General features: G+C 38.9%; 62 protein-coding genes and 1 other RNA gene (2 of these 63 cut by a window edge). 8 read left to right on the top strand and 55 right to left on the bottom strand.

Annotation, left to right across the window (positions count from 1 at the left end; genetic code table 11):
• From parE to UN64_RS14845, 10 genes are all read right to left on the bottom strand, one after another.
• Positions 1 to 1810 carry the 5' portion of a DNA topoisomerase IV subunit B gene (parE, locus tag UN64_RS14890; protein ID WP_077364153.1) on the bottom strand. The gene continues 149 nt to the left of window position 1, outside the view, so 1810 of the gene's 1959 nt are visible here — the first part of the coding sequence; the start codon lies at positions 1808 to 1810; its stop codon lies beyond the left edge, outside the window.
• 205 nt (positions 1811 to 2015) lie between these two features.
• Positions 2016 to 2423 carry a CoA-binding protein gene (locus UN64_RS14885; RefSeq protein WP_077364151.1) on the bottom strand — a complete coding sequence of 136 codons (408 nt, stop codon included), beginning with the start codon at positions 2421 to 2423 and terminating at the stop codon, positions 2016 to 2018.
• A 164-nt stretch (positions 2424 to 2587) separates the two neighbouring features.
• Positions 2588 to 4108 (bottom strand): carboxypeptidase M32, encoded by a 1521-nt coding sequence (locus UN64_RS14880; RefSeq protein WP_077364149.1) that lies wholly within the window; start codon positions 4106 to 4108, stop codon positions 2588 to 2590.
• Positions 4109 to 4204: 96 nt separating this feature from the next.
• On the bottom strand, positions 4205 to 4384 hold the full coding sequence (locus UN64_RS14875) for a hypothetical protein (protein ID WP_077364147.1): 180 nt from the start codon (positions 4382 to 4384) through the stop codon (positions 4205 to 4207).
• A 471-nt stretch (positions 4385 to 4855) separates the two neighbouring features.
• A complete protein-coding gene (locus UN64_RS14870) occupies positions 4856 to 6001 on the bottom strand; it encodes a THUMP domain-containing class I SAM-dependent RNA methyltransferase (RefSeq protein WP_077364145.1) in 1146 nt (381 codons plus the stop codon).
• A 124-nt stretch (positions 6002 to 6125) separates the two neighbouring features.
• Positions 6126 to 6533: RNase P RNA component class B (gene rnpB / locus UN64_RS14865), an RNA gene on the bottom strand.
• Positions 6534 to 6609: 76 nt separating this feature from the next.
• Complete coding sequence (gpsB, locus tag UN64_RS14860) at positions 6610 to 6921, bottom strand: cell division regulator GpsB (protein ID WP_077364143.1); 312 nt, start codon at positions 6919 to 6921, stop codon at positions 6610 to 6612.
• Positions 6922 to 7001: 80 nt separating this feature from the next.
• Positions 7002 to 7562, bottom strand: coding sequence for an SLOG family protein (locus tag UN64_RS14855; protein WP_077364141.1), 561 nt, complete (start codon positions 7560 to 7562; stop codon positions 7002 to 7004).
• 407 nt (positions 7563 to 7969) lie between these two features.
• Complete coding sequence (locus UN64_RS14850; protein ID WP_077364139.1) at positions 7970 to 9232, bottom strand: ribonuclease H-like domain-containing protein; 1263 nt, start codon at positions 9230 to 9232, stop codon at positions 7970 to 7972.
• The gene (locus UN64_RS14845) at positions 9216 to 11498 is read right to left on the bottom strand and encodes a DEAD/DEAH box helicase (RefSeq protein ID WP_077364137.1); all 2283 of its coding nucleotides are present in this window, start codon (positions 11496 to 11498) and stop codon (positions 9216 to 9218) included. Before UN64_RS14845 ends, UN64_RS14850 begins: the two co-directional genes overlap by 17 nt.
• A gap of 193 nt (positions 11499 to 11691) precedes the next feature.
• Between UN64_RS14845 and UN64_RS14840 the strand changes: the two genes are divergently transcribed.
• Positions 11692 to 12117, top strand: a complete 426-nt coding sequence (locus UN64_RS14840; RefSeq protein ID WP_077364135.1) for a VOC family protein — start codon at positions 11692 to 11694, stop codon at positions 12115 to 12117.
• A gap of 51 nt (positions 12118 to 12168) precedes the next feature.
• On the opposite strand, the gene UN64_RS14835 is transcribed toward UN64_RS14840, so the two are convergent.
• From UN64_RS14835 to kynA, 4 genes are all read right to left on the bottom strand, one after another.
• Positions 12169 to 12957: an ABC transporter permease gene (locus UN64_RS14835; protein WP_077364133.1), complete on the bottom strand. Its 789-nt coding sequence runs from the start codon at positions 12955 to 12957 to the stop codon at positions 12169 to 12171.
• Positions 12941 to 13594: an ABC transporter ATP-binding protein gene (locus UN64_RS14830; RefSeq protein WP_077364131.1), complete on the bottom strand. Its 654-nt coding sequence runs from the start codon at positions 13592 to 13594 to the stop codon at positions 12941 to 12943. The genes UN64_RS14835 and UN64_RS14830 overlap by 17 nt, the downstream gene beginning before the upstream one ends.
• A gap of 67 nt (positions 13595 to 13661) precedes the next feature.
• Positions 13662 to 14465: a DNA-formamidopyrimidine glycosylase gene (gene mutM / locus UN64_RS14825; RefSeq protein WP_077364129.1), complete on the bottom strand. Its 804-nt coding sequence runs from the start codon at positions 14463 to 14465 to the stop codon at positions 13662 to 13664.
• Between the two features lie 97 nt (positions 14466 to 14562).
• Positions 14563 to 15411 (bottom strand): tryptophan 2,3-dioxygenase, encoded by an 849-nt coding sequence (gene kynA, locus UN64_RS14820; protein WP_077364127.1) that lies wholly within the window; start codon positions 15409 to 15411, stop codon positions 14563 to 14565.
• 184 nt (positions 15412 to 15595) lie between these two features.
• Between kynA and UN64_RS14815 the strand changes: the two genes are divergently transcribed.
• Entirely contained in the window at positions 15596 to 16876 is a 1281-nt protein-coding gene (locus UN64_RS14815; RefSeq protein WP_077364125.1) for an aminotransferase class I/II-fold pyridoxal phosphate-dependent enzyme, read from the top strand.
• A 25-nt stretch (positions 16877 to 16901) separates the two neighbouring features.
• Here UN64_RS14815 and UN64_RS14810 read toward each other — a convergent pair whose 3' ends face one another.
• The 6 genes from UN64_RS14810 to trhO form a co-directional block, all read right to left on the bottom strand.
• Complete coding sequence (locus UN64_RS14810) at positions 16902 to 17345, bottom strand: SRPBCC family protein (protein ID WP_077364123.1); 444 nt, start codon at positions 17343 to 17345, stop codon at positions 16902 to 16904.
• A gap of 9 nt (positions 17346 to 17354) precedes the next feature.
• Positions 17355 to 18137 carry a metalloregulator ArsR/SmtB family transcription factor gene (locus UN64_RS14805; RefSeq protein ID WP_077364121.1) on the bottom strand — a complete coding sequence of 261 codons (783 nt, stop codon included), beginning with the start codon at positions 18135 to 18137 and terminating at the stop codon, positions 17355 to 17357.
• Between the two features lie 154 nt (positions 18138 to 18291).
• Positions 18292 to 18480, bottom strand: a complete 189-nt coding sequence (locus UN64_RS14800) for an alpha/beta-type small acid-soluble spore protein (protein ID WP_066395381.1) — start codon at positions 18478 to 18480, stop codon at positions 18292 to 18294.
• A 130-nt stretch (positions 18481 to 18610) separates the two neighbouring features.
• Entirely contained in the window at positions 18611 to 18799 is a 189-nt protein-coding gene (locus UN64_RS14795; RefSeq protein ID WP_077364119.1) for a hypothetical protein, read from the bottom strand.
• Between the two features lie 63 nt (positions 18800 to 18862).
• Positions 18863 to 19495, bottom strand: coding sequence for a phosphatase PAP2 family protein (locus UN64_RS14790; protein WP_077364117.1), 633 nt, complete (start codon positions 19493 to 19495; stop codon positions 18863 to 18865).
• Between the two features lie 68 nt (positions 19496 to 19563).
• Positions 19564 to 20481: an oxygen-dependent tRNA uridine(34) hydroxylase TrhO gene (gene trhO, locus UN64_RS14785; protein ID WP_077364115.1), complete on the bottom strand. Its 918-nt coding sequence runs from the start codon at positions 20479 to 20481 to the stop codon at positions 19564 to 19566.
• Positions 20482 to 20689: 208 nt separating this feature from the next.
• Between trhO and UN64_RS14780 the strand changes: the two genes are divergently transcribed.
• A complete protein-coding gene (locus UN64_RS14780; RefSeq protein WP_139343141.1) occupies positions 20690 to 21460 on the top strand; it encodes a LysM peptidoglycan-binding domain-containing protein in 771 nt (256 codons plus the stop codon).
• A gap of 54 nt (positions 21461 to 21514) precedes the next feature.
• Here UN64_RS14780 and UN64_RS14775 read toward each other — a convergent pair whose 3' ends face one another.
• The 5 genes from UN64_RS14775 to UN64_RS14755 form a co-directional block, all read right to left on the bottom strand.
• Positions 21515 to 21811, bottom strand: a complete 297-nt coding sequence (locus UN64_RS14775) for a YciI family protein (protein WP_077364113.1) — start codon at positions 21809 to 21811, stop codon at positions 21515 to 21517.
• A 77-nt stretch (positions 21812 to 21888) separates the two neighbouring features.
• Positions 21889 to 23097: a DEAD/DEAH box helicase gene (locus UN64_RS14770; RefSeq protein ID WP_425590122.1), complete on the bottom strand. Its 1209-nt coding sequence runs from the start codon at positions 23095 to 23097 to the stop codon at positions 21889 to 21891.
• 5 nt (positions 23098 to 23102) lie between these two features.
• On the bottom strand, positions 23103 to 23774 hold the full coding sequence (locus tag UN64_RS14765; protein WP_077364109.1) for a hypothetical protein: 672 nt from the start codon (positions 23772 to 23774) through the stop codon (positions 23103 to 23105).
• A gap of 183 nt (positions 23775 to 23957) precedes the next feature.
• Positions 23958 to 24323: a DUF1798 family protein gene (locus UN64_RS14760; RefSeq protein ID WP_171978931.1), complete on the bottom strand. Its 366-nt coding sequence runs from the start codon at positions 24321 to 24323 to the stop codon at positions 23958 to 23960.
• Positions 24324 to 24388: 65 nt separating this feature from the next.
• Positions 24389 to 24898 (bottom strand): MerR family transcriptional regulator, encoded by a 510-nt coding sequence (locus UN64_RS14755; RefSeq protein ID WP_077364105.1) that lies wholly within the window; start codon positions 24896 to 24898, stop codon positions 24389 to 24391.
• A gap of 214 nt (positions 24899 to 25112) precedes the next feature.
• Between UN64_RS14755 and UN64_RS21415 the strand changes: the two genes are divergently transcribed.
• Positions 25113 to 25247 carry a hypothetical protein gene (locus UN64_RS21415; RefSeq protein ID WP_281249456.1) on the top strand — a complete coding sequence of 45 codons (135 nt, stop codon included), beginning with the start codon at positions 25113 to 25115 and terminating at the stop codon, positions 25245 to 25247.
• Positions 25248 to 25593: 346 nt separating this feature from the next.
• Here the strand turns inward: UN64_RS21415 and UN64_RS14750 are convergent, their stop codons facing one another.
• Entirely contained in the window at positions 25594 to 26550 is a 957-nt protein-coding gene (locus UN64_RS14750) for a DUF2515 family protein (RefSeq protein WP_139343138.1), read from the bottom strand.
• Between the two features lie 131 nt (positions 26551 to 26681).
• On the opposite strand from UN64_RS14750, the gene UN64_RS14745 reads away from it, so the two are divergent.
• The 3 genes from UN64_RS14745 to UN64_RS14735 all read left to right on the top strand — a co-directional run bounded on the left by UN64_RS14745 (position 26682) and on the right by UN64_RS14735 (position 30291).
• Positions 26682 to 26927: a glutaredoxin family protein gene (locus tag UN64_RS14745; RefSeq protein WP_077364103.1), complete on the top strand. Its 246-nt coding sequence runs from the start codon at positions 26682 to 26684 to the stop codon at positions 26925 to 26927.
• Positions 26928 to 26999: 72 nt separating this feature from the next.
• Entirely contained in the window at positions 27000 to 27623 is a 624-nt protein-coding gene (gene recU / locus UN64_RS14740) for a Holliday junction resolvase RecU (protein WP_077364101.1), read from the top strand.
• Between the two features lie 76 nt (positions 27624 to 27699).
• Positions 27700 to 30291, top strand: a complete 2592-nt coding sequence (locus UN64_RS14735; protein WP_077364099.1) for a PBP1A family penicillin-binding protein — start codon at positions 27700 to 27702, stop codon at positions 30289 to 30291.
• A 41-nt stretch (positions 30292 to 30332) separates the two neighbouring features.
• Here UN64_RS14735 and UN64_RS14730 read toward each other — a convergent pair whose 3' ends face one another.
• The 19 genes from UN64_RS14730 to UN64_RS14640 all read right to left on the bottom strand — a co-directional run bounded on the left by UN64_RS14730 (position 30333) and on the right by UN64_RS14640 (position 48604).
• The gene (locus UN64_RS14730; RefSeq protein ID WP_077364097.1) at positions 30333 to 31595 is read right to left on the bottom strand and encodes a glycosyl hydrolase family 18 protein; all 1263 of its coding nucleotides are present in this window, start codon (positions 31593 to 31595) and stop codon (positions 30333 to 30335) included.
• 55 nt (positions 31596 to 31650) lie between these two features.
• On the bottom strand, positions 31651 to 32007 hold the full coding sequence (locus UN64_RS14725) for a YpoC family protein (protein ID WP_077364095.1): 357 nt from the start codon (positions 32005 to 32007) through the stop codon (positions 31651 to 31653).
• Positions 32008 to 32217: 210 nt separating this feature from the next.
• Complete coding sequence (gene nth / locus UN64_RS14720) at positions 32218 to 32877, bottom strand: endonuclease III (protein ID WP_077364093.1); 660 nt, start codon at positions 32875 to 32877, stop codon at positions 32218 to 32220.
• A gap of 63 nt (positions 32878 to 32940) precedes the next feature.
• Complete coding sequence (locus UN64_RS14715) at positions 32941 to 33645, bottom strand: DnaD domain-containing protein (protein WP_077364637.1); 705 nt, start codon at positions 33643 to 33645, stop codon at positions 32941 to 32943.
• Between the two features lie 109 nt (positions 33646 to 33754).
• Positions 33755 to 35047, bottom strand: coding sequence for an asparagine--tRNA ligase (asnS, locus tag UN64_RS14710; RefSeq protein ID WP_077364091.1), 1293 nt, complete (start codon positions 35045 to 35047; stop codon positions 33755 to 33757).
• 68 nt (positions 35048 to 35115) lie between these two features.
• Entirely contained in the window at positions 35116 to 36306 is a 1191-nt protein-coding gene (locus tag UN64_RS14705) for a pyridoxal phosphate-dependent aminotransferase (protein ID WP_077364089.1), read from the bottom strand.
• A gap of 19 nt (positions 36307 to 36325) precedes the next feature.
• A complete protein-coding gene (locus UN64_RS14700; protein ID WP_077364087.1) occupies positions 36326 to 36811 on the bottom strand; it encodes a cell wall elongation regulator TseB-like domain-containing protein in 486 nt (161 codons plus the stop codon).
• Between the two features lie 12 nt (positions 36812 to 36823).
• Positions 36824 to 36994: a YpmA family protein gene (locus tag UN64_RS14695; RefSeq protein ID WP_077364085.1), complete on the bottom strand. Its 171-nt coding sequence runs from the start codon at positions 36992 to 36994 to the stop codon at positions 36824 to 36826.
• A gap of 868 nt (positions 36995 to 37862) precedes the next feature.
• Positions 37863 to 40673 carry an ATP-dependent DNA helicase DinG gene (gene dinG, locus UN64_RS14690; protein WP_077364083.1) on the bottom strand — a complete coding sequence of 937 codons (2811 nt, stop codon included), beginning with the start codon at positions 40671 to 40673 and terminating at the stop codon, positions 37863 to 37865.
• Positions 40674 to 40722: 49 nt separating this feature from the next.
• Complete coding sequence (gene panD, locus UN64_RS14685) at positions 40723 to 41106, bottom strand: aspartate 1-decarboxylase (RefSeq protein ID WP_077364081.1); 384 nt, start codon at positions 41104 to 41106, stop codon at positions 40723 to 40725.
• Positions 41091 to 41975 carry a pantoate--beta-alanine ligase gene (gene panC / locus UN64_RS14680; RefSeq protein ID WP_077364079.1) on the bottom strand — a complete coding sequence of 295 codons (885 nt, stop codon included), beginning with the start codon at positions 41973 to 41975 and terminating at the stop codon, positions 41091 to 41093. The genes panD and panC overlap by 16 nt, the downstream gene beginning before the upstream one ends.
• Entirely contained in the window at positions 41972 to 42811 is an 840-nt protein-coding gene (gene panB / locus UN64_RS14675; protein WP_077364077.1) for a 3-methyl-2-oxobutanoate hydroxymethyltransferase, read from the bottom strand. The genes panC and panB overlap by 4 nt, the downstream gene beginning before the upstream one ends.
• A 228-nt stretch (positions 42812 to 43039) precedes the next feature.
• On the bottom strand, positions 43040 to 44026 hold the full coding sequence (locus UN64_RS14670; protein WP_139343136.1) for a biotin--[acetyl-CoA-carboxylase] ligase: 987 nt from the start codon (positions 44024 to 44026) through the stop codon (positions 43040 to 43042).
• Positions 44011 to 45195, bottom strand: a complete 1185-nt coding sequence (locus UN64_RS14665; protein WP_077364073.1) for a CCA tRNA nucleotidyltransferase — start codon at positions 45193 to 45195, stop codon at positions 44011 to 44013. The genes UN64_RS14670 and UN64_RS14665 overlap by 16 nt, the downstream gene beginning before the upstream one ends.
• A gap of 7 nt (positions 45196 to 45202) precedes the next feature.
• Positions 45203 to 46333: an N-acetyl-alpha-D-glucosaminyl L-malate synthase BshA gene (gene bshA / locus UN64_RS14660; protein WP_077364071.1), complete on the bottom strand. Its 1131-nt coding sequence runs from the start codon at positions 46331 to 46333 to the stop codon at positions 45203 to 45205.
• Positions 46334 to 46343: 10 nt separating this feature from the next.
• The gene (bshB1, locus tag UN64_RS14655; RefSeq protein ID WP_077364069.1) at positions 46344 to 47036 is read right to left on the bottom strand and encodes a bacillithiol biosynthesis deacetylase BshB1; all 693 of its coding nucleotides are present in this window, start codon (positions 47034 to 47036) and stop codon (positions 46344 to 46346) included.
• Positions 47033 to 47449 carry a methylglyoxal synthase gene (mgsA, locus tag UN64_RS14650; RefSeq protein ID WP_077364067.1) on the bottom strand — a complete coding sequence of 139 codons (417 nt, stop codon included), beginning with the start codon at positions 47447 to 47449 and terminating at the stop codon, positions 47033 to 47035. Before mgsA ends, bshB1 begins: the two co-directional genes overlap by 4 nt.
• Positions 47450 to 47460: 11 nt before the next feature.
• The gene (gene dapB, locus UN64_RS14645; protein WP_077364065.1) at positions 47461 to 48264 is read right to left on the bottom strand and encodes a 4-hydroxy-tetrahydrodipicolinate reductase; all 804 of its coding nucleotides are present in this window, start codon (positions 48262 to 48264) and stop codon (positions 47461 to 47463) included.
• Positions 48257 to 48604 carry a nucleotide pyrophosphohydrolase gene (locus UN64_RS14640; RefSeq protein WP_077364063.1) on the bottom strand — a complete coding sequence of 116 codons (348 nt, stop codon included), beginning with the start codon at positions 48602 to 48604 and terminating at the stop codon, positions 48257 to 48259. Before UN64_RS14640 ends, dapB begins: the two co-directional genes overlap by 8 nt.
• 215 nt (positions 48605 to 48819) lie before the next feature.
• Between UN64_RS14640 and UN64_RS14635 the strand changes: the two genes are divergently transcribed.
• A complete protein-coding gene (locus UN64_RS14635) occupies positions 48820 to 49692 on the top strand; it encodes a YitT family protein (RefSeq protein WP_077364061.1) in 873 nt (290 codons plus the stop codon).
• 30 nt (positions 49693 to 49722) lie between these two features.
• Here the strand turns inward: UN64_RS14635 and UN64_RS14630 are convergent, their stop codons facing one another.
• The 10 genes from UN64_RS14630 to UN64_RS14585 form a co-directional block, all read right to left on the bottom strand.
• Complete coding sequence (locus UN64_RS14630) at positions 49723 to 50403, bottom strand: zinc metallopeptidase (RefSeq protein ID WP_066290419.1); 681 nt, start codon at positions 50401 to 50403, stop codon at positions 49723 to 49725.
• Positions 50404 to 50488: 85 nt separating this feature from the next.
• A complete protein-coding gene (locus UN64_RS14625; RefSeq protein WP_077364059.1) occupies positions 50489 to 51283 on the bottom strand; it encodes a sporulation protein YpjB in 795 nt (264 codons plus the stop codon).
• An 83-nt stretch (positions 51284 to 51366) separates the two neighbouring features.
• Positions 51367 to 51933 (bottom strand): lipoprotein heptaprenylglyceryl N-acetyltransferase LhaT, encoded by a 567-nt coding sequence (lhaT, locus tag UN64_RS14620; RefSeq protein ID WP_077364057.1) that lies wholly within the window; start codon positions 51931 to 51933, stop codon positions 51367 to 51369.
• A 58-nt stretch (positions 51934 to 51991) separates the two neighbouring features.
• Positions 51992 to 52759, bottom strand: coding sequence for a menaquinol-cytochrome c reductase cytochrome b/c subunit (locus UN64_RS14615; RefSeq protein WP_077364055.1), 768 nt, complete (start codon positions 52757 to 52759; stop codon positions 51992 to 51994).
• Positions 52760 to 52807: 48 nt separating this feature from the next.
• Positions 52808 to 53479, bottom strand: a complete 672-nt coding sequence (qcrB, locus tag UN64_RS14610; RefSeq protein WP_066241815.1) for a menaquinol-cytochrome c reductase cytochrome b subunit — start codon at positions 53477 to 53479, stop codon at positions 52808 to 52810.
• 3 nt (positions 53480 to 53482) lie between these two features.
• Complete coding sequence (locus UN64_RS14605) at positions 53483 to 53986, bottom strand: QcrA and Rieske domain-containing protein (protein WP_066290429.1); 504 nt, start codon at positions 53984 to 53986, stop codon at positions 53483 to 53485.
• Between the two features lie 120 nt (positions 53987 to 54106).
• The gene (locus UN64_RS14600; RefSeq protein ID WP_077364053.1) at positions 54107 to 54571 is read right to left on the bottom strand and encodes a YpiF family protein; all 465 of its coding nucleotides are present in this window, start codon (positions 54569 to 54571) and stop codon (positions 54107 to 54109) included.
• Between the two features lie 323 nt (positions 54572 to 54894).
• Positions 54895 to 55446, bottom strand: a complete 552-nt coding sequence (locus UN64_RS14595) for a ReoY family proteolytic degradation factor (protein ID WP_066290437.1) — start codon at positions 55444 to 55446, stop codon at positions 54895 to 54897.
• Positions 55447 to 55536: 90 nt separating this feature from the next.
• Entirely contained in the window at positions 55537 to 56790 is a 1254-nt protein-coding gene (locus UN64_RS14590; protein WP_077364051.1) for a tetratricopeptide repeat protein, read from the bottom strand.
• A 38-nt stretch (positions 56791 to 56828) separates the two neighbouring features.
• On the bottom strand, positions 56829 to 57671 hold the 3' portion of the coding sequence (locus tag UN64_RS14585; protein ID WP_077364049.1) for a hypothetical protein. 30 nt of this gene lie beyond the right edge of the window; 843 of the gene's 873 nt are visible here — the last part of the coding sequence; the start codon falls outside the window, past its right edge; it ends in the stop codon at positions 56829 to 56831.

Genomic DNA, 57671 nt, shown 5'->3' with positions numbered 1-57671 from the left:
TACGAACTCGGATCAGCGTACGTGTATCAGGATCCATAGTCGTTTCCCATAGCTGATCAGCATTCATCTCTCCAAGGCCCTTATAACGCTGGATGATATAGCCTTTTCCAATTTTTTTCTGTGCTTCTTTTAGTTCATCTTCATCCCATGCATATTCAATGACTTCTTTTTTACCCGTTCCCTTGCTCACTTTATAAAGAGGAGGCAATGCAATGAATACTTTTCCTTCTTCGATAAGCGGCTTCATGTAACGGTAGAAAAACGTTAGAAGCAACACTTGAATATGTGCACCATCTGTATCGGCATCGGTCATGATAATGATTTTGTCGTAGTTAACATCTTTTAACGTAAAATCAGAACCGACCCCAGCTCCAATGGCATGGATGATTGTATTGATTTCTTCGTTCTTAAATATATCTGCAAGCTTTGCTTTTTCCGTGTTGATTACTTTCCCGCGAAGCGGCAAAATCGCTTGGAATTTTCGGTCTCGTCCTTGTTTCGCAGAACCGCCTGCAGAGTCACCCTCTACTAGGTACAGTTCATTGCGCTCAGGATTTTTAGAAGTTGCAGGAGTTAACTTCCCGCTCAGCATAGAGTCCTTACGTTTGTTCTTTTTCCCGTTACGAGCATCCTCACGTGCTTTTCTTGCTGCTTCACGAGCTTGAGCCGCTTTAATACTTTTACGGATGAGCATTTCACTAATTGCAGGATTCTCCTCGAGGAAATAAGCGAGCTTTCCGGCAACTACAGCATCTACGGCAGATCGTGCTTCACTCGTACCTAATTTACTTTTTGTTTGGCCTTCGAACTGAAGGAATTCTTCTGGAATTCGGACAGAAACTACAGCTGTTAACCCTTCCCTGATATCAGAGCCGTCTAAGTTCTTGTCTTTTTCTTTTAACAGGTTCGTTTTACGTGCGTACTCGTTGATACTTCGCGTAATAGCAGTCTTTGCACCTGACTCATGTGTCCCCCCGTCTTTTGTACGAACGTTATTAACGAATGACAGTACGTTTTCTGCATAACCGTCATTGTATTGAAATGCAAAATCTACTTCGATCTCATTTTGCGTTCCTTCAAAGCTAACGACATTATGAAGTGTATCTTTATCTTCATTTAAATATTGCACGAATGCTTCCAAGCCTGTTTCAAACTGGAATTCTTCTTTTTCACCATTTCGCGCATCTTCAAGAACAATTTTGATTCCTTTCAAAAGAAAAGCCGCTTCTCTAAGGCGTTCGCTTAGTGTTTCGTAATTATAGTTAATCGTCGAAAACATCGTGCGGTCTGGTTTAAAATGAACAGTCGTCCCTGTTTTGCGTGTATTACCGACTACTTCAAGTGTCGTAACAGGCTTTCCGCCATCCTCAAAACGCTGTCGATATGTTTTTCCGTCGCGATAGATCGTTACTTCAAGCCATTCTGAAAGTGCGTTAACTACAGAAGCACCTACACCATGAAGTCCTCCAGATGTTTTGTATCCGCCTTGTCCAAACTTACCCCCGGCATGCAAAACAGTAAAGATGATTTCAGGAGTCGGTTTTCCTAGCTTGTGCATTCCTGTAGGCATTCCACGGCCATCATCTGACACAGAAATGCTGTTATCTTTATGAATCTTCACATGTATGTAATCACCGAATCCGCCTAATGCTTCGTCCACGGCGTTATCTACAATTTCATATACGAGGTGATGCAAACCTCTGGCATCTGTGCTGCCGATATACATACCAGGGCGCTTACGAACGGCTTCTAAACCTTCAAGCACCTGTATGGCATCATCGTTGTAGTCAAATAATGATTTACTTGCCAAAATGTGTTGCTCCTTTCACGAACTGCAGTACTTCTATCATAGCAGAACGTTTGTTTCTATACTACCTCTGTCCTTATATTCTCCTCTTATTTCTCGGTTAAAGAACCAAAAACCTTTAGTTCAAAAGAGTTTCTTTTTTAGTTCTTGGATATATAAAATAAAGACAGCATGGGAAAACCACCCGTAATTGGCGGGTGGTTCATTACTACCGTATCATAGCATGTTCCACTTTAATGCACTTATCCATAATATAAGGAATCGTCGCACTTTGCAAAATCTCTTCTGCTTCGGCACTGTATAAACCGAGCTGCGCCCAAAAGAAACCAGCTTTAATATTTGCTGCCGAACGAGCAACTTCAGGCAGGTACTCACTTCTCCTAAAAACATTAACGATATCTACATGTCCTTCAATATCTTCAAGCTTTGCAAAAGCTTTTTGTCCCAATACTTCTGTGACATTAGGATTTACGGGAATAATCTCATATCCTGCATTCTGCATATATTCCGAGACCATATAAGATGTACGAAACGGCTGATCAGACAAACCGACTACCGCAATACGTTTTCTCAATTTAAGAAGGTTCTTAATATCCTCTTTCGTTGCAGCTCCCATTTTTTCTCCCTCCAAATATCATTTATATAGATTTTAGACAAAATCAGTAAAAATGAAACATTTTTAAAGAAAACTCAGATGACACTGAGCATTTCCGTCAGCTCTAGTTGGGCAAAAAAAGCCGGCATTCTCGGATTATTCACGAGAGCCGGCTCCCCAAGACTTTATCCGTTTAAACGGTAGATATCACTGTACTTCTTCTCAAAATATGCGATGAGATGATCTGGGTTCAAGCCTTCTCCTGTAACATCTTTTAGGATTTCGATGGGCTTTTTCATCTTACCGTATTGGTGCACATTCTTTGTCAGCCATTCTTTAATTGAGAGGAGATTTCCTGATTCAACAAGAGAATCAAAGTCCGGAATATCTTTAATCATTGCATTTTTAAGCTGTGCCGCATAAATGTATCCTAATGCATATGACGGGAAGTATCCGAAGCTTCCCCCTGACCAGTGAACGTCTTGAAGTACACCTTCAGCATCATTTTTCGGTGAAACTCCGATATATTCCTGCATCTTCTCGTTCCAGATACGAGGAAGATCTTTTACTTCAATCTCGTCGTTAAATAATCCTTTTTCAATCTCATAACGAACGATAACATGAAGCGGATATGTCATTTCATCAGCTTCAATACGGATCAATGAAGGTTCCACAACGTTGATCGAACGATAGAAATCTTCCAGCTCAACTCCGTTAAACTGAGAACCCGATACACTCTTCAGTGTGGAATAGTGATTTTTCCAGAAGCCAAAATGACGACCAACAAAGTTTTCCCAGAACAAAGATTGGGATTCATGAATACCCATAGAAGTTCCTGAACATAAAGGTGTTCCAACTAGCTCCTCAGAAATATTTTGTTCATAAAGAGCATGTCCTCCTTCATGAATCGTACCGAAAACTGCTGTGCGGAAATCATTTTCCATATACTTCGTCGTTACACGAACATCCCCAGGGTTTAGTCCGATCGCAAACGGATGAACCGTTTCATCCAAGCGCCCCGAATCAAAATCATAGCCCATGTCTTTTAGCACATGAAGACTGAATTCTTTTTGCTTATCTTTCGGGAAATGGTCGAACAAGAATTTCGTTTCTGGCTGACCCGCTTCCGTTACTTTTTGAAGAAGCGGCACGATACGGTCACGAAGTTTTGAGAAAGTCTCATCCAAAATTTCAACTGTTACCCCTGGCTCATACATATCTAAAAGCGTGTTGTATTTATTTCCTTCATAACCCCAGTATTCAATAAACTTCTTATTGAATTCTACAAGTTTTTCTAAGTAAGGCTGGAATAATGAGAAATCAGAGTTGTTTTTCGCCTCTTCCCATACGTTCTCTGCTTTTGATTGCAAAATAACATACTCTTTAAATTCAGCTGGAGGAATCTTAGCGTTGCGCTCAAAATCCTTCTTCACTTCTTCAAGCGTTTTTTTCGTTACTTCTGATAGCGTGTCATGAACTTCGGGCTTAGAAAGTTCTTCAATAAAACTTTTCATTTCATCTGAAGTAGACATTGCAAATACATCGGAAGATAATGTCCCAATTACTTCAGAGCGCTGTTCTACCCCTTTTTTAGGTGCACCTGTACGCAGATCCCAATACATAAGACCGATCGCTTCATTTACATGCACCATTTTCTTAACATACTCTAAAAAATCTTTTTCAACATTCACTTTAGTTTGCGTCATTATAAAATCCATCCCTTCACGTGTTCATAAAAAAACATACCGCTATAGGAATTCGTGACGCAATAAAAAAGTCCTGCTGGTCAGTTTTATTTTTTATTAAAAATCTTCTTTAAACATTTCTGCGTATGGCGCAAAGGATGGATCAATATTGTTATCATGACCAATCGATTGATGAAGCAGCTGGTGGATCTCTTCTTTATGGTGATTCCCCAGATGAGGATATAGGTTTTGATAAGCCTTCATAATACTTGATAAATGGCTGAATTGATCGTACATATATAAAAACCTGCCTTAAATGAATTTAAGCATAGTATGTACAGGATCGAAGAGTATTTAAACCAACTTAGTTAGCATTCATATCTAAAGGTGCCTGCACATCTAGATATGAATGCTAACTTTTCATTAATGAAAAAATGAAAAAGCTTCTGCTTAAAATTTCGCACCGTCCCGAATATTGGGTAATAATGTGATATTTTTTGTAAACCTTAATAAAAACTTTAAAAATATGTACGGTACGTGAAATTATATTGTTGATCTTAAGAAAACCCTTAGTGTTCAATAGAAAAAGCCAGCTCCAACCGAGCTAGCCTTAAGTAATTTATATTATTTTAAAGGAATACGAAAGTTTGCAGGTTGAATCCATATTTTTTGGACTTCAATCCACGAGTTTTACTGTTTAATCCACGAATTACATTCGGATATCCACGAGTTTATATTCCTCGACAAAATTCGAATCCCTGGACAATTTTATGATTGCTGTCTCGGCGGTCTCTTTCCGAAGAACTGATAATAATCCGTCTTTAGATCTCCGTTATATAGTTTACGTTTCTTAGTTGCACTTCTGCCATAATATTCTTCAAACTTTTCGTTAGAAGTAATAACATACACACTCCACGTATCATATGGTCTCATAGCATCTCCAAGATCGCGGTACATCTGAGCCACTTCTTCTCTTTCACCTAAACGCTCACCGTATGGAGGATTAGTAACGAGGCAACCGTAATCTTTTCTTGTCGTAAAGTCGCGTACCTGCATTTGCTTGAACGTGATAAAACCTTCAAACCCAGCCTCATTCGCATTGTTTTTCGATAGTTCGATCATCTTGTGATCAATGTCTGAACCTTGAATTTCGAGCGGCAGATCATACTTTGCTACATCTTGAGCTTCGCCGACTGCTTCATACCATACTTTTTTATCAATCCAGTCCCATTTTTCAGAAGCAAATTCACGATTAAGACCTGGAGCGATGTTCTGTCCAATCATAGCTGCTTCAATTGGGAGTGTACCTGAACCACAGAACGGATCTGCAAATGGTTTATCAGGTGTCCAGTTTGTCAGCATGATAAGAGCAGCAGCCATTGTTTCTTTAATAGGAGCACCGGAATGCAATTCGCGATAGCCGCGTTTATGAAGACCTGTTCCGCTTGTATCAATTGTCAGTGTGGCAATATCTTTATGAATGGCTACTTCGATACGATACAATGCTCCGTCTTCTGGGAACCAAGTTTTACGGTTATACTCGGTTTTTAAATTATCAACTACTGCTTTTTTCACGATCGCCTGGCAGTCAGAAACTGAAAAGAGCTTTGATTTTACAGACCGGCCAATAACAGGAAATTCTCCGTCTTCCGGAATATAATCCGACCATGGAAGAGCTTTTGTTTTTTCGAATAGTTCATCAAACGTTTCCGCTTTGAATTCTCCAACCACAAGCTTTACGCGGTCAGCCGTTCTTAACCATAAATTAGCTTTTACAAGTGCCTTTTCGTCACCATCAAAATAGACTTTTCCGTTTTCTACTTGTACATTTTCAAAACCTAATGTACGTACTTCATTTGCTACTAGGGCTTCGAGTCCCATTGCAGCCGTTGCAATCAGCCTTAATTTAGTCATATTTGTAACTCCCTTATTCTTGCGTTTAATTGTCTATTTTAAGTATACCCTGTTCTTTTTTATGTAAATAGAAAAAGCCCCGTAAGCGGGGCCCTCATTCAGCTTTAATTAGGTACCAATAACGTTCTGTAAGCCATGTTCTGTTCCTTAGTACTGCAAGCGGCTATTCGCCTCGTACACCGGTGGTAATCATCTATCTACAAAAAGCCTTGGCTTCTTGTTCTCCCATTCGTTCAATTCCGAAATGGGAAACTCCCCTACCATAATTTGGGTTTCTCGCTCGTGGGGTTTACCGCGTTCCACTCCCGCAGTTTCCATTGGGACTACGTCACTGTGGCACTTTCAAGGTATTAACACCATATCCAAAGGACTTAGGTGCGTTCCCTGCCGTTAACCCAGTAAGCTCAATAGAGCAAACCAAGCTACCCTGGCTTATTTTTTGGCCAGGCACGATCATTACGGTCATCTCAGATCCGTGCGAGCATGGACTTTCCTCTAAACCAGAAAACTGGTCCAGCGATTACCCGAACGTTATTGATTTAGTTTTTTAAAAGCAAGATTCATTATAGCATGCTGAATTGATAAAAACAAATGGATAAAAACTGGAATCAATCGTATAATTTGCTGCCAAAAACATGTTTTTCCAAGTTAGACAAACGCTGAAGAATATCTGAGTTTGTTGTGCTTGAAGTTACTGCAGGCATTCTTCGAGTCGGCTGATCAGAAGAATTTTGAGCTTCGCGACGCAAGCGATTGTTTTCTTGAACGACTGCATCGTACTCTTTTTGAAAGTTCTCATAGTCTTTAATGATTAAATCTAAGAACTTATCCACTTCATCCTGATCGTAGCCACGAAAGCCTTGTTTAAAGTCTTTTTCTAGTATTTCTTTTGCTGTTAAATGAAAACGCTGTTCACTCATGTGAATCACCTCACACAAAGATTCTAAAATTATTTTTTCACTACATGACGTAAATGTCAATTTCTTTCTCTTTTAACTCTTTACTCGTTACGATTCCATTGTTCATCCTGGACAAGCACATCCAAATCATAAGCTGTAATATAAAATATTTCGTATGAATTGTCCATTTCCTGCTTTTGCTTGGCGGCATCCAAATAATACTTCGGTGAGCCATCCTTTTCTTCGTCGTAAAGAAGTAAAATCGCATCGCTTTTTTGGACGAGAAACTGATTTTTTACCCTCAATTGCTGTGGACTCTCATAGGGTTTACGGCTGACTGAGTCCACAAAATCTGCATTCAAAAGAATTTCTTGATATTTTTCTTGAACATTTTCTTTCCAGCGAGTTTCCTGTTCTAAAAAAGGAGTAAGGACAGCTAATTTTAGATTTGGATATTCCAGCTGCAAATCAAAGATAACTTCGGCGGTCCACATCTCCACCCCAGGCTGACCGCTGATTAATACCCATTCCAGCCCTTCATCAATTAAGGAAGTAATTCTTTGCTCCAGTGCTTTCTTAATGTAGTATACCCCTTCGTGATTGTCACTAAAAATACCAAGCTCATGGGCTTTATAACCACTGACCAGCAGTGTTTGAAGCATTTGAAGACCCCCTGTAATGAAAACACCCGGCTCTTCATAGCCGGGCTTTCTCATTAAAAGTTTTGTGTTGTGTGACTGATTTGATTGCCAATCATGACTGTTAACCCGACGATTACAAAAAATAAAACAACAATCCACTGCTTCAAGTACCATCTCTCCATGCCTAAAATATATCATTTCCCTCTTTTTTTTTCGGTTATTTTGCGAAAACAATCGAAACGTACAGATTATTGACGAAAAATATGATGAAATTTCAGGTATTGTGGCGTTTTTTGCGCTTACCCGGGGAATAAAAAAGAGGGGAAATTTATTTTTTCAAAAACATTTTCATGTCCTCTCTTATTCTACAAAAAACAAAGGCCGTTGAGAAGAGATATTTTGAATAAATTCATAAATTTGACGAATTTTTACGAATATTGGATGATTCGCTGCTCCAATCGTTCGATTCTTTTTGCAAATGCCTGTTTTTCCTGTTCTTCTTTCCTTTTGACCAGCCTTTTTTTACCCTTCCAGATCGTAAAACCCTGAATAGCAAAATCTAATGCTTTTTCATAATCTTTTTGTGCATGCTCATAATACTTAGAAAGTTCAATTGCAGGTTCCTCATCAAGGTTATTTTCTTTAATTAATTCCTGCCAAAACTGAACAGAAACATCTATTTGATTTTGTTTTTTATATAAAGAAGCAAGTGATTTCTTTGATTGGTATTGAAGTGATGTTCCAGTAGCTAGCACTTCATTATAAAAAGCAATCGCTCGATCTTGTTCATTTAAAGCTTCAAACCATCGTGCAGCTTCAAATATTTCTCTTTCTGTTCGAATACCCTTCCCTTGAACAAGGGTGGACATATGAGTATAAAGTGTAATTAAAGAAAGTACGTCCCACTCATTATGCTGAAAGACTCCCTCCAGTAAAGAAGGGTCTCCCTCGTTGCAATATTGGAAATAAAGCATAGGAGCTAGGTAGCCAGGGGTATCATGAATTCTGCTGACTCCCAGAATTTCTTTTTCCACTACTGATAACTTCACAGCTGGCAATGATTCTTTCCAAAGCCTTCTTGCTCCGTGCAAAAGGTCAAAATGGCCAAATTCCGGCAAAGAAGGAACATAATCACGAATTAATGTATGCCTCGTTTTTACTTGCGGCCAATCAAACGATTTCCCATTATAAGTCACTAAGTTCCGAAGCTCTTTAACATGATTTAAAAAGTAATGATACAGTGCCACTTCAGAACCTGGACCAGGCAGGAAAAACTGATTCACAAGTACATGATCCTCTTTTACCTGGCTCATTCCGAGCATAAAGATTGTATTGCCTGCTCCGCCGCTTAAGCCCGTTGTTTCCGTATCAAAGAAAAGAAGCTGTGATGCCTCCAAGTCTTTAGCGTTTAGCGGATGAGTGGCTTTAATATCCTGCCATCTTAATACAGCGTCCTTGACGTCCGTGAACCGGTACCTTCCCCACATATGATCAAGCGGGTATTCTACTTTTCTAATGATGCAATAATCATCCTCAAAAAAATAAGGAGTTGCACCGAACTTCTCCCAATATTCAGCATGATCAATTATTTTGTTTTCCTTTTCATTTGCAATTTGAGAAGAAAAAACCTCTGTTGAAACAGGATTAACCATATGCTTTTTTAGTCGTTTCAATTTATTTTGAATCGACATGATGCGGCACTCCTTTGATTTGAGCAATTAATTTTACAGCTAATGCTTTACTGTTGCTGCCTTCTTCCAGTGTTCCAGTACATGATGGACATCCCTTTTCACAAGGACATTTTTCAATCATAGACAGAGCTTGATCTAAAACGGTATCCCAAGATCCATACACCTTTTCACTTAAACCGATCCCCCCCGGATAACGATCATAAATAAAAATAGTGGGCTGCTGGTTATGAACGGCTTTCACCTGAGGTACAACATGTAAATCATTTGCATCACACATTACAAAAAGTGGAGCAACGTGACGCAAAACATGTGCAATACCCAATAAACCGGCTTCTAATTTTTCCTCAGAAAGATTTTCATTATGAAAAGTAAGCCATGTTGCTGAAGTATGAAGTTCTTCTTCAGGTAGATGAATTGGACCTGATCCGATGTTATCATGTGTTTCAAATTTGATTTTCTTAAAAATCGTCGCTTTTGCAACAACCATGACATCGCCGTATGCTTTAGCGTTTTGGTCATTGTCGGATTCTTTATCCACCTCTAATACATTAAGCGTAACGGCAAGGTTTGCATCAGTAAAATAATCGACATCAACTTCACGTACATAGGCCTTCTTTTCCTCATAATCGAGCTTTTCAACTTGGTATTGAGTTCCTTGATGAAGATAAATGGCTTCTTCATGTAAAAGAGTCATAGAACTAAAGCGATCCATTTCACCGATAACTTTTACATCTGCCACATTTGTTAGATCAATAATGACTACATTTTCCTGGGACGCTGAACGTAAGCTAATGTTGTGTGCAGGGAAAGAATCATTCATCCAGTAAAAATGTTTTCCTCTTTTATGAAGCACTTGTTCATCAACTAAAAATTCAAGCACATCTTCTATCTCCTGACCGCCGAGCTTTTCGTTTTCCTGAAAAGGCAATTCATATGCTGCACATTTCAAGTGATCCACTAATATGATCAAATTGTCTGGGTTCATTCGGGCAGATTCAGGTGAACGCTCGAAAAAATAATCAGGATTTTGAATAACGTACTGATCAAGCGGTGAAGAAGATGCAACCATGATGACAACACTCTCATCCTGCCGTCTTCCAGCTCGTCCTGCCTGCTGCCACGCACTTGCGATCGAGCCAGGATAACCTGTTAAAATACAAGCATGAAGTTGCCCGATATCCACACCAAGTTCAAGAGCATTTGTTGAAACAACTCCCATAATATCTCCATTTCGGAGCCCTTTTTCAATAGCACGGCGCTGTTTAGGAAGATAGCCACCTCGATACCCTTGAATTGATTTAGTGCCAAATTCTTTTTTAACCAGTTCTTGCAGATAAGTAAGCAATATTTCTACCCTTACCCTACTTCTCGCGAAAACGATTGTCTGAATATGATTCTCTAAAAAGAGCTTAGCTAGATTACGGGCTTCGAGTGTAGCGCTTTTCCTTACATTGAGCGGTTTATTAACAACTGGCGGATTGTAGAATAAAAAATGTTTTCTCCCAGCTGGCGCACCATTATTGTTAATTAATGTCATAGTATTTCCGGTAAGCTGTTCCGCCAGCTCTTTTGGATTAGCGATTGTTGCTGACGTACAAATAAAAATAGGGTCACTCCCGTAAAAATTACAGATGCGTTTTAAACGCCGAATGACATTCGCTACATGACTTCCAAAAACACCCCGGTATGTATGAAGCTCATCGATTACCACATACTTTAAGTTCTCGAATAAGGCTACCCACTTAGTATGATGAGGCAAAACAGCAGCATGAAGCATATCTGGATTCGTCATGACGATGTTCCCTGCTTTTCTCACGACTTGACGGATATTAGCAGGAGTATCTCCGTCATATGTATAGCTTTTTATATCTAATCCCATCTCATCAATCAGTTCATTGATTTCTGCTTTCTGATCTTGAGCAAGTGCTTTTGTCGGAAAAAGATATAGAGCTCTTGCTTCTGGATTGTTTGCGACCTCTTGTAATACAGGCAGGTTATAGCAAAGCGTTTTACCAGAAGCCGTAGGCGTAACGGCAACAAAGCTTTCTTGTCGGAGCGCAGTCTCATACGCAGACAGCTGGTGTATATACAATGAAGAAATGCCTCTATTTTTAAGAGCAGATCGTATATTTGGATGCAAAGTTTCCGGAAGCGAAACAGATACCGCTTCACGTGGTTCTATCGTCTTCCAGTGTACAATTTGTTTGGATATGTCAGGCTCACGCAAAACATCCATAACTTGTTGAATGGATTTTTTTCGAAACATGGCTCTCACCTCACTACCTATTTTAACGAATATTTGTTCGTAATGAAACAGGGACTTAATATGGAATGTTCAATTCCTGCCCTGACTTCCCTTTGTAAATTTGTATTACAATCGTCTTATGGAAATATTGTACTTTTCAATGATAAAATATAGATCGATTATACGTAAAAAAATGTAAATGGGAGTGAAAAAAATGTCAGTAGATGTTTATCTTAATTTCAATGGGAATTGCCGTGAAGCTGTAGAATTTTACGCAGAAGTATTTAAAACGGAAAAACCGCAGATTATGACGTTTGGTGAAGCACCGCCAAACCCAAATTACGAACTTCCAGAAGAGGCTAGAGATCTAGTTATGCACACTCGTTTAAATATTGATGGCAGCAATGTCATGTTTTCAGACACATTTCCGAGTATGCCATTTGTAGAAGGAAACAATGTAACACTTGCCATTGTAAATAAAGACATGGACCAAATAAAATCAATGTATGAAGGATTAAAAGAAGGCGGAGAAGTTGTTATGGAACTGCAAGAAACGTTCTGGAGCAAACTTTATGGACAGGTTACAGATAAGTTCGGCATTCATTGGCAGTTAAATTATGATAATGGAGAAAGTTTCTAAACACATATAAGTACTTAAATAATAAGGAGCCCTTGTTTGCAAGTGCTCCTTTTAGTCGTGTTCATGAATCAATTGGCTTCTATCGTTGAAAAACTGCTTATATCCTAAATGCAAAAATAGGATTACAGAAAGCGAAACGCTTCCTACGATACCTAAGATGACAGCTATTTGGTATTCTATTGCAACAACAGGTGAAGTTCCTGATAAAATTTGACCTGTCATTAAGCCAGGCAAAAAAACAATCCCCATTCCAACCATAGAATTTATTGTAGGAATCATAGCTGCATCAAACGCTTGATTGGTAACCTCTTTCGAAGCTGCTTTTGGTGTTGCTCCGAGCATTAAAGCTCCTTCTACTTCCTCTCGATGTGATTTCATACCAGTAATCAGGTTATTTACACCTAATGTGATGCCTGTCATTGAATTTCCAATGATCATACCAGCGATTGGTATAAAATAACGCGGTTCATACCATGGAGATACATTTATTACGATAAAAATAAAATAAAAGAGACTGAAAAATATACCTAGCGTCATAGACAGCGCAATTATTTTTTTCATCTGTAAATTAATCTTAGTGTTCGATCGCTTATAAACATTATAGATAGCAAACACTTGCATAATACAAATAGAAAAAAGGGTTAATATCGGATGTGCATTTTCAAAAAGATATACTAATATATAACCCGCTAAAATAAGCTGAATCGTCATCCGGACAGTAGCTAAAAATATTTCTTTTTCTCTTGGAATTCTTTTAATCTTAACAATCAATATTAAAATCAAAATAAAAACGTACGCGGAAAGGAGCTGCCAAAACGAAAGATCAATGATTTCTTTCATGAATTGTCATCTCCTTTTTCAAACTATATTTCATAAGGTCTATCGTATGATCTGCCACTTGAGCTGCTAATTCCTTATTATGTGTGACAAAAATGAGTGAGAGATCTTTGTCTTTTACGTACTCCAAGATTTTGTGTACCACAACCTCAGCAGTTTGCTCATCCAAAGCAGAAGTAGGTTCATCGAGCATCAGCACCTCTGGATTCATAAGGAGCGCCCTCGCTATCGCTATTCGCTGTTTTTCTCCTCCAGAGAGGTTTAATGCATTGTCATTAAGATTTTTATTTAGTTGAAACTCCTCCAAGATGCCATTGAGTTGCTTTATACTTGGTGGCTCTTTCTCTGAGAATTTAGAACCTATCGTTATATTTTCTTTAATAGTGCCGTCAAATATAACCGGAGTTTGTGGAACCATAACGGATTTTCTTCTTAATTGAATAGGATCCAAATCAGAAATTAGTTGTTTTTTGTAAGCTATCTGTCCATCATCTGGTGTAATCATGTTATTTAATAACTTCAGCAAGGTTGATTTCCCGCTGCCGCTGGGACCTAGAATACAAGTTACAGACTGTCCGGGTATAGTAAGATTGTCAATTTTAATCAGTTCGTTTATTTTAATATTTGTTAATCTGTACAAACGAAACTCTCCTGTCATCCATAAAGAATCAATCTTTTACTTTCCCTCATTAATGCAATCCCTAACATTATCTTTGACATTTCGGACAATAAAATGATTTAATGGCCGAACTTTCTATCCTTTCAATCTTCGTTCCGCAGCGAAAGCAATTTTCCCCTTCCCTTTCGTAAACAAGGCGATTCTCATTAAATCCTCCCGTTTTCTTATCACCTTCGTACATCGGGTTGTCCATATAGCCCCCCAGCTCAATTGCATTCTTTAATACAGGTTTAATTGCATCGTAAAGTGATTTTGTTTGTTCCTCTGTAAGATCTTTCGCTTTTTTAAGGGGATTAAGTTTTGCTTCGTAACAAATCTCATCTGAATAACAGTTACCGATTCCTGCAATGAACTTTTGATCAACTAGTATTGGCTTTAACCCTCCTTTTTTCTTGTTTATCATCTTATCAAAATCTTCCTCACTCAATTCAAAGGGTTCAGGTCCAAGATCAGCAAGTTTCTCTTCTAATTCACCGTTTGATAAAAGATGAAGATATCCTAGCCTCAATCCGATGAAATAAAGCTTAAGATCACCAAAAGATAAAATTACTTGTTTCGTCCTATCAGGAGCATTTCTGTCATTCCCTAAGAACATCCATCCTCCAAGCATTAAATGCAATAAAAGGTTCTGCCCTGAGCTCAACTCAAAAATAAGATGCTTTGCTCTTCTTTTTACTTGGGTTATCGTTTTCCCTCGAACATGTGAAATGAAATCTTTAACGTCTTTATTAATTGATTTTTCTCTTTTAATCTTTACATCTGTTATGAATTTATTGAGGATATTGTGACTTAACAGAATTCGATATGTTTCCATCTCTGGCAGTTCTGGCATTTTTTTAGCTCCTTAAAGTTCCTTTCATTATTATTGGGCAGGGTATTAATTTTATGTACACAAAAAGGACGGCCGATTTAGCCATCCTTTCATAATCTTATATGCTTGTTCTTAAATCCCAAAGCTCAGGAAAAAAACGCTGATCTAATACTTTTTTCAAGTAATTTACACCAGATGATCCGCCAGTTCCTACTTTAAACCCAATAATTCGTTCAACTGTTTTCATATGACGGAATCGCCACTGTTGAAGCCAGTCTTCAATGTCTACCAGCTTTTCTGCAAGCTCATATAGGTCCCAATACTTTTCAACATTTTTATAGACCTCAAGCCATGCTGCCTCGACAGAACGATTGTACTCATAACGTTTTGTTACATCACGGTTTAACACTTCTTCATCTATATGGAGCCCTGCCTTTGCAAGCGCCTGAATGGATACATCATAGAGACTAGGTGTATGAAGGGCAGCTGTCAGCTGTTCGTGCAGGTCAGCATCTTTCTTATAGATTTCTAAAATATGAGGCGTTTTATATCCTAACGCAAATTCAATCATGCGGTATTGGTAAGATTGAAAACCAGATGCTTGTCCAAGTTTGTCACGGAATTCCATATATTCTGCAGGAGTTAGTGTTGATAGAACATCCCACGATTCAATGATCTGAGACTGAATCTTTGATACGCGTGCAAGCATTTTAAATGCTGAATGAAGATTACCATTTTCTATTGAGGAAATAGCTGACCTTGTTTCATGTAAGATTAATTTCATCCAAAGTTCACTCACTTGGTGAATAATAATAAACAGCATTTCGTCATGGTGGCCAGAAAGTCTTTTTTGGCTCGATAAAATTTGATCAAGCTGCAGATATTCTCCATAAGTCATCTGGTTAATAAAGTCCGTGTAAATCCCTTTTTCCGTTTCTTTGCTGTCCAATTTTTTCTGTTCTGTCATTTGATCCACTCCCCATAGGACATAAAAACTTTTGTTAACGCTTTCATTATACATCAAAAAAGGGATTTCTTTTAGCCTTTCTTAAAAAGGACAAACCTTAAAAATTTTTATATCGAACATTGAAGGTAATTGTAAAAATTTACCGAAATAGACTATCATTCGATTATTGTATAGGAGGTTTCATATGACACAAATTCAAACGAAGCACATTGATATCTTTGATAAATGTAAAACGAATGAAGGATACTTCGGGGACTTCAGGGTTTCAGATGATCAGTATTTTGTATCCCCAATTTTAGATTCTGTTCCTGGAACAGTGATGTCATTTAATGGACAAGACAAAATCATGTGGGCTACTAACAACTATCTTGGATTGGCAGAAAACGAAGATATAAAGAAAATGGCAGTGGAAACAGCCGAAGAATGGGGTGTGAGCGGTCCGATGGGCTGCCGCATGGTCAGCGGAAACACGCAGGAGCATGTTCTGCTTGAAGAGGAACTTGCTTCTTTCGCAGAAAAAGAGTCTTCTATTCTTTTTAACTTTGGTTATTTAGGCATTATTGGTACGATTGCTTCCCTTGTGGGCAAAGATGATATCGTAATCATGGATAAACTATGTCATGCTTCCATCATAGATGCAGCAAAACTAGCGGTAAGTGACCCGCGAAACCTTCGTGTCTTCCGGCATAACGATATGAACAGTCTCGAAAAATTATTAAGGTCAGTAAATAAGAATCGTAAAGGCGGTGTACTGATTCTCACGGAAGGTGTATATGGAATGACTGGTGACATCGCAAAACTAGATGCGATTTGTGATCTGAAAGATAAATATGATGCACGCCTTTTTGTCGATGATGCACATGGGTTCGGAGTAATGGGACCCAGCGGAAAAGGTGTTGGTGAGCACTTTGGCGTTCAGGACAGAGTTGATATATACTTATCTACTTTTGCAAAAGCCTTTACTGCTATAGGCGGCGTTTCAGCTGCAAGCAAGGAAGTTGTGGATTGGATTCACTACAATGCCAGAACACAAATATTCGCAAAAAGTTTGCCGATGGTATATGTAAAAAGTCTTCGTAAAACATTAGAACTTGTTGCGTCAGGTCATGACCGTAGACATAGACTTTTTCAAGTATCACAAAAGCTCTCAAACGGTTTAAGAGATATAGGTTATTTTGTAGCTGATACCCCCTCCCCTATTATTTCTGTTTATGTTCCTGGGGGCGACCTTCAAATGGGACTTCATTGGGTTAGATACTTACGTGATAACGGATTGTTTTTGCAAGCGGTTATGTATCCGGTAATTCCAAAAGGGTTGTTCATGTTCCGAATTATTCCAACCGCAAGCCATACAGAAGAACAAATTGAAACAACTCTTCAAATTTTTAAGAGATTACGTGATGAACAAGGTTTACAGCTAAATGTAAACCTTAGTGCAGTCGACAGAATATACGCAAACAATTAAATAGAAAAAAGCTTGAGTTCAGTTCTCAAGCTTTTTGTTTTTCTAGGATTTCTTTTATTTTTATTAAATCTTTTTTATTCGCTCTTTTCATCATTAAAGACATAAATGGAACAAAAATTTTAGAAAAACCAGATGGCACTCCTTTATTTTGTAGAGTCATTCGGGTTTGATCACCATCAACAGGTGTCCACGTATAGGTCGTTTCCATTGGAAAAGGGCCGTCAGCCGTTTTCATTACAAGCTTTTGCCCTGGAATAAAGTCTGTAATCTCATATACATACTCTAATCTTCTTCCTAAAAACTCTGCGATAAACGCTATCTTGGAACCTTTTTGTAACTCTTTTTCGGTTTGCCATTCTGCAGATTTGATATTCACATACCAATCTGGAGCATGATCAGGATTTGCTGCATACTGAGCTACTTTTTCTTGAGACCTATTTATAATGATTTCTGTTACGACATTTACCATTTTTGCACCTTATTTCTCTTCTATAAAATTCTTTAAATGAACAGCAAGAAGTTCATTCCACCCATGCCGATGAGTTTCTTCCCAATGTGGTTCAAGAATTCCTGCAGCTTGATGTATCAGTTGAAGAATCGTCTTGTTATCTTCCTCAGATAACTTATAAGAATAAAAGCTGTTAACAGCACCACTCATACCTAGTAGTCCATTTAACCGAATTTCCTCATTTTCTTTAAAATAAGTTACCGTTCCCCATGAGGCACCTTCACCATTACCCCAGTCTTCGTAAAAGCGGCCTGTCAAATGAGGCTCAAAGATTAAAGTTGAGCCTTCTTCTCCGAGTCTAAACTTCCACCAGCTGTTTATATCTTGCGTCAACGCTTTAAATACTGTTTCTTTTGCTGCCTGTATAACAATCTCTTGCTCAATCTCGAATGAGTCTACTTTTCTTTCAGTTGTTTGCTCCATTTTCTCCTCTTCCCTTTCTTCTACTAAGTTTTTGAGTTGCATTAATCCTTTTGCAAGTGGTTCCTCATATTTGCTGACCCATCTGTTATAAAGCTCCTGCAGTGGGATCACATTTAAATAGTTGAGGCGCATCCTTCCTTTTCTCCTAATAAGTACGAGGTTAGCATCTACAAGTACACTTAAATGTTTCATGATCGCATATCTCGAAACATCATACTTTTCACTTATCTCTCCTGTAGAAAGCGGCTGCTTCTTTAAATCGTCCAAAATATCAATACGAATGGGATGTGATAATGCTTTAAAGACATCAACGAGATCTTGGTTAACCATTTCGCTAAATACCACCCTCTTTACTTTAGATTATATGTGCCTAATTGGTAACATTTAATATGTGACTAAATAGTAACATTATAAATGTAAGTAGTCTACAAAAAATAAAAACCCGGGACGAATCCCGGGTTTTTTCTTACAAGGAGGTTACTGATTAACGAAGTCCGCCTAGCGCTTGAGCTACAAGACGCTTAGTGATTTCGCCACCTACAGATCCGTTTGCACGAGAAGTTGTGTCTGGTCCAAGATGTACTCCGAACTCAGCAGCGATCTCTTGCTTCATTGCGTCAAGAGCTCCTTGTGCTCCAGGAACCACGATTTGGTTGCTGTTGTTACGTGCCATGCGATTTCCCTCCTTTGGGAGATAATATGTACGGAAAAGCTGAGATGTTTTTCCGTTAAAGGTAGTATGGGTTAATTTTGAAAACCTATTCATAGAAATATAATTTTTTTTCAAAAAAAACAAGAACTCGTTAGAAGTCCTTGTTTTGCTGCTCTTTACTTAGTAAATCTTCTTCTAGTAATTGAGCTCTTTTTAATTCTTTTGCAGAATGTTTTTTAAAAAACACAACTGTTCGCCAAGCGAAAATTGTAAATATGGCTAGTGATATAAAAGCTGGGATATATTCAAGTTTGTTTTCCGGAAACACAATCGGCAGCATCTCTTTGCACCCTCTCGTAAACATTACGCTTTATTATATCAAATTAGGAGAGCAATTGAAAATCTATAAATAAGTATTCTTATTGTTTTGCATCTCTCTAGAATTTGCATTAAATGTTTTGTATATGACTGCTAAACAAACAAAAAAAGCCATTCCGATGCTAAAACCTGCAAGTATATCAGATGGATAGTGTACTCCAACATAAACCCGGCTTAGACCTAAGAAGAATGGAAGAATAGTGCCGATCCAAAGAATCCATGGTTTTGGGTATTTTTGATAGAGCAAGAATGCTGAAAATAAATAGAAAGATGTTCCGACCATAGCGTTCCCGCTTGGAAAACTAAACCCATCCTCTTCTAATAAACGATTCCCTAATGGACGTTCCCTTTCAAATGCACTTTTTAATACAAGATTCAAACCATAGGATAATGCTATACTTGCAAGCAGAAGAATACCTCTCAGCCATTCTCTAAACAGAAATAAGCCAATAACGCTAAAAATGCATAGTGCTCCTAATACTTTTGCATCTCCGACATATGTAAAAGCGATAACCAATTCATTTAACGCTTCATTTCTAAAACTTAGAATAATTTCTCTTGCTCCATCATCGAATGCACGTACGATACGAGTGTCATAAAACACAAATAATATAAAACTCATTATACAAACACTTAATAAAACGTTATACTTTTTCATGTTATTAATTCCCCCCTAAAACTTATTTTACGTTATATATACAAAAAACAGGAGAAAAAAAAGCCCTCCTAGTTTGGAGAGCTTTCTGTTTCCTGTTCTTTAATATATCGATTCCAAGGATGTTCAAGACATTCCTTGCTGCATGAACGTTTGTGTTCCTTCTCACAGTCCTCACACATTATTAGGTGTGCATTGCATTCGGGGTTTCCACATTTCACATAGCGTTCTTCAGGATTTCCGCAATGATAGCATTTGCCGACAACCGTTTCTTCTCCGCTTCGATTTATTGGAACTGAGATGCGTTCATCAAAGACATAGCATTTCCCGTCCCAATGTTTCCCTTTTGCCTCTTGGTCATAACCATAACTGATTATACCTCCTTCTAGCTGAGAAACATCCTTGAATCCCTCTTTTAAAAGAAAACCAGAGAACTTTTCGCATCGGATTCCACCTGTACAGTAGGTTAGTACTTTCTTATCTTTAAACTGACTAAAGTTTTCCCTAACCCATTGTGGAAGTTCTCTAAATGTTTCCACATCCGGTCTTATCGCGTTCTTGAAATGTCCAAGATCATATTCATACGTATTACGTGCGTCCAAAATCACCACGTCTTCTTGCTCCATAGCTGCAAGCCATTCTTTTGGCGAAAGATGCTTACCAGTAGTTTCATTTGGATTCACATCATCCTCAAGACTTAGATGCACCAGCTCAGGTCTCACTCTGACTTTCATCTTTTTAAATGCATGAGATTCTAAAGATTCTATTTTGAAAACCGTATCCGCAAATCGAGGATCATTCTTCATATCTTCCATATATTTTTTTGTCTGTTCGATCGTTCCGGATACCGTTCCATTTATTCCTTCACGAGCAACCAGGATCCGTCCTTTTAATCCAAGTCCCTTACAATAGGCAAGATGTTCTTCTTTAAAAGATTCGGGATCATCTATAGTTACATATTTGTAATACAACAAAACTTGATATTGCATAATTCCACCTACTTCTGCTTCTTAAAAACTCCTTTCTTATAATAACAAATTATTTTAAAAAGAAAAATACACGCTACTATATCTGTCTGCAGCACCCATACAATTATTTACAGATATTCTCTCCCATTCCCAGTTGTTTCAGCGCTTTCATTGTGTGAATATTTAATTAGTGGGATTCGTTGGAGGAACTGGGATATCGGGGGATATTATGCGTTTAAAAATTGCTTCTTTAAGTATTTCAGCTTTTCTTTTGATGGGGTCTGCAACATATGCAGCAACACCTTATACTGTTCAGCAAAACGATACTCTTTGGAGAATTTCTCAAGATAAAAATGTTAGTTTGAGTAAGGTAATCGGAATGAACCTATTAAACAGTTCAACGATTTATGCTGGACAAACTCTTTATGTTCCAACGTCTTCAAAACAATATACAGTAAAATCTGGAGACACATTATATAAAATCGCTTCGGCGTCAAATGTTAGTCTATGGGCAATTCAACAGGCAAACCCGCAAGTACGACAAATCAACTGGGTTTATCCTGGACAAGTACTAGATCTGCCAGCTTCGGCTGCAAAACAACCTGCCGCACCTACTCCAGCACAATCTTCTGTTGGTGTATACGCAACTCAAGTTTCACAATTGGTGAATCAAGAGCGCCAAAAAGCTGGTCTTGCCCCATTAACACTTGATGCTGAATTAAGCAATGTTGCTTTGGCAAAAGCCAAAGACATGATTGCTAATAATTATTTCGATCACAATTCACCAACTTACGGTTCACCTTTTGACATGATGCGCAGCTTTGGCATCCATTACACAGCAGCAGGCGAAAACATTGCCAAAGGTCAGACTTCACCACAAGCTGTTATGAACGATTGGATGAATAGTCCAGGTCACAGACAAAACATTTTAAGCACAAATTATGATTCTATCGGAGTTGCTTATTATCAAGGAGCTTGGGTACAGCTTTTCAAAAAATAAAGATCTTCCAAACGAACTCCACGAAAAAAGCATGCAGCTTCAAGCCGCATGCTTTTATTTTTTCAGAAGCGATATTCGAAACGGAAATAGTTCTCCTGTCATTATCTCATGTACGATAGCAGGATCATTATTCATGATATGAGTAGCTTCTTCATTATCTACATCCTGTAAAATCACTATCCCAAATGATGCATCAAGACAAGGTCCTGCCAGTACAAGTTTACCCTCTTGCAAAAGATTTTGTAGGTAGAAAAAATGAGACTCCAAGGTATTTTTTTCTTCTGCAGACTGATTTTCCATAAAGTCTGGTCGTAACGGTTTAATCTGATATAAAAATTCTCTAGTTTCCAAAATAATCTCCCCTTTATAGGGATAGATTCCCTCTTTAAACACTAAATCCTTTTTAGATGGTCTAAACTCGAAGTATTTTAATCTCTTTTCTTTTTTCCTGTAGCAGGCTTTTTATTGGCTGGTTTCCCGCTTTTTTGTGGAGTTTGTTCCTTAGACGTATTTTTCTGAATATCTTCTATAACTACATTGCCTCTCTCAAGGAGCTGCTTTTGCAGCGGGACATTTATATTTGCAGTCCATTTCTTTACAGAAGACAATTCAGCTTTTGTTACGAGTGATACAACGATTCCTTCTTTCCCCATTCTTCCGGTTCTTCCTGAACGGTGAACATACTGTTTCACATCTTCAGGAAGCTCAAGGTGTACAACGTGTGTCACATCGGGTATGTCCAGACCGCGTGTCGCAACGTCAGTAGTTAAAAGTACTGGGATTTTACCTCGTTTAAAATCATTTATTACTTTTTGTCTATCTTGTTTTGTAGAGTTACCAGCAAGAACACCCAGTTTAATCTTTTTGTATTCAAGTTTTGAAGCGAATTCATCCATTTTCATAGAACTGTTTATAAAAACAATCGCTTTTATTCCAGGTGTATGACGAATTAACTTTCGAAGGTTATCCACCTTATCACGGTACTCAGATACCATGAACGTGTGTTTCACCTGGTTTGTTGTCTCTTGTTTATCGACTTTAATTATTGAAGGTTCGACTGCTAATTTACTTGACCAATCTTCTGTTTTTTTATTAATGGTTGCCGAAACAAAGACGAGCTGGCGATCTTTTAAGGTTGCACTTATTACATGTTCGACATCTCCGTTAAAACCAGCTTCAATAATATGATCCGCTTCATCAATGACAATCGTCTTAACTTCATGCACCTTCAGTTTTTTGTTTTGTATTAATTCTTTTACTCGTCCTGGTGTCCCAACGATATATTGAGGTTTTTTCTTTAACTTATCAAGCTGCCTCTGCATGTTTGCTCCCCCAATCAGAGAAGCTCCGCTGAGCCCGCTGTTTTCGGTGAACTTTTGGCAAACTTCATATATCTGCATAGCAAGTTCTCTAGTTGGTGCAAGAAATACAACTTGTGCATTTTTTGTTTCTGGATCTATCTTTGCGAGTGCAGGCAAAGCATATGCAAGAGTTTTTCCTGTTCCTGTCGGCGATTCAATAACGATGTCTTTATTCTCTAATAAATTCGGAATTGCGCGCTCCTGGATATCAGTTAGTGATGTAAATCCGCTTTTATTCCATGCATTTTGGATAAATTCCGGAAAACTATGTATCAGTTGTGTCATTTTTTATACCCCTTAAAATATTCATTCATTTCTTTCATTGATGCAATTACCTGTTCAAGTACTAGTGAAAAACGTTCAGGTTCTTCTTCAGAAAAAGGCTTTTGTAAATGGATGGAGATCGTATTGCTAAATACGTTTCTTGATTCTCCATATATATAGGTAAGTTTTTGCTGAATATCTCCTTTTAAATCACCTTCTGACCATTTTTTCAGAATGGATTGAAGCTGTTTACAATCTGTTTCAATTTCATAGACCGGTGTTTCTATAATTATGGAAACCTTGCTGCCAGCTCCTTCAGGATTATCTTTTAGTTTTTCAGTTGCGTAATTTTCAAGATTTGTATTTAAAGTAAGATTTCCCTTAAAAGACTGACTGATGCCTGAAACGATAAAATCAATTGAGTAACTTCTGCCGATAACTGCAAGATCCACTAAATCTCTTCGATCTACAATTTCTATCACGCCAGCAAAATCTAAATCATATACGGCACCTTCAAGCACAATCTTTAGATTATCATAAACCGATGGATGATACATCTTGCTCGCTCCTTTATTTAAAAATATTACTGTTTTCGTAACCCATGTTGCTCTCTGATAGTAGTTGCTTTCCGCTCCAGGCTGCTCGCTTTCCACGGGGTGTGCGGTGAGCCTCCTGCCGCTTTGCTCCATCAGGAGTCTCCACCTGACCGCTTCAAGGAAGTTCCTTGCTCCTGCGTCTACAAGTATATGCTACTGAAGCGAGCTTTCTCGTCGCATGCCTGGCGAGATGCTTCTCATGTGGTAGGCACGCACCTTACGCTTCAATCACCTTGCATAGGAAGAAAAAAATAACATCCGACGGTACGTGAAATTTTATTCTTCTTTTGAACTCATTTGTTCTTTCATTTGGTTTAAAACATACAAAACCGATTTCACCATTTCAGTGATGCGTTTATCTTTCATATTTTTTTGAAAGACATAAACACCCAGGTAACCAATGTTTTCAGCCGCGGTCTTGATCTGAATTGGATATAAATATTTAGGCTTATTTGTGATTACCCATTCCCGTGCAAGCGGCTCCCACTCTTGCACCCTAAAATGGATGCGGTCTGCAAACGGCTTAACTTCACTATAAAAATCTGCTTCCGACTCTCTTGCCTTCGTTTCTGTTTTATAAATATGAAACGCTTCATTAATATCAGCGATTAATTCTGTCGTTTTGTTGTACAAATTGCTCATAAAAAAAGTCCCTCCATTCTTTATATCGTACCAAAGAATGAAGAGACTTACACTTTTCATTTCATTTATAATGTAAACAAACTCACAAACCAGTTCTTTTTCGGCTTTTCCTTTACATAAAGCTTTTCCTCTGGATAATTGTTTTTCAGTAAAGCTACCTCGAGGTCCTGAAGACGCGCCTCCATGTTTTCCATTTTCTTTATAAGTTCTTCAAGTTCAGAAGCATGCTGGAGCATTTGATAGGAAACAACAGCATCAGCTTTCTCTTCAACCTTTTTTTCTAATGCTCTAATGGCTGCATTAAGCCGGTCAAACTTTTCTTCAAACTGGGTTGGCAGTTCTACCGTTTTCACTGATGTTTGAAATGACTGGATTTGAATATCACTCATCAATAATCCATTATCGAGCTGAGTTTTGATCTCCCTTAACTGCTCGATATCTTCTTGCTTAAACAAATAATGGCCATGTTCGTTCTTATCACATTGAATATTAAAATGTCTGACCCAACGCTGAACCGTTGTCGGATTCACCCCGAGTTCCTCAGAGACAGTTTTGGTCTTCAACACCATTTCCATTATGAATCCCTCCCCGTTTTCTTGTAGGAACTAATTTCGTGCTGTATCCTCTTATCCCCTTCACACGTGACAAAACTAGTTTTTATTCGGCAAAGAAAGTGCAATTTTCCTTTTTTAACTTTAATTCGACAGCTATTTGTTGATTGTTTGTATATTCAGTCGCTTCAACCGCAAAACTAATATGAGTTCACGTTTATAAAAGGAGGTGCAAAAAATGACCGAAGACAGCAAACAGCAAAGAAAGCAAGACCAATATTCACAACAGCAAGTAACTGAAAAAACAGAACAAAAGCAAAATACAGGTTATGGTGATAAAAAACTGAATGGACCCGATATTCCAAGCACGTAACAAAAGAAAGACGGCATACCCTCTGCCGTCTTTTTATTTGGCTCTTTTCTAAAAGATTGTTGCTTTTAGTATTTTGTTCATTCCCTCACTGACAAGTTGTTTGGAGTGGAAGGTGCTTGCCTACCACATGAGAAGCTTCTCGTTAGGCATGCGACGAGTATGCTCACATCGGTAGCATTTTCTCGTAGACGCAGGAGCAAGGGTACTTCCTTGAAGCGGTCAGGTGAGACCACTCAAAGGCGCAAAGCGGCGAGGGGCTCACCGCACGCCCCGCGGAAAGCGAAGCAACCTGATGCGGAAATCAACTACTTACAAGAGCAACAAAGTTTGCGAAAGCCTTTTATATTTATCGATTTTGGATCCATTCTTTTAATAGGATGCCAATTTTAATCTGTCTCTGCTTTTGTTTATACCAATCTGTAAGACATGGTTGTTGTATGCTCTTTACGGGATGATAAAACACATCCGTATTCATTCCCTTTCTATACCAGTCTTTCATAGGCTTTCTATGATGACGGACAATCGGATAGGCCATTCTAAGCATCGGTGTCTCCCTCATTTTTTTCGGATATACATACTTTTCAAAATCATGCCGCGAACCAGTATGAGTAACTGCCTCAGAAAAACGAATAATATCTTCGCTCCATCTCGATTCGAATAAAATGGAGTAAAGCATCTTCCCCGTTTCTATTCTATTTTTTACAGATTTAAATCCATGAACTGAAATTCCGTATACATCCCCAGAAAGAACGGGGAATAGTACTGTACTGAAATGCATATAGTCTTGGAGCAGAAATGGAGTTCCTGAAAATATCCTTTTCTTATAAAAAGACTGCCTAATCACTGGCTTATCAATCACATGCTGCTCATTGATGATTAACGATGTACATAATCTCTTTAAATCTTTTGCGATCCAAAAACGGTGCCATTCTTCCTTCATGAATGCTGAAACATAAAAGTTATCAAGGAGATCAAATAATGGAGCCCCTTTCTTTTTACAGTATTCATAAAGAAGCAGCTGAGGAAAAGCATCTTGGAAAATCATCCAGTTTGCACGTTCATATGTATGAAACAAATGTTTTCTTGTGTCTTCAGACAAAAATCTTGGAAGCCATTCTCCCTTTAAATCACACATGCTGTATCCAGCGTTGCGTGAAACAAGACTTGCGAGCATTGCCCATCTTATTTCAGGGTTTCTTTTAAAAAAAGAGGCATAGCTTACGGTACGTGAAATATTATCACGATTTTGTGAAATCGTTTTATTCAAGATTGTCATTGTAATATCCTGATATCGCTCTTCCACGCTTTGCCTCCTAAGTCTCGTCCTCTTCTTTTATGGTTCGCTTCAGCACTATAAAATATTTGTATCGCGTAAGAAAAAGGAGTAAACTAATCTTTATGAAAGATGCAAAATGGAAAAAGGAGGCATAAAAATTGGAGAAAAAAGTTATCATCTACACACAGGAAACGTGCCCTCCATGCTTCGCAGAAAAAGAGTGGCTGAAATCAAATAATATTGAATTCGAAGAACGCGACATACGAAAAAACCAAAGCTATATGAAAGAAGTCATGGACCTGGGTGCTTCGGCTACTCCTGTAACTGTGATCCAGACAGAAGAGGGCAATCAGGTTGTAATGGGTTTTAAAGAAGATGAACTTTCCGTACTATTAGAAAAGTAAACTAAACTGGGCTATGTGTATCTATTTTCGTAATAATGCGCATAGCCATCTTTAATTAAAAGGAGATGAATCATGGGAACCTTTCATTATCCAAATGGTAAGAAAGTGACTTCTGTAATCAAAACACGATCGTCTTCCCCATCTTCTGTTAAAAAAGAAGTGTCATACAGCAACAGAGGGATGTCACTCGAAGACGATATCAATCAAAGCAATCAATTCTATCTCTTAACGAATAAAGCGATCATTCACAAAAAACCGACTCCTGTACAAATCGTGAATGTTGAGTACCCGAAACGATCTGCAGCTGTCATTCGTGAAGCATACTTTAAACTCGCTTCTACTACCGACTATAACGGTGTATATAAAGGAAGATATATTGACTTTGAAGCAAAAGAAACAAAGAACAAGACGAGTTTTCCGCTTAAGAATTTTCATGAGCATCAGATCACACATATGCAGCAGATTTTAGATCATGGAGGAATATCTTTTATCATTCTTCGATTCTCTTCTACCGATAAAAGCTATCTGCTGGACAGCTCTTATCTTGTTCACTATTGGAAAGAACAAACCATGGGGAGAAAATCAATTCCAAAGGGTGAAATAGAAGATAAAGGACATTCTATTACTATCGGGTATCAACCTAGGCTGAATTATTTAGAAACAGTAGATCGTGTCTATTTCTCTCCTTCTCTTTGATTGTTCATAAACTCAGAATTTGCCACGAATATTGATAATGTTAGTTTTTTTACGAAGTTGAAAGGTTGGTAAAACTATGTCAAAAGATTACCGAAGCCGGGTAGAAAGAAGACAATCGTCGTCTAATAATGGCTCCACACCGGCAAAGAAAACAAAAAAGCCAAGACGTAATTGGAAGAAGACTCTCCTATTGCTTGCAGTTATTTTAGGATTATTAGGACTTTTAACAGTAGGTGTAATCGCAGCTACTTCTCCAAAGCTGGATCCGAAGAAACTAGAAACACCTGTATCTTCAAAAATCATGGATATGAATGATGAAGAAGTTTCTCTTGTTTCAGGACAAGAAAAACGGATCAGAGTAAAGATAAATGAAATTCCTGAACCTGTACAAAATGCGTTCATCGCAACAGAAGATGTGCGTTTCCGCCAACATAGCGGTGTTGATGTAAGACGTTTATTCGGTGCCGCGTTCGCTAACGTAACAGAAGGATTTGGTGCTGAAGGTGCAAGTACGATCTCTCAGCAGGTTATAAAGAACACGATTCTTACGAATGAAAAATCCCTTACGAGAAAGATCCGTGAAGCCTATCTATCTGTTCAGTTAGAACAAAAGTATTCAAAGGATCAGATTCTAGAAATGTATTTAAATAAGATTTATTTTGGTAATGGCGCATGGGGTATAGCAACGGCTGCAAAAACTTATTTTAATAAACCTGTTAGTGAGTTAGAAGTACACGAAGCTGCTTTATTGGCTGGGTTACCTAAAGCTCCAAGCTATTATGATCCAACTCGAAATCCAAAAGAAGCTGAACATCGACGCAATGTTGTCTTAAACTTGATGGCGCAGCATAAATTCATTTCTAAAGAAGAAGCAGAAAATGCAAAGAGTGTTTCTGTAAAGGATACGATTAACCCTGGTAAACTACAAAAAGAAACACGTCCTTATGATGCATATATCAAACAAGTAATGGATGACCTTAAGGATATTGAAGGATTAGAAGAAGCAGATATATATTCTTCTGGACTAAAGATCTATACAAACCTGGATACAAAAGCTCAGCAAGTTACAGAAGATGTATTAAAAGCTAAATTAGAACCCGAGCATGAGTTATTACAATCTGGTGTTGCAATCGTTGATACGAAAACGGGTGCAATACGTGCAGTCGGCAGCGGCCGCGGAAACGAATTGAGCAACCAATTCTCAACTCGAATCACTCGCCAGCCAGGGTCAACAATCAAACCCATCCTTGACTATGGTCCGGCTATTGAAAACAAAAAATGGAGCACTGCTCATATGTTAAACGACGAACCTGTTAAGATCGGTGATGTAACGATCAACAACTTCAACAAGAAAAATGTTGGAGATATCACGATGCGCCAGGCTCTCGTTGAATCAAAAAATACTACGGCTGTTAAGACATTCCAAGAAGTCGGTCCTGAAGAAGCAACTGACTTTGCTAATAAGCTTGGATTTGACTTAGATCCAGACACAACTTACCCGTCTTATGCGATCGGCGGATTTGAACAAGGAGTATCACCGCTTACAATGGCAGGTGCTTATCAAGCATTCGGAAACGGCGGTGTTTACACGAAACCGACAACGATCCGTAAAATTGAATTCCCAGACGGAAGAGTAATTGAAGTCGACCCAGAACCGAAGGCGGCTATGAAAGATTATACGGCTTACATGATCACTGATATGCTTAAAGATGTTATGAAACGTGGTACTGGTACACAGGCCAATGTGAGCGGATTAAAATTAGCTGGAAAAACAGGTACTACGAACTTCCCTAAAGACCTTCGGGATAAATACGGCATGCCTAGTGATGCAACAAAAGATGCGTGGATGGCCGGATACACGACTACCTACACCGCAGCAGTATGGACAGGATATGATTCCTACCAAGATGATAACGGTGATGCATTATACCTCGACAATACGAAAGACGATTATTCTAAACAGATCTTTAAGGATATCATGAGTCAGCTTAAGCACAAGAACACTGACTTTAAGAAACCGAAATCTGTGACTGAAGTTCCAATGGAAAAAGGAACTGGAAAACGTGCAAGTGAGTTTACGCCAGATTCCGAAAAAATCATTGAATTGTTCGTCAAAGGATCTAAGCTGCCAGATGTAAGTGATAAGTTTGAAAAACCTGCTGGTATCGAAGGACTTGAAGCGAAGTTCGATGAAAAGAAAAATGAAATTGAAGTAAAATGGAAGTACGAGAAAAAAGAAGGTGTTACCTTTAAGGTCCTTGCAAGCTATAATGATGGACCGATGCAGGAACGAGCAACGATCAATGATACGAAATTTGTTGTTCCATCCCCTGCTCCTGGTAAATACACATTCCAAATAATAGCAGTCGACAGTGAAAACAACACCGAAAGCGAACCTGCTGAAACATCAATCACGATCGAAGCACCGGAAGGAGAACAACCACCGCAGCCGCCTGGTGAAGGCGAGCCGGGTACTCCACCTGGCGAAGGTGAACCTGGTACCCCTCCAGGTCAAGGTGAACCGGGAACACCGCCTCCTTCTGGCGGAGAACCTGGAACTGAACCACCTCCTGGTCAAGAACCTGGAACTCCTCCCCCTGGTCAAGGCGGAGGAAACGAAGAAGAGGAAGGCGGCGGGGGCTTACAGTTCCCTCCTCTCAACCAATAACAAACAAAAATCCGCCAGCTTAAATCAGCTGGCGGATTTTTTTATTTAATATTGTAACGGTCAACTAAGTAGTTCCAAAACACAGGATAACCAAATGATAAATTCCAAAAGCTTACACCAGCGAATCCATATTGATCGACAATATCAAATTTCGCTTTCATGCTTCGTAAATCTTCAAACCAAACAATATGTTCTTTTTTATCTTTATCCCAATATCTGAAATATGGGGCTTCATCTTTTCTGCTGTACTTAATGGCTGCCTGTCTTTTCCCTGCAAGCTGTGTTGCCTGAACTGGGTTCAATGCTTTAGCAAATTCTCCACCAGGTTTATAAGGAAGCGTCCAGTCATACCCGTATAGATTTATACCCATTAATATTTTTTTCGGGTCTATCTCACTTACTGCATAGTTAAGCACCTTTTTAACAGAAGGGATAGGACTGACTGCCATCGGCGGTCCTCCGCTATAACCCCATTCATATGTCATCAAAATGACGTAATCCACGATCTCACCATGAGCTTTATAATCATGCGATTCGTACCATTCCCCAATCTGTGTTGCACTGATCTTCGGTGCTACTGCAGTCATCACGATATATTTCTGCTGGTGCATCTTTTCAGTAAGTGTGCTTAAAAACTGATTATAGGCTTCTTTATTTTTTTTACCTAAAAACTCAAAATCAACAGATATTCCTTGGTATCCTTTTTGCTTCATCATGGCTATAGAATTATCAATTACTTTGTTCGTGATTTCTTTGTTTGTTAATATCGCGGTACCAACCTCTTCACTGAACTCCCCGTCTTTAATATTTGTAATAGACATGAGTGGTTTTACGTTTTTATTTTTTGCGTCTCTTAAAAATTCAGTATCATCCAACGGCTTTAATTCGCCGTTTTCATTTACCTCATAGCTGAACATTGTAATATACGTTAAACTTTTCGCTGCTGCAGCAAAATTTTCTTTTGCTTTTGGAACGGGTTCAGCAAATGCATTTGTAGTAATATCTCTTTTTGTTCGTTCTGGGACATTCAACTGCTTTCCAGCCACTAAATTCGCATCTGTAACACCCGGATTAGCCTGCTGAAGCTGTGTAACAGAAACGCCAATCATATCTCCGATCTCTTTCAGAGTATCTCCTGGCTGAACTGTATAAGTAAAAGGTGTAGGGATAAATAGTGTCTGGCCAACAGAAAGTTTATCTTTTGCTGTCAGCCTGTTTACCGTAGCGAGCTCTTGCCATGGTAGTCTATAGTACTGTGAAAGCTTCCATAAGGAATCGCCTCTTTTCACCACATGAATCTGCATGATACCCCTCCTTGAAACATCTCATGCTTTCATCATATGTCCAAGTACCTTGTCCTTATGTTTTCCGCTTTAATAGTATGACACTTTTCTTTTCCCATTCTGAAAATAATTCACTTAACTGAATAAAAGATTGATAATGATCCGGCTGTTCTTTAATAAATGAAAGGCGCTCTATTGCATTAACTGGTAGTCGATCCAATTCCTTAACGCTCTCTTTCCATTTTTTTAAGGCCTGTTCATCGACCATTTTTCTGTTACCGCAGAATAACACCTTCAAAAACTGATGAAAAAAATAAATCATAGGTTCTTTTGCTTTATTTCGATCACGGTTTTTAAAACAATCCGCTATAAATGGACTCTTTTCTTTCCATTCTTTAAAAATCTCTGTTAATTGCTCTGTATATTGTTCCAAAATGAACTCTCTCCTTTTGTCAAAAGGCTATATCAAATAGAAATCAGTCATGATCACATAAATACATACTCTCATCACATAAAAAATGCAGGCCATCATATAAAAATAGTCTTCCATCACATAATTTAACAAATATTACCATAAAACAAATGAAACGAATTTAAAAAACTGACTCTAGAGATTGAGTCAGTCTATGATTGTTCTTAGATGTCATTTCTTCTTCTCTTTTTGATTCATCCTCTTTTTGCCTTCACGGCATATGGACAGCAGTGGACACTCAGGACAATTAGGATTTTGCGCCTTACAATGATACCTTCCAAAGAAGATAAGGCGGTGGTGTGTAGCTCCCCATAGCTCTTTAGGAATCTTTTTCATCAGTGTTTCTTCTACTTGCAAAACAGAATCTTTCCATCTGCAGATTCCTAGTCTTTTTGATACACGTTCAACATGTGTATCAACTGCAATAGCAGGGACATCATAAGCAACGGAAACGACTACATTCGCTGTTTTTCTTCCGACACCTGGAAGTTTTGTCAGCTCATCACGGTCTTTTGGAATCTCTCCTCCGTATTCGTTAAGCACCAACTCACTTAATTTTTGTATGTTCTTCGCCTTGTTGCGATAGAGTCCGATTGATCTGATGTCATCTTGAAGTTCTTCAAGAGAAACATCTAAATAATCTTGAGGCTTCTTATATTTTTCAAAAAGCTTTGGAGTTACTTTATTTACAAGCGCATCCGTACATTGTGCTGATAACAGGACGGCTATCGTCAACTCGAATGGGTTTGAGTGATGGAGCTCACAATGAGCATCTGGAAACATATCCTCGATCTGTTCCAGACAAAATTGAATCTGAGCTTTGTTTAACACGATTACATTCCTCCTGTAATGAAAAAGAAGACCCAGTTTTATCAGGGTCTGTTTGTTTTGCAGTTATGATTCAAGCCAATTATATACGGGCCGTTTTAATTCACTGTCTTTTCTTGGTTTATCGTAATGGCCAGATTTTTGCAGCTGTCTCACACGGAATTTCTCTCCATACTGCTTTGCGGCTTCCGGGGTCTTTATCCCGTTTTTCTTCCATTCAAAAAGAATGCGGTCAATATATCTGAAGTTAAGCTTGCCGGACAAAACAGATTCCTTTAATGCCGTTAGTATGAGTTCTGGAGATTGCTGGTCTTCATCCATCCAAATTTTTAATGTTTCAAGCTCCATTGGAGAAAGCGGCCGGCCGAATTCTTTTTCGAATAAAACAAATACATTCTGCTCAAGCTGTTCTTTATTTGTCTCTTTCAGTATTTGTTCCTCTTCTTTTAAACTATCCATCAGCCTGTTCCATAACGGCTGCAAGGTATACGCTTCAAAATAAACGCCTTTTTCTTTATCTTCGTACTGTTCCATCCCTAGAAGACCTCTCCCTACTAATGAACGAAGCATAGAAGACATCTCATGAGATGAAGTTGTCATCCTTTCAGCCAGTTCTATCGGGGTTGGAAAATAGTTTCCAGATTCAATAAAGACATGAAGCTGTATGAACAGCATACATTCAGTATCTGAAAGTCCTATTTTTTTATATGATTTTAAAAGCATATTTGGTATGCTGACCGATCCTTCTGACATCCATTTTTCAAATAACATTCCGTTCACTTGCAACACCTCTTGTACCATTATAGCATAAGAACTTGCTTTATCTTTTTATAAAGCCAAGAAAAAAACCTCCCTGCAGCAGGGAGATTTTTCATATTTATTAAGGATATAAACGGTTTAACAAACGAGGGAACGGGATCGTTTCACGAACGTGTTCCGCACCTGAAATCCATGCAACTGTACGTTCTAAGCCAAGACCAAATCCTGAATGAGGTACGCTTCCGTATTTTCTAAGCTCAAGATACCACTTATAAGCATCATCTGTTAATCCGTGTTCTTCATAACGCTGCTCCATTAGAGTAAGGTCGTCTATACGCTGGCTTCCTCCGATAATCTCTCCATATCCTTCAGGAGCAATCAAATCTGCACATAATACGACATCATCACGGTTTGGATCTGGCTTCATATAGAAAGCTTTAATATCCTTAGGGTAGTTTGTAATGAATACAGGCTTATCAAAACTTTCAGCAATCGCTGTTTCATGAGGAGCACCAAAGTCGTCACCCCACTCGATATCATCAAACCCTTTTTCTTTTAACATTTTAATCGCATCATCGTAAGAAACTCGAGGGAAAGGAGCTTTAACGTTCTCTAATTTCGTAATATCACGGCCAAGTGTTTTTAGTTCGTTTTCACAGCGCTTAATAACAGATTGAACGATATGTGAGATGAACTGTTCCTGAATTTCAAGAGATTCTTCGTGTTCAACAAATGCCATCTCAGGCTCGATCATCCAGAACTCGATCAAGTGACGGCGTGTCTTAGACTTCTCAGCACGGAAAGTCGGTCCGAAAGAATATACTTTTCCAAGTGCCATCGCTGCAGCTTCCATATAAAGCTGTCCGCTTTGAGAAAGATAAGCATCTTCTTCAAAGTATTTTGTATGGAACAATGACGTTGTTCCTTCAGCAGAACTTCCTGTAAGAATTGGAGGGTCTACTTTTACAAAATCATTGTTATAGAAGAACTCGTTTACAGCATGTATGATTTCGTTTCTGATCTTTAAAATGCTGTGCTGGCGTTTTGAACGAATCCATAGGTGACGGTGATCCATCAAAAATTCTGTTCCATGCTCTTTCGGTGTGATCGGGTAATCTATCGCTTGATGCAGTACTTCAACATCAGTTACTTCAAGTTCCACACCAAGTGCTGAACGCTCGTCCTCTTTTACAGTACCTGTTACGTAAAGACTGGATTCTTGAGTCAATCCTTTAGCTTTTGCAAAAATTTCTTCACCAACTTCGCTTTTTACAACGACACCTTGAACAAATCCTGTTCCATCACGCAGCTGCAAAAAAGCAATTTTACCAGAAGAACGTTTATTTGAGAGCCATGCACCAATCGTTACAGTCTCACCAACATGATCACGTAGCTTTTGAATAGTAGTTTTCACAAAATGTACCTCCACTGTTTCTAAAATCTGTCTCTATCAAAAAATTATGAATGACTGCTCACTAAAAATCAATCTTTCTTTGAATGGCGGACGATAAAACGTTCAATTCGGTCAAGTGCTTCCATGATCGTATCCAATGAAGTAGCGTATGAAAGCCGAACATTATCTGGAGCACCAAATCCGGATCCTGGAACAAGCGCAACTTTCTCTTCCTCTAAGATCGCTTCAACCCATTCGTCTACTGTTGAGAAACCTGTATTTTTAACAGCCTCTTTTGCATTCGGGAACAGATAGAAAGCACCATTTGGTTTAACACAACTGATGCCAGGCAATGTGATAAGACGCTCATAAACTTTGTTCATACGTTCTTCAAAAGCTTGACGCATCTCTTCAACCGGCTCTTGTGTGCCATTATAAGCAGCTAAAGCACCATGCTGAGAAATCGTTGTTGGATTAGATGTACTGTGGCTATCCAAATTTGTCATAGCCTTAATGATCTTAGCGTTTCCGGCTGCAAACCCGATTCTCCATCCTGTCATCGCATGTGACTTTGAAAGTCCATTAATGATGATCGTCTGCTCTTTCAGCTCTGGTGAAAGTTCAGCAATAGATGTGTGCTTTGCCCCGCCATAGATTAATTTTTCATAGATTTCATCGGAAATGATCAGTACGTCTTCTTGAAGGCAAACTTCACCGATCGCTTTCAGCTCGTCAGCTGTGTAAAGGGAGCCAGTCGGATTGCTCGGAGAATTTAAAACAAGCGCTTTTGTCTGTTTTGTGATTGATGTTTTCAAATCGTCTGCTGTAATCTTAAATTGATTCTCTTCTTTTCCTTCTACGTAAACTGGAACTCCCCCTGCAAGTTTAACTTGTTCAGGGTAGCTTACCCAGTAAGGAATAGGGATGATCACTTCGTCTCCTTCATCTATTATTGCCTGGAACAAGGAATAAAGTGAATGTTTAGCTCCTGTACTCACGATGATTTCAGAAGTTTCATAAGTTAGCCCTTGATCTTCCTTTAATTTGTTTGTGATGGCTTTTTTAAGCGAAAGAAGACCGCCAGAAGCTGTATACTTTGTATGTCCTTCTTTCATAGACTGATAAGCAGCTTCAATAATATGTATCGGAGTATTAAAATCCGGCTCTCCTGCACCAAGACCGATTACATTGTGACCTTCTGCTTTAAGTGCGTTTGCCTTTGCTGTAATTGCCAATGTTGTTGAAGGTGTCAATGCCTCCACGCGTTTTGCAAGATTCATTTAAATATCCCTCCGCTGTTTATTGTTCTGATTCTTTTAAACGGTAGATTTCATACCGTTTCCCAGTTTCAAAGTATCCATAGTAATATGTGTAGCGATCTTGATCATCGATGTAGACGACTTCCCATAATGGGATCTCATCTTCCATGCCTAAACGGCTGTCAATAATTTCCACAGCATTATGGTTCTTTTTCACATAATCAATCATTTGTTTTTCTGATAAGCCTTTTTTAGCAATCTCGGAAAAAATCTCTTTATCTTTTCCTACCCAGACGATCATGTCGGTCCCATGCTCGTTCTTGCCTTCTACTACATAATAAGTTTCATTCTTGAAAAAGTGCTCTACATTTGTAACAGATGTAAGATTTTTTTCTTTTTTGGCAAGTTCAACAGCTTCAGCTTCTTTTTTCTGAGGTTTAGCGTGCACTCCGCTATAAAGATAGTAAGCCTGCCAGCTTGCTAAAATCAAAATGCCAACAATAATAAGTATCCACTTTTTTCCCATATTTCAGCCTCTCTATGTTCGATAGATCGTAAAAATCATCTTCTCTTTATTCTCGTCATCTAACGCAAGCCCAAACATTAAATCCTGGTGCTTTAATGTCTTGTTCAATTCTGAAACAACTTTGTACAAATCACTTGACTTGTCTACCTTAACTGTAGAAAGAACCTCGATTTTACTTTCCATTGTTCTTCCTCCTATACTTTGAAACTTATCCCTGTTTACTATATCAGAAATTCATTTAAAGTGGTACTTTAGAATGCCTAAAAACAGTGGATTATTCAACGTTCATAAAACATTTTCACGGTACTTAATCTTTTATTTAAGTTCTTTTCTAAAGGCTGTTTCGCATACATTGTTGCTTTTGAAAGTAGTTGATTTCCGCTCCAGGCTGCTCGCTTTCCACGGGGCGTGCGGTGAGCCTCCTGCCGCTTTGCGCCATTAGGAGTCTCCACCTGACCGCTTCATGGAAGTATCCTTGCTCCTGCGTCTACAAGTATTTGCTACCGATGTGAGTTTCCTCGTCGCATGCCTAGCGAGAAGCTTATCAGGTGGCAGGCACGCTCCAATCAACTTGCAATGATGAGAATTGAAAAAGCCAAATGCAACTAATCTTTAGAAAATGACCTTTCTAAAAATTTCCAAAGAGAGATTTTAAGAAATTCTTCATTGAATAGTTAATTGGAGCGGAAGGACGAGACTCCTCGAAAATGAAAATCATATTTTCTTCGTGCGATATATCGCTGTCGGAGCTTTCCTTGTCCTGCAGGATGAGTGGGACAGGTGAGACCATTAAATGTCGCACTGCGACGAATGGGCTCACCGCACACCCTGCGGAAAGCGAGTCCAAAGAGCGAAAATTAGCATCCTTCAAAATTCAAAAACAACAAAGTTTTGCGAAACACATTTATTTATTACACATTCAAGCTAAATCTAAGAGTTCAAGCAATTTTAGCTAATCACCACGAAACGCAGGAATCCATTACAAGCCTTTCAATAAACGAAAAGCCGACAACACAAGGTATTTTACCCCTTGTATGTCAGCTTCTTCTTTCTAATCCATCCAGTCCCGAAGTTCATCAACGAGATCGTTGACCGGTTTAATAGAAACGGGCAGTTTCGGCAATGACTGAATAAAAGATTTTCCATAGCGTGTTTCGATCATCCGGCGGTCAAAAACGAAGACAGCTCCTTTATCTCTGCTGCTTCTTACCAATCGTCCAAAACCTTGTTTAAAGCGGATGATGGCTTGAGGAAGCGAAAGATCGTAGAAAGGATTGCCGCCCTCTGCTTTTAGTTTCTCGCTTTTAGCAGCCATTACAGGCTGATCTGGAGGCGTAAAAGGAAGTCTAATAATGACCAGACAGGAAAGATCATCTCCTGGTATATCAATCCCTTCCCAAAAACTGTTCGTTCCAAAAAGAATAGCGTTATCAAACCGCTGAAAATTCTTAGTTAGCCTTGCTCTGCTCCCGCTGTCAACACCTTGTGCTATCAGCACGAACTCTTCCTGATCCATTAACGATTTAAAAGCAGAATGTGTTTCTTTCAACATCTCATATGATGTAAACAGAACGAGCATCCGGCCCTTTGTAACTTTTGCTATCTCATATAATGAGGTTGATATTTTAGCAACAAACGTTTTTTGATCTACCTCATTAATGAGTGGTATGTCAGTCGGCACCATCAGCTTTGCTTGTTCCTCATATTTGAAAGGAGATGGCAGCTGTGCGTTTAAAGGACCAAAGTCTAAGAGACCAAGCCGTTCGGATATATAACTGAACTTGTTTTTCACACTCATCGTTGCCGATGTCAATACAACGCTGCTTTTTTTGCCAAAGAATTTGTCTGCTAGAATCTGATCGATTTCAACCGGTTTTGCGTATAGAGTAACCGCATGTCTCGGACCTTTTGATTCAGCTTCCATCCAATAAACTTCCTGAGATAACGGACATGACAGAAGGTGATGCAGAACTGCCGCTTCATCCTGCAGATCATTTAGAAGCCCTTCAATATCAACTAAGAATCCTTTTTGTTTAACAGTAAGATGTTCCTCAAACTGATCAAAGCTCTTTAAAAGCCGTTTAACCGGCTTAACTAAATCTGAAATATACTGCTTCGCTCTCTCTTCCATCTCAAGTACAGGTTCCCAAAGAGCAGTTTCTATGTCTTCATGCGTATAACGAAGTGTCTGCTTTGTTAACTCAGAAGATCGAGAGGACTTAGCTTTTGTTACACAGATCGTTTTAATTTGCTTAAAAAGATCATCTAGTTCATTTTTAACATCTTGAAACAGACTGTCCCATTTTGCTAGATATGTTTCATACTTTGGAACTTCCAACAGATTAGATAGTTCTCTTAACGTATTCATCATGCCATCACTTTCTGTTAAAGAAAGTCTGTCCAGCATTTTTAGAAATGTGAAATAATCGGTTTCCTTGCCGAAATGATCGCTCACTACCTCTTCAATATGATGAGCTTCATCCAAAACTGCTTCTTTATAAGATGGAAGCAGCTGAGAATCGGATTTTAAATCTGTAAACAATAAAGCATGATTCGTAATAACCAGGTCTGATTCATGAGCAGCCTTTCTTTGCTTATGATAATAACATCTCGAGAACCATGGACATCGATGGTTCAAGCATGAATTCGCATCACTTTTCACTGTATTCCAAAACAGTTTTCCGCCAGATGCCATCGATAGTTCTTCTACATCACCCTGTTCTGTTTCAGTCAGCCATATAATTAATTGAGCCTTTGTAAAGTTCGTATCATAATTGTCTTCATGATGATCCTGAAGAGTATGTTCAAACTTCCTCAAACATAAGTAATGGTTTCTGCCCTTCAAAAGTGTTGCAGTAAAATCAAATGGCATAATTTTCTTCAATAGAGGCACATCACGTTCTAACAGCTGCTGCTGCAATTGAACGGTATGCGTTGAAACCATGAGCGGACGATCTTTTTCTTTTGCAAAACGAACACCAGGTATAAGATAGCCAAGTGATTTACCAACTCCTGTTCCTGCCTCGATAACAAGATGCTGATTCGTATGAAGTGCTTCATCAACAAGGTCTACCATTTTTTGCTGGCTTTCACGAACCTCATAATGCGCCATGTGCTTTTGTAAATTTTGTTCTAAGTCAGAAGCATCTATACTTTCAAGATCATCAAAATACTCTTCCATGTCTAATTTTGAAGTCTTCTTAAGAGCTAGCTTCCGATAAAAATCATATGTTTCTTCATCTGCCAAAAAGACAGATTTCTCACTGATCATATCACTTACGATATTCTCAAGTGAGCTCTGCAATTTTTTCACAAATGGAGATAATCGCTCTAACGTCAGTAACGGCAGGGTCTCAAGCTTATCTAAAAGATGCATGAGAAGCATAGCTGTTACTTCTGCGTCACTATCAGCCTGATGCGGATTTTCATGTTCTAGCCCAAGGTATTCTGCAAGCATTCCTAGCTGATATCCATCGGCACCGAGAAGGAGCAGTCTGGAAAGCTCAACAGTATCGATAAGAGGCATAGAAAGCTGCGAGTACCCGCAGCGATCAAGTTCTCCCTGTAAGAATGAATAGTCGAACATTACGTTGTGCGCAACAAAATAAGCTCCTTCAAGCATCTGAAGGAGCTTCGGTGCTGCTTCTTCAAATAACGGGGCATCCTTGACCATGTCATCATTGATGCCCGTTAATTGTTCAATAAAAGGGGGGATGGGAACGCCTGGCTGGATGAACGTCGAATATCTGTCCGTTATCTGTCCTGCCTCAACGACGACCGCTCCAATCTGGATAATCCGGTCTCCTTTTGCTGCTGAATTTCCTGTTGTTTCAAAATCGATAACGACATATCGCCGTGTCATAGCCTCTTCACCTCATTCCCCTGCGGCTATCTTAATAGATTATTAATAATTAGTAGATGGTAGCCTCAGGTTCAACACCAAGCATTTCTTGTATCATATTATTCTTGTCCATGATCGCCACTTTAGGCTGATGATTTTTAGCTTCTGCCTCATCATACATGGCATAGGAAATAACAATTATCGTATCGCCTTCTTGTACGAGTCTCGCAGCTGCGCCATTTAAGCACATCACACCGCTTCCTCTTTTCCCTGGAATAATATAAGTCTCGAAACGCGCACCATTATTATTATTTACAATTTGAACTTTTTCGTTCGGGATCATATCAACTGCATCTAAAATGTCTTCATCAATTGTGATGCTCCCAACATAGTTTAAATTAGATTCAGTTACGGTTGCACGGTGTATTTTAGCTTTCATTAATGTACGGAACATTTTTCTTCCCCGCTTCCTTGTTTCTCTAGTATGTTGTCTATAATGACATTATCTATTAATCGAGCTTTGCTGAATCTTACACTTAATGCGATGATCAGCTTTTCGTCATCTTTATCTGGAGGAAGAAGTTCAGGATATGAAAGAACTTTGCAGTATTCAACAGTTCCAACAGTATGTTCCTCCAAGTATTTTATCATCTTTTCTTCTGTCTCACCACTATCGCAGTTCGATACCCAGTTCTGGGCTTTTTGTAAAGATTGATACAAGTGATGAGCTTCTTTTCTTTCTTCTTCCGTAAGATATACATTTCTTGAGCTCTTCGCCAGTCCATCAGATTCTCGTATCGTTTCACATCCAACGATCTCTACAGGAAAATTAAAATCATCAACAAGACCTCGAACTACTGCCACCTGCTGAGCATCTTTCAGACCGAAAAATGCCTTATCTGGTGAAACAATGTGAAACAGCTTAGTAAGAACTGTTGCCACCCCGTCAAAATGTCCTATTCTGCTTTTCCCGCAAAGAGCATCGGTTCTTCTGTTTACAGAAACCGTGACAACAGGTCTATCTGGATACATTTCTTTTGTTTCTGGACTAAAAAGAACATCTGCACCTGCTTGTTCTGCAAGTTTTTTATCACGTTCAAAATCCCGCGGATAACGGTCAAAATCTTCGTTCGGTCCGAATTGCAGCGGATTGACAAATATACTTACCGCAACGATGTCAGACTCTTTCTTCGCACGTTCTATCAATGAAAGATGCCCTTCATGCAGATACCCCATTGTTGGTACGAATCCTACCTTTTTATCTGCTTTTTTTTCTTGGAGCATGTATTTCTGCATGTCTTGGATGCTTTTCAAGATAATCATGACTTAACTCCTCCATACAAACGGTCGATCGTTTCTGGTTTCATGTTAAAGCTGTGTTCTTCTTCAGGGAACTTCCTCTGCTGTACATCATTTTTATACTTCTCGAGTCCTCTGATCATCATATCTTTAACATTTCCGTAAGACTTTACGAATTTTGGTATATGATGAAACCCATACCCGATCATATCGTGATAGACCAAAACTTGACCATCTGTATGTTTACCTGCACCAATGCCTATCACTGGGATCGTCAGTTTTTTTGACGCTATTTCTGCAAGCTGCTGAGGTACACATTCTAAAACAAGCGCGAACGCTCCAGCTTTTTCTAATAACAGACATTCTTCTAAAAGTCTGTTTGCCTCTTCCTCTTCTTTCGCTTGCACGCTGTAACCGCCCATGACTCCGACCATCTGCGGAGTCAGCCCAAGATGCCCCATCACTGGAACACCAGCGTTCGTCAATGTTTCTATTGTAGAGATCACTTGTTTGCCGCCTTCAAGCTTTACAGCGGATGCTCCACTTTCCTGCATCATTCTTCTTGCGTTGTCCAGCGTCACGTCGATTGAGCCATGATAGGTCATAAACGGCATGTCTGTTACGATAAACGTGTCGGACGCCCCGCGCCTTACCGCTTTCGTATGATGGATCATATCTCCTAATGTAACTGGTATGGTAGATTCATATCCTAAAACGACCATACCGAGAGAATCTCCGACTAATATGAGATCCATTCCAGCCTTTTCACAGATCATAGCTGATGGATAGTCATATGCCGTTACCATTGAAATTTTTTCGCCGTCTCTTTTCATCTTGAGAAAGCTTTTTGTTGTTTTCATATTTTTAGCCTCCCTGTTTTTTAACAGGGCCAGAGTGCAAAAAAACCTTCTTCCAAAGAGGAAGAAGGCATAGGAAACATCCCTAGACGTTTTGATTGTTTGCTCCCTCTGTCCCGGTCCTGATTTTGGATCTAGGCAGATATATGGTTGATGTTTAAAAACTTGCAGTACTAGTGCAGTTCCGCTGTAAGGATACCGCCTATAAGATTATTTTATCACGTACATAACTTAGTGAGAAGGAAATTCGATATCCGCTGAATAGATTGAATGAATCTCGCCATTGTCATCTTCGAGCAGCAGGACCCCTTCATCCGTAATTCCTTTTGCGTAGCCAGTTATAGACCCTGTGACAGATCTTGCAGTAATTCTTTTTCCAAGGCTGTAAGCACGCGCTTCCCAAAGAAGCTTTATTACCGCAAAGCCATTGTCTAAGTAGCTTCTATACAGATTTTCAATCTCTTGCAAAACTGCACCTGCTAGTTCAGCTCGTTTATAGGTTTTTCCGCTTTCGATCGAAAGACTTGTTGCAATTTCTGAAATTTCTTCTGAAAAGTGCTTTTTCTCCTGATTGACATTCATTCCGATTCCCACAATAACAGAATGGATTGAATCGGCTTCTGCCTGGAGTTCAGTCAGAATTCCCGCTACTTTCTTTCCTTTGATTAAAAGGTCATTCGGCCACTTGATAGCCGCTTCAAGACCAGTGACTTTTTCAATGGCTCTTGATGCAGCAACAGCAATAAGCAATGTGAGCTGCGGAGCTTTTTGAAGAGGGATTTCGGGACGAAGGATGAGACTCATCCAGATACCTGTTCCAGATGGAGACTGCCACGCTCTCCCTAGCCTTCCTCTTCCGCCGGTCTGTTCATCGGCGATTACTATACTTCCTTCAACAGCACCTTCTCTTGCTAAGCTGTGTGCAATTTCCTGGGTGCTTTTAACAGATGTTTTGTAAGTAACCTTTTTGCCGAATGTTCCTTCACCTGTATATAAAGAGACTTCCTCTGCTGTTACAAGATCAGGAGAAGTGAGCAGACGGTAGCCTCTTTTCTGTACGGCTTCAATCGAATATCCTGATTTCCTAAGCTCTGAAATATGTTTCCATATGGCTGTCCGTGAACAGTTCAAGTTTTCACTTATCTGCTGACCTGAAACAAATTCACCTTCTTTTTCGGCCAGCATGTGTAATAATGCTTCTCTCATTCTTTTCCCCACCTTCTCACCCAATCGCTGATCTCATTTTCAGAAAGAGGGAGGTTACCTTCAACAATTTCTTTTTCTAACTCTTGAAAAAGTTGTCCTACCCACACACCCGGCGCTTTTTGTTTTATCTTCAAAATGTCCTCGCCGTTTAAAGGGATGTCATCTCTAGAATGAATAACAATTTCTTTTGCAAGGTGTTTCAGCTTGCTCGCTTGTTCTTCAAAGGATTCATCCTCAACAAGACATTTTATCCTCAGCCCTGATAGTGCTGCATTTAATCCTGTGGTGTACAAATCCATTTTTGACCATTTTTCTTTTTTATATGAAACAAGAATGTTCAAAACTGACTGGATCACCTTATTTGGAAGTTTCCATAACTTTAAGAAATCTCTCTCATCATCCACTTTAGTTAAAACGATTATAGCCGCCCATCTTTGTTCTTCACTCTTTAAAGAACTCCAGTTAAATGACAGCAAGCTGCCCTCGGAAATTTCCTCTAAAGGATAAGGCATGTATGGGAAGACACCACAATCTTGCATAAGCTGCAGTGCTTTTCCGGCCTGTTTGCCTTCCAGCAGTTTCTTAAATTCCATCGTTATTCTTTCAGTAGATATTCTTTTTAGTAATGGTGCATTCTTTTTTAGTGCTAACTTCGTTTTTTCTTCAATCCTCATATCGTACACACTCATAAAACGGAATGCCCGCATAATGCGGAGTGGATCTTCAGAGAATCGGTGATCGGGTTTTCCTACAGTTCGGATCTGCTGCTTTTTAAGATCTTCTCTTCCATTGAATGGATCGATGAGCTGAAAGTTCTTATCCATTGCCATTGCATTAAACGTAAAATCTCTTCTGGACAGATCTTCTTCTAAATTCGTGACAAACCACACTTTAGAAGGTCTTCGGAAATCTTCATATTTGTCTTCTTTTCTGAAGGTTGTCACTTCATAAGAAACATGATTATATCTAACGATGACCGTTCCATGTTCTATACCGACTGGAATCGTTTTTGGGAAGATGCTTTGTATTTCTTCAGGCTTTGCACTCGAAGCGATGTCTATGTCTTTTATCGGTCGATTTAAACAATAATCCCGAACACAACCTCCTACAAAATACGCCTTAAAACCTTTTGATTCAATTTGTTCTATTACAAAGGAAGCTTCCTCAAACAATTTGTTCATTTGAAACTCAACCCTTTACTAAAGAGTTATAGATTTCTTCATATACACTCACTATTTTTTCAGATAAAAAGTTTTCTCTTACATGCTTAACAGAATTCTCCCTGAATCGGTTATGTCTTTCAACATCTTTCAATAACGATATAGCTTTATCTGCTACAGCAGCTGTGTCTCCTACTTCTACCATGTACCCAGTCTCACCATCAACGATCACTTCAGGAATACCGCCGATGCGCGTTCCAATTACAGGCACACCGCAAGCCATCGCTTCTAACAGAACGAGTCCGAAGCTTTCTTTTTCTGATAACAGAAGTTTCATATCACAAATTGAAAATAGCTCTCCTACATTCTCCTGTTTCCCTAAAAATAAAACATCATCTTCTATGTTGAGTTCACGGACCTGTTCACACGCTACCGTTAACTCAGGCCCGTTTCCGATCAGCAATAACTTTGATGGCATCTCTTTTCTAATCAAAGAAAAAGCTTTGATCACATCCTGGATCCGTTTAACGGGCCTGAAGTTAGATATATGTACGATTACTTTTTCATCATCTTTTATTCCATATGTTTCTTTAAGCTCTGAATTATTATCACGTCTGTAATAAACTCGCTCATCAACAAAATTATGTACTGGAATAATTTCTTTTTGAGTTTTTAGCAGCTGCTCTGTATCCTCTTTTAACTGATGGGAAACGGCTGTTACTGCATCAGATTTTTCGATGCCGAATTTTATCATCTCACTTAATGAAGGATCGTAGCCTAATACCGTGATATCTGTTCCGTGAAGAGTGGTAACAATTTTTATATTGTCATCTAGCATCTGCTTCGCAAGAACAGCGCATACTGCGTGCGGTACAGCATAATGCACGTGCAGAAGATCTAATTTTTCCCGCTTGGCTACCTCTGCCATCTTGCTTGCAAGGGCAAGGTCATATGGAGGATACTGAAAAACCGAATATTGATTTACTTCTACTTCATGAAAAAAAATGTTCGGATAAAATTTCCCGAGACGAAAAGGTATACTGGACGTGATAAAGTGAATCTCATGGCCTCTTTCTGCTAGCAATTTCCCTAGTTCAGTAGCAACCACCCCAGATCCTCCGACTGTAGGATAACAGGTGATTCCGATTTTTAACTTCATAACGATCTCCTTATAAATGGTTGGTCACATAAATTTGTTCCGGAATAAAACCTTCTGCATAAGAAGTACCCGCTTCAAGTCCAAACAGCCTGTCCCTTGCTTCAACGCGTTCAATATAACCGTTTGTGAGCGGTGTATCAACACTGTCTGCCGTTTTTATAAACTGAGAAGGATAGGCTTGCAATGCTTGAATTTTATATGAATATGAATCACTGATATCCAAAAATAACGATGGTCTTTCCGTGCTGTTGATGAAGTAATAGAATATATTCTTCACCTTATGTGCATGTAGTTCATCTGGATCCTTTATATTTTTGATACCAGCTGAAAAAACAGCTTCTTTAACTAATTTAGCGCAATTTCCATGATCAGGATGACGGTCGGCCCAATAAGGAGCAAATACATACTCGGGCTTGAACTTTCTGATACAAGAAACCATTTTCAAGATGAATTCTTCACGTAAGTACAAACCCCTGTCCGGAAGCTGAAGGTTCACTCTATTTTTGACACCTAGAATATCAGCTGCGTCTTTAGCTTCTTGTCTTCTGATCTCAACGCTTCCGTTTGATGAAAGTTCAGCTTCTGTTAAGTCACAGATTATAACTTCACGGGCTCTTTCTGTTTCCTTTTTAATTGCTGCTCCCATTCCGATTTCCACATCATCTGCATGTGCACCGAAAGCTAGCCAGTTTTGAAGGTTCATTTGTTTTCTGACTCTCTTTCATCGATTATTCTGCGCCAGTCTAAGTCTCCTCGTTCCAGCGACTTGATAAAAAGTTCAGCTGAAGCTAAATTTGTTGCCAGCGGAATTTGATAGACATCACACAGACGCATTAATGCTGATACATCTGGTTCATGCGGCTGCGCTGTTAAAGGATCTCTGAAAAATAATACGAGATCAAGTTCGTTTTCAGCAATCAGTGCACCGATCTGCTGATCTCCGCCTAATGGGCCAGACTGCAGCAAGTTTATAGAAAGATTTGTAGCTTCATTTATTTTTGATCCGGTTGTTCCGGTTGCGTATAAAGTATGATCCATTAATATATCTTTATAAGCGATTGTAAAATTAATCATATCGTTTTTCTTTTTATCGTGCGCAATAAGAGCTATTTTCATGATTACACCTCTTATTCCATAATATTTTCAAGTCCATAAACTAGGCCATCTATGTTCATAACACTTTCTACAGCCATTTTCACTCCCGGCATGAAAGACGCTCTGTTCATAGAATCATGGCGGATAGTCAGCAGCTGTCCTTCACCGCCAAACATAACTTCTTGGTGAGCGACTAACCCGGGCAGTCTTACACTATGAATTCGAATTCCCTCTAGGTCTGCTCCTCTTGCACCTTGCAAGTCTTCTTTTTCATCTGGATGCCCTTGTCTCTTTTCTTCGCGGACTTCAGTAATGAGCTGAGCGGTCTTAAGTGCAGTACCTGATGGTGCATCAAGCTTCTGATCATGATGCTTCTCTATAATTTCAATATCAGGAAGATATTTAGCAGCCATCTGTGAAAATTTCATCATCAAGATAGCACCTATCGCAAAGTTTGGTGCGATTATAGCACCTGTATCTTTTTCTTGTGCAAGCTCTGTCAGCCTTTCGAGATCCTCATTTGAAAAACCAGTCGTGCCGATCACCGTTCTTAATCCGTGGTTAAGGGCGATTTCAAGGTGTTTTTTACCAATATCGGGGCGAGTCAGGTCAACTAATACATCTGCTTCCACCGACTGGATACATCGTTCTAAGTCATCGTAGACTGGTGTTTCCATAGAAACAGGAGCACCCTCTAGATCTTTCACTTGCAAACCGTCATTCTTAGAGTCCACTGCAGCTGCCAGTTCGAAATGAGATGCAGCTTCAATCATCTTCAACGCTTCTGTACCCATCTTACCGCGGGGACCTGCTAAAATAATTTTTATTTTATCCATTGTCTCTCTCTCCTTCATCAATCCGTGTCCATCTGTCTTTATCCCGTGTTTGAAATTTATTCATTACTGTACTAAGTGCTTTATCTAAATCTATATTAAGGGAATTTGCTAGGCATATTAAAACAAAGAACATATCTCCAAGTTCTTCTTCTACTGTCTTCGCATCTTCTGATGACTTTTTCGGTTTTTCGCCATAATGGTGATTCACCTCACGAGCGAGTTCACCAAGCTCCTCGGTCAATCTGGCAAGCATTGCAAGAGGGCTGAAGTACCCTTCTTTAAACTGTGATATGTATTGATCTACTATGTCCTGACTTTCTTTTAAAGTACGGTTGGCCATTATGGTGACCCTCCTTATCTTTTTAGTTCCACCTATATGTTATCGGTATTTTTTATGTTTGACAAATTTCATGAAATTTTGATTATAATAGGAAGGCGTGTTTTAAAGAAAAGGCTGTTTCCTAAAAGATTATTGATTGATCAACTCCTTTCAATAACAAAATTAAGAAAGCAGCCTAAAGAAACAACTCGATTTAGACAGAAAAGAGGCATTATATGATTTATCCTATCAAACTAAAAAATATTCTTTTTATCCTACTTGGTTCTGCTATTTTCTCTTTTGGAATTGTTCATATTAATATGACAAACAATTTAGCAGAAGGCGGTTTCACCGGGATCACTCTTATTCTCTATTTTTTATTTTCCATTGATCCTTCGTATTCTAACCTTGCCTTGAACATCCCCTTATTCTTTGTGGGATGGAAGCTACTTGGCAGAAATTCATTCATTTATACAGTGATTGGGACTATTGCGGTATCCGTCTTCTTATTTATCTTCCAAAGATATTCTTCAATTATGATAGATCTGAAAGAAGATATGACACTCGCTGCTCTGTTCGCTGGTGTATTTATCGGTGTCGGCCTAGGAATCATATTTCGCTATGGGGGAACGACCGGAGGAGTTGACATTATAGCACGGCTTGGCCATAAATTTTTAGGCTGGAGTATGGGTAAAACCATGTTTATTTTCGATTTTATGGTAATTGCCATTTCACTTGTTTACTTAAACTATCGTGAAGCAATGTATACTCTTGTTGCAGTATTTATTGGAGCACGTGTGATTGATTTTATGCAAGAAGGAGCTTATGCCGGGAAAGCAGTGATGGTTGTCTCAGAGAAAAACACTGAAATTGCTGCAAATATTATGAAGGAACTCGACCGCGGTGCAACATTATTAAATGGTAAAGGAACTTTCACCGGGCAGCTTCGTGAAGTTCTGTATTGTGTAATTGCGAAGAACGAAATTGTTCGTTTAAAGCAAGTTATCGAAAGAATAGATCCCCATGCCTTTGTAACTGTTAATGATGTCCATGAGGTAATCGGAGAAGGTTTCACTCTAGATGCGGATAAGAACCCTATAGGAAGATAAAAAAACTCCCGAGAAATCGGGAGTTTTGCATTAGTCATCTTGGTTCATTCCTAAGAACATGAATATAAATCGAGCTAATTCCAGCAATGCAACTAGTGCGCCAGCAACGTATGTTAATGCTGCAGCATTTAATACTCTGCGAGCTCCGCGTTCTTCATTGTTGCGAATCATACCAGTTGATACGATCTGGTCCATCGCTCGAGAGCTTGCATTAAACTCAACAGGCAAAGTTACGAACTGGAACAATACAGCCGCTGACATGAAGATTATTCCCAGCAAGAACAAGTTTGTTGCTTGAAAGAAAATACCGCCTAAAATCAATAAGAATGAAAAGTTCGATCCGATATTGGCAACAGGTACAAGTGCGTGTCTGAAACGCAGGAAGGCATAACCTTCAGCATCTTGGATTGCATGGCCTACTTCGTGGGCTGCAACAGCGGCACCTGCAATCGAATTTCCATAATAGTTATCTTCAGATAAACGAACTACTTTGCTGCGAGGATCATAATGATCGGATAGCATTCCTCTAACAGGTTCTACTTGAACATTATACAACCCATTTTCATCTAAAATCTGTCTTGCTACTTCTGCACCTGTTTTACCAGTGCTGTTAGCTACCTTTGAATATTTCTTGTACGTACTTTTAACTCTCATTTGCGCCCAAATGGGAACAATGAGCAAAATAGCGAAGTAGATTAAAAATCCACCCATTTTTTGCATTCCTCCATATAAAAAGCTTTTGTTAGCAACATTTTACGTTTAATAACCATTGCTTGTCAAAGAATTCGCATCAAGGTTATCTCTTTCCAGGCACTCGAAGCTCTTCTTCTTTATCACCTTTATATTTTCTCCAGCCCACATAAAATAATGTCGATGAAATAATTCCGCCTATTGAAAAGATCAGCCAAAACAGCGAAGGCTCTGAATTATCATTTTTAGCGAAAAAAAGAGCTTCAAAGTCTGCAGCAGCTGCTTCAAGTTGTTTCTGGTGTTCGGCATCTGACAAAATTTTATTTCTGTTAGTATCTACATAGGAAACATGTTCATCTAATTTATCAATCTTATCGGGACTTAAATCAACCATCAAAGCAGGTCTAACTGTTTCATACCGTTCTAACAGCAGATTTGCTGCTTGATGAAACGCTGTTGAATTTTGATCACCGATTTCTTTTTCCATGGTAATAAACGGTTCAAGCATCATTAAACCTGTCTTTTTCCATAACGGTTCATAATTGGTTTGCAAGGCATCAACAAGGAGACGGACTTCAGTGAGTTTGTTAAGCTTTTTCTCTTTCGACCATTCCGGATTCTGCAGAGATGTTATAGCATCCGAGAATGTGTATTCTACCAGACGCTTCTGATCAGGTCTTAACGACAGCACATCTTGAATGTGGAATATATTTTCCGAAGTGAACTCTAGAACATCTGCCGCCTCATTATACCTTTCAATTTTACCTAGTTCCCATATTTCACCCGTAAGTTCATTAATCTCTGACCAATCTTTTATAATTGTATGATTCGATGCATAAACAGGCATCGCAGCTAAAGAAACGATACAAAAAATCAATACTGTCCATCCTACCCTTTTCATCCGTTGTCCCTCCTGTACCCTTATACTAAAAAGTATGAGAGCTGGGACAAGGTTAGACCTAATTTAAGGCATTAAAGAAAAAGCTAGTATTTTCTCATTCGCCAGACAAGAACCACAGATAGTACAGAAAGCCAGAAGGTAAAATAGCCGATCGTGTCTTGATAAGGAGCTAAAACTGGATATCTTGGCATCATGCCAAATACATAGTCTACGATCTCGTTATGAAAAAGCCATACCGCAGCCATACCGACATGCCACATTTTAATTTTATAAAAAGGGGCATACAAAAGGCCTTGTACCGCCATTCCGAGATGAGAGAATATAAGCGTATAATTAACGATATTTAAGGGATCTCCGACAAGAGCTCCCCCTAAGTTCATCCCTACTGCCCATATGCCATACTTAAATAATGATGCTGCTGCGAGCGCTTCTAAAAGGCCATTCTGCTGGTTCAGCAAAAAACCTATTAGAACAAACACAAAGAACAGTGATGCTGTCGGACTGTCAGGAACGAACGGAAGAAAATACCATGGAGTTTCAATCAGCTGATAGTAGTACCAAATATAACCGTAAATCGTACCTAAGATATTTACGAGCAGAAGAGTCATTAGAAACCATCGTTCTTTGATGATTGTGAAAATCCACGACATTTTTATGCTCCTTTACTTTTAGAAAAAAAGCCGACCCATACCGAGCCGGCTTTTCACATTATTTCTTTTCAAGTTTTGAGATGAACTCCGCTAACTGTTTTAGCTCTTCATCTGATCCTTTAAACGCGTTTGGAGGCATGCCTGGAGGCTTACCTTCTTTAGCGATTTTCATGATTTCTTCAGGCTTCAAACCTGTACCGATCAATGATGGACCAGAAGCTCCGCCAGTCAGTGTGTTGCCGTGACAGCCAACACAGCTTTGTTTTTGGTAGATCTGATATCCTGGATCATTTTGGTCAAAGCTTACATCAACAATCTTACCTTGAGTCTTTGCTTTTTCCCAATCATGAGTCACAACGGATTCCCATGTTAAATATGTAACGGAAATCAAACCTAATAGCATTAATCCAGTTGCAATCGGACGTTTAGAAGGACGTCTCTCCAATCCTGTATCTAGGAACGGTGCTAACATTAAGGCACCAAATGCCAGACCAGGAATAATTACAGTACCAATCAGAACATAATCCCCTGCCGCATACTTGTACTTCAAGAGCTGGTATAAAAATAAGAAGTACCAGTCTGGTAGAGGAATATATCCAGCATCGGTAGGATCAGCTTTTTTCTCCAAAGGAGATTCATGAACGATAGTTAATACTAGGTAACCGATTAAGAAAACGGCACCAACCATCCACTCTTTTAAAAGAAAGTTTGGCCAGAATGCTTCTGTTTTTCCCGGGAACTCCGAATAGTCTTTCGGTATATTCGGTTTGCGTTCAGCAGGAACACGAGAGTCTCCGACAAACTTCATTCCTTTACCGCGATGCATATATTTCCCTCCTTTGCTCTCATGAAACTTTTAAATCATTGCTGGTTTTTACAACGGTCCGGAAATACCTTGTTTACGGATCATTAAGAAGTGGGCACCCATTAAGCCTAACAATGCTGCAGGAAGGAAGAATACGTGAATCGCAAAGAATCGCGTAAGCGTCTGTGCTCCGATAATTTCTCCGCCGGCAAGGAATGTTTTAGCGATCGGTCCAACTACAGGAATTGTCATAGCAATCTCAATCCCTACTTTTGTCGCAAATAGCGCTTTCATATCCCAAGGCAATAGATATCCTGTAAAACCTAAACCTAACATAACAAAGAAAATAAGTACTCCGACAACCCAGTTTAATTCTCTTGGCTTTTTATAAGCTCCCTGGAAGAATACGCGCAATGTATGTAAGAACATCATTACGATTACAAGGCTTGCGCCCCAGTGATGCATTCCGCGTACGATAACTCCAAATGCCACTTCATTTTGCAGGTAATAAACGGATTCCCAAGCATTCACGATATCAGGCACATAATACATTGTTAAAAACATACCTGAAAGAATTTGAATAACCGTGATAAAGAAAGTTAATCCGCCGAAACAGTAAACAAACGCAGAAAAATGATGTGCGGGGTTTACGTGTTCAGGTACCTCATGGTCTGCAACATCTCTCCAAAGCGGCGTAATATCCAGGCGCTCATCTACCCAGTCATAAATCTTTTGTAGCATTCATTACGCCCCCTTTCTTGGTTTTGCCTTTCCTAAGTAAAGCTTCCCATCTTTCACCTGGCTGTCATACACATCAAGCGGCGCAAGAGGTGCAGTACCCTTTACGTTAGTTCCATCCTTCGTATAGCGCCCTAAGTGGCAAGGACAGAAAAACTGATTAGGGTGTGATGGATCTGTGTTCCAGTCCACTGTACAGCCTAAGTGTTTACAGATTGGAGAAAGTGCGATAATATCACCGTTCTTCGCTTTATAAACCCAGGCAGATTGAGTGACATCAGACTCGTACCAGCCATCTTTTTGTTTGATTTTAAAGTCGAAACGCTTTGGTTCGTTCGATAGCTCTTCTATACTCGTAACCGCTACCAATTTTTGATCAGAACCCTCTTTTAAAATCGGATCAAGGGCGAAACGGACCATTGGCATAAGCATGCCGGCAGCCATAAATCCGCCAACGCCAGTTAATGTGTAGTTTAAGAACTGACGTCTTGAAATATCTTCCTTTGACATTGTTTTCCCCCCCTTATGCTGTAAATAACGGTCCCTCCGGACTTTTACACACATATTACTAGGACATAAACATGATAGCTTAAGTTGTCTTTTACTGTCAATATGAACATGACGTAAATATCATGATTTTATCCCGCGCTGCCAATCATTAAAGATGAGCTGAAAAAGCGGTTTCACTTGTTCTTTAATAACTTCGAGCCTATATTTCTCATCCATACTTTCAAGCGGCAGTGCAGGAACCCAAAAAAGCTGCCCTGTAATAGTATGTTCAAATTCCTTCCAATACACATCACTAGTCATTAAAAAGATATGTTTAAAGTGTCCAGAGGCTGCAACATGGTCTAGCAAACTTTTTAACTGCTCGATTGGTGAATGTTCTTTGACATATGTAAAATTAGGAGATAAAAACATCCTTCCGTGCAGCTGCCGCTCAATTTCACCGCAAAGCATCTCAGTATATTCCCCCATCGTGACACTGCTCTTAAAATCTTGTTTAAAATCGATCGGGGTTAACGGGATTAGCAGACTATCAACATATTCCCCAGACTTTAAAAATACATCTGCATCATTTGTCTTCCATCTCATAATTAAGTCTCCTTACGCTATTCCTTATTCTGCTTTTATCGTACCACAATTCTGCTGGTTTTAACGTTATTCTATGTAAATATACATTAGGGTTGTCGGAATTTGGCGACGAATGCAGACTCGTGGATATCCGACAAAAACTTATGGATTAAGGAAGTAAACTTTTGGATGAAAGGGCCCAACTCGTAGATTGAGGCGGCAAACTTTTGGATTCGGACAGAAAGAAGGCATAATGAACAGCACTTGTTCCATATTTCATCTTGATTTTAACCTTTGATAAACACATAAAAAAGGATGACTCAGCTTTGAGTCATCCTTTCCAATTAAGATGGCTGTTTTTCAAGGTTTTTAAGTTCTGTCGTCCACTTGGTAAAGCTATCATAATCTTTTTGGTCTAATGCTTCGTCGATCTTAGCCATAATATCGTTTTTACGGTAAGTTTCAATAGACTTTTCAAGAATCATTTCTGCCCATATGCCGTACTTTTTGTCCATTGACATATTTTGAGGCAGATGCGGATTCTCTTCCAGTACAGAGGCATATTCAGGTGTCAGTCTCGAAGCATTAAAGTTAAGCTCCAAATAAATTTCTTCTTCCTGATTTAAACGGATATCATGGAAAGATTTTTCTGCATCCGTTGTTAAAACGTTCTGTTTGTAAAAACGGAAAGGTACACCATCTGTACATTGAGTAGACATAATAATAGCCTTAGGACAATATTCTGCCTTTTCAACAAAATGAACTTTTTCCATCAGCTGATCATCACTGACTAAATAATTTAAAAGCCATACACATTCGCGCTTCTTTAACTGATAATGATTAAGGAACCATTTGATAAAATCCTTCTTTTCAAGGACCGAAACGGTGCTGCTCATTGCAATCCCCCCATCATTCAAAAACACGTCTTATTTATAATATTTATATTCTCTCATTGCTTTTAAAATCCTTCTTTGCTTCAGAAAGTTTTAAAATTCTTCCAATCTGTTTAATACATCTTCAATATCCGCTCTCTCAGGACTCATTGCAAGCAAAATTTTCATTATATTTTTAGCTTCTTCCTGTTTTCCGTCTTCTAATAAAAAATATGCATATTCTTCTAAAAACACGGGATCATCCTGAAAAAGCTGGGCAGCTTTTTCATACCATACTAAAGATTGTTTATAATCCTCTGTTTCCTTATAAGCCGTTGCAAGATGCCAATACATAAGAGGAATTTCTTCCTTTGTTTCTGTAAGCGGCTTGTAGAGGCTTATAATATCTTCAAATCTTTCCTCGCGTAAATATTGATCTCCTAATCGCAACAGGGGCTCAATAAGAGCTGGATTTAATTCCAGTGCTTTTTTAACCCATTCTTCACCTTGATCTGGGTAATGCAGCTTATACGCGAGTCTCGCAGCCTGCAAGTATATGTTTTCATTATGTTCGTCTCTTTTCAATCCATCTTGGATAACTTGGTACGCTTCATCCAAAGCTCCTTCTTCTTCATAAGATTCAGAAAGAACACTGTATAGCGTCGTATAATCTGGATCCATATCCTTCAATTCTTCTAGAGCTGAAATAGCTTCTTTAAATTCACCTGCTTTAAAAGCAGTAACTCCATGTCCAAACAAGCTATAAAGATCTTTATGATGGTCAAGGCCTTTTCTGTATAACGGAAGCGCCTCCTCAAATTTCCCTGCACGGCTCAATGCTTCTGCATATCTAAATGAAAGATCTTCGATTTCAGCATTGTTCTCGATGGCTTTTTGAAAAAGCGGCAAACTTGAATCAAATTTTCCTTGTCTTAGATAAAAATCTGCCAATGCATATGAAAGTATAGGGTGTTCGGTATCTTTTTCATGTGCATCTCCTAGTTTTCGTTCTGCAACTTCAGTTAAACCCATTCCTTCATAAAGATCTGCTTGAAGAATTAATGCCCTTAAATACTCTTCGTCATTCTTATCAACCTGCTCTAAATAACTGATTGCTTCTTCATCCATACCTTCATCCAGACAGCATTCAGCAATAGATACGAGGAGTTCTCCCTCACCAGGGTATTTATTCAGCAAGTTATTCAGTATGTTCATAGCTTTTGAAGTGTGACCCCAATCCAGATATACTTCAGCAATCTCAAATTGTTCTGCATCGTTTGCATTTTGTCCTAATTGTTCTAATAGAGACATGCCTTTTTCTACATCTCCATGTTCTACAAGTCTAATCGCATCTTGGATTGTGTTCAATACCTAAAACCCCTTTTTCCCATGTTTTCTTGTGCCTATTATACACGAGAAACAAGAGATTCTCCAAAACGACGGGGCTGAGTTATAATAATTTCTTTTCCGTAACCTTGCTTATTTTCTGATTTATTATCAGAATGGACGATTGTACCTCTTACAACTACTGACCTTATCTTTTCATCCATGCCTTCTCCTGAGAGCAAACAATAATCTGCATCACTGCCAGAAAACAGTCCACCTTTTTGAGGATATATTCCGAGTATTTTTAAAAAAGGAAGCGGAAGCGGCTCATCTTCGTTCAATTTCTTATAAAGAGTAGGTATCTGCATATTTGCTGAAATATCGTTCCATTTTTTGTGCCATATTTTTTTCTTCTTATCTTCTATATCAAAAGGAAACTTCGGAAAGATAACAGTACCATACGGAAAATTAGCTTCTCTGATTCTTTCCCATACTACGCGTGTCATCTGACTGAAATCATCACAGATCAACTCAATAAAAGGAATCTTTTTCTGCTTGCAATAACGGACGACATTTGGAGTGATTTTTTCTGCTGATAGAGAGAGACCGATGCAATAATCGATTGAACTTGATATAAGCAGGTGCCGAGTTCTTTTTAATTCGTGGTCAGCTTCATGGAGATAGTTGATTCTGGCTGAAGTTAATAATGTGGTTGTGCCGCGCTGTGTTTTCTCAACTGTCCGTTTCCTAACATCCTCTACGGTCATTTTATTGATAGACATTAGCGGCGTAATATGACCGGGTATCATCTTAAAACCATGCATCGACATTCTCATAACATTCATTCTAAGAGGCCCTTGTGATACGTATGATATTTTTTGAGAATCTACAAGATAAGAAAATACTGTATTTGTACCAAGCGA

The organism is Fictibacillus arsenicus (genome assembly GCF_001999465.1).
Taxonomy (GTDB): domain Bacteria; phylum Bacillota; class Bacilli; order Bacillales; family Fictibacillaceae; genus Fictibacillus; species Fictibacillus arsenicus.
Note: the sequence above shows the minus strand (reverse complement) of the source record. Positions and strands in the feature narration are given on the sequence as shown.

Excerpts from the sequence above, each read along its gene's own strand:
- UN64_RS14885 (WP_077364151.1), bottom strand. The coding sequence starts at position 2,423 with ATGGGAGCTGCAACGAAAGAGGATATTAAGAACCTTCTTAAATTGAGA.
- UN64_RS14880 (WP_077364149.1), bottom strand. The coding sequence starts at position 4,108 with ATGACGCAAACTAAAGTGAATGTTGAAAAAGATTTTTTAGAGTATGTT.
- UN64_RS14875 (WP_077364147.1), bottom strand. The coding sequence starts at position 4,384 with ATGTACGATCAATTCAGCCATTTATCAAGTATTATGAAGGCTTATCAA.
- UN64_RS14870 (WP_077364145.1), bottom strand. The coding sequence starts at position 6,001 with ATGACTAAATTAAGGCTGATTGCAACGGCTGCAATGGGACTCGAAGCC.
- gpsB (WP_077364143.1), bottom strand. The coding sequence starts at position 6,921 with ATGAGTGAACAGCGTTTTCATTTAACAGCAAAAGAAATACTAGAAAAA.
- UN64_RS14855 (WP_077364141.1), bottom strand. The coding sequence starts at position 7,562 with ATGCTTCAAACACTGCTGGTCAGTGGTTATAAAGCCCATGAGCTTGGT.
- UN64_RS14850 (WP_077364139.1), bottom strand. The coding sequence starts at position 9,232 with ATGTCGATTCAAAATAAATTGAAACGACTAAAAAAGCATATGGTTAAT.
- UN64_RS14845 (WP_077364137.1), bottom strand. The coding sequence starts at position 11,498 with ATGTTTCGAAAAAAATCCATTCAACAAGTTATGGATGTTTTGCGTGAG.
- UN64_RS14840 (WP_077364135.1), top strand. The coding sequence starts at position 11,692 with ATGTCAGTAGATGTTTATCTTAATTTCAATGGGAATTGCCGTGAAGCT.
- UN64_RS14835 (WP_077364133.1), bottom strand. The coding sequence starts at position 12,957 with ATGAAAGAAATCATTGATCTTTCGTTTTGGCAGCTCCTTTCCGCGTAC.
- mutM (WP_077364129.1), bottom strand. The coding sequence starts at position 14,465 with ATGCCAGAACTGCCAGAGATGGAAACATATCGAATTCTGTTAAGTCAC.
- kynA (WP_077364127.1), bottom strand. The coding sequence starts at position 15,411 with ATGACAGAACAGAAAAAATTGGACAGCAAAGAAACGGAAAAAGGGATT.
- UN64_RS14815 (WP_077364125.1), top strand. The coding sequence starts at position 15,596 with ATGACACAAATTCAAACGAAGCACATTGATATCTTTGATAAATGTAAA.
- UN64_RS14810 (WP_077364123.1), bottom strand. The coding sequence starts at position 17,345 with ATGGTAAATGTCGTAACAGAAATCATTATAAATAGGTCTCAAGAAAAA.
- UN64_RS14805 (WP_077364121.1), bottom strand. The coding sequence starts at position 18,137 with ATGGTTAACCAAGATCTCGTTGATGTCTTTAAAGCATTATCACATCCC.
- UN64_RS14800 (WP_066395381.1), bottom strand. The coding sequence starts at position 18,480 with ATGGCACGTAACAACAGCAACCAAATCGTGGTTCCTGGAGCACAAGGA.
- UN64_RS14795 (WP_077364119.1), bottom strand. The coding sequence starts at position 18,799 with ATGCTGCCGATTGTGTTTCCGGAAAACAAACTTGAATATATCCCAGCT.
- UN64_RS14790 (WP_077364117.1), bottom strand. The coding sequence starts at position 19,495 with ATGAAAAAGTATAACGTTTTATTAAGTGTTTGTATAATGAGTTTTATA.
- trhO (WP_077364115.1), bottom strand. The coding sequence starts at position 20,481 with ATGCAATATCAAGTTTTGTTGTATTACAAATATGTAACTATAGATGAT.
- UN64_RS14780 (WP_139343141.1), top strand. The coding sequence starts at position 20,690 with ATGCGTTTAAAAATTGCTTCTTTAAGTATTTCAGCTTTTCTTTTGATG.
- UN64_RS14765 (WP_077364109.1), bottom strand. The coding sequence starts at position 23,774 with ATGGAGCAAAGCGGCAGGAGGCTCACCGCACACCCCGTGGAAAGCGAG.
- UN64_RS14760 (WP_171978931.1), bottom strand. The coding sequence starts at position 24,323 with ATGAGCAATTTGTACAACAAAACGACAGAATTAATCGCTGATATTAAT.
- UN64_RS14755 (WP_077364105.1), bottom strand. The coding sequence starts at position 24,898 with ATGGAAATGGTGTTGAAGACCAAAACTGTCTCTGAGGAACTCGGGGTG.
- UN64_RS21415 (WP_281249456.1), top strand. The coding sequence starts at position 25,113 with ATGACCGAAGACAGCAAACAGCAAAGAAAGCAAGACCAATATTCACAA.
- recU (WP_077364101.1), top strand. The coding sequence starts at position 27,000 with ATGGGAACCTTTCATTATCCAAATGGTAAGAAAGTGACTTCTGTAATC.
- UN64_RS14735 (WP_077364099.1), top strand. The coding sequence starts at position 27,700 with ATGTCAAAAGATTACCGAAGCCGGGTAGAAAGAAGACAATCGTCGTCT.
- UN64_RS14730 (WP_077364097.1), bottom strand. The coding sequence starts at position 31,595 with ATGCAGATTCATGTGGTGAAAAGAGGCGATTCCTTATGGAAGCTTTCA.
- UN64_RS14715 (WP_077364637.1), bottom strand. The coding sequence starts at position 33,645 with ATGTTATTTGAAAAATGGATGTCAGAAGGATCGGTCAGCATACCAAAT.
- UN64_RS14705 (WP_077364089.1), bottom strand. The coding sequence starts at position 36,306 with ATGAATCTTGCAAAACGCGTGGAGGCATTGACACCTTCAACAACATTG.
- UN64_RS14700 (WP_077364087.1), bottom strand. The coding sequence starts at position 36,811 with ATGGGAAAAAAGTGGATACTTATTATTGTTGGCATTTTGATTTTAGCA.
- UN64_RS14695 (WP_077364085.1), bottom strand. The coding sequence starts at position 36,994 with ATGGAAAGTAAAATCGAGGTTCTTTCTACAGTTAAGGTAGACAAGTCA.
- dinG (WP_077364083.1), bottom strand. The coding sequence starts at position 40,673 with ATGACACGGCGATATGTCGTTATCGATTTTGAAACAACAGGAAATTCA.
- panD (WP_077364081.1), bottom strand. The coding sequence starts at position 41,106 with ATGTTCCGTACATTAATGAAAGCTAAAATACACCGTGCAACCGTAACT.
- panC (WP_077364079.1), bottom strand. The coding sequence starts at position 41,975 with ATGATTATCTTGAAAAGCATCCAAGACATGCAGAAATACATGCTCCAA.
- panB (WP_077364077.1), bottom strand. The coding sequence starts at position 42,811 with ATGAAAACAACAAAAAGCTTTCTCAAGATGAAAAGAGACGGCGAAAAA.
- UN64_RS14665 (WP_077364073.1), bottom strand. The coding sequence starts at position 45,195 with ATGAACAAATTGTTTGAGGAAGCTTCCTTTGTAATAGAACAAATTGAA.
- bshA (WP_077364071.1), bottom strand. The coding sequence starts at position 46,333 with ATGAAGTTAAAAATCGGAATCACCTGTTATCCTACAGTCGGAGGATCT.
- bshB1 (WP_077364069.1), bottom strand. The coding sequence starts at position 47,036 with ATGAACCTTCAAAACTGGCTAGCTTTCGGTGCACATGCAGATGATGTG.
- mgsA (WP_077364067.1), bottom strand. The coding sequence starts at position 47,449 with ATGAAAATAGCTCTTATTGCGCACGATAAAAAGAAAAACGATATGATT.
- dapB (WP_077364065.1), bottom strand. The coding sequence starts at position 48,264 with ATGGATAAAATAAAAATTATTTTAGCAGGTCCCCGCGGTAAGATGGGT.
- UN64_RS14640 (WP_077364063.1), bottom strand. The coding sequence starts at position 48,604 with ATGGCCAACCGTACTTTAAAAGAAAGTCAGGACATAGTAGATCAATAC.
- UN64_RS14635 (WP_077364061.1), top strand. The coding sequence starts at position 48,820 with ATGATTTATCCTATCAAACTAAAAAATATTCTTTTTATCCTACTTGGT.
- UN64_RS14630 (WP_066290419.1), bottom strand. The coding sequence starts at position 50,403 with ATGGGTGGATTTTTAATCTACTTCGCTATTTTGCTCATTGTTCCCATT.
- UN64_RS14625 (WP_077364059.1), bottom strand. The coding sequence starts at position 51,283 with ATGAAAAGGGTAGGATGGACAGTATTGATTTTTTGTATCGTTTCTTTA.
- lhaT (WP_077364057.1), bottom strand. The coding sequence starts at position 51,933 with ATGTCGTGGATTTTCACAATCATCAAAGAACGATGGTTTCTAATGACT.
- UN64_RS14615 (WP_077364055.1), bottom strand. The coding sequence starts at position 52,759 with ATGCATCGCGGTAAAGGAATGAAGTTTGTCGGAGACTCTCGTGTTCCT.
- qcrB (WP_066241815.1), bottom strand. The coding sequence starts at position 53,479 with ATGCTACAAAAGATTTATGACTGGGTAGATGAGCGCCTGGATATTACG.
- UN64_RS14605 (WP_066290429.1), bottom strand. The coding sequence starts at position 53,986 with ATGTCAAAGGAAGATATTTCAAGACGTCAGTTCTTAAACTACACATTA.
- UN64_RS14600 (WP_077364053.1), bottom strand. The coding sequence starts at position 54,571 with ATGAGATGGAAGACAAATGATGCAGATGTATTTTTAAAGTCTGGGGAA.
- UN64_RS14595 (WP_066290437.1), bottom strand. The coding sequence starts at position 55,446 with ATGAGCAGCACCGTTTCGGTCCTTGAAAAGAAGGATTTTATCAAATGG.